Source organism: Flammeovirga yaeyamensis (assembly GCF_018736045.1).
GTDB lineage: Bacteria > Bacteroidota > Bacteroidia > Cytophagales > Flammeovirgaceae > Flammeovirga > Flammeovirga yaeyamensis.
In genome coordinates this window covers 1,730,146-1,787,816 of record NZ_CP076133.1, presented here as the reverse complement: position 1 = coordinate 1,787,816, position 57,671 = coordinate 1,730,146, and the positions used below count along the sequence as shown (strand labels likewise).

General features: G+C 33.9%; 42 protein-coding genes (2 of these 42 only partly in view). 29 read left to right on the top strand and 13 right to left on the bottom strand.

The genetic code is table 11. The features are described 5' to 3' along the window. From KMW28_RS26825 to KMW28_RS26685, 29 genes are all read left to right on the top strand, one after another. Window positions 1-113 carry the final stretch of a hypothetical protein gene (locus tag KMW28_RS26825; RefSeq protein ID WP_169667204.1) on the top strand. 745 nt of this gene lie to the left of the window's left edge, so 113 of the gene's 858 nt are visible here — the last part of the coding sequence; its start codon lies beyond the left edge, outside the window; it ends in the stop codon at window positions 111-113. Window positions 114-241: 128 nt separating this feature from the next. Then, window positions 242-1,726, top strand: a complete 1,485-nt coding sequence (locus tag KMW28_RS26820) for a phage tail sheath family protein (protein ID WP_066215332.1) — start codon at window positions 242-244, stop codon at window positions 1,724-1,726. A gap of 19 nt (window positions 1,727-1,745) precedes the next feature. Then, window positions 1,746-2,207, top strand: a complete 462-nt coding sequence (locus KMW28_RS26815) for a phage tail protein (protein ID WP_066215328.1) — start codon at window positions 1,746-1,748, stop codon at window positions 2,205-2,207. Window positions 2,208-2,302: 95 nt separating this feature from the next. Continuing rightward, window positions 2,303-2,482 (top strand): hypothetical protein, encoded by a 180-nt coding sequence (locus KMW28_RS26810; protein ID WP_066215326.1) that lies wholly within the window; start codon window positions 2,303-2,305, stop codon window positions 2,480-2,482. Next, window positions 2,482-5,154: a hypothetical protein gene (locus KMW28_RS26805; RefSeq protein WP_169667206.1), complete on the top strand. Its 2,673-nt coding sequence runs from the start codon at window positions 2,482-2,484 to the stop codon at window positions 5,152-5,154. The genes KMW28_RS26810 and KMW28_RS26805 overlap by 1 nt, the downstream gene beginning before the upstream one ends. 14 nt (window positions 5,155-5,168) lie before the next feature. Next, window positions 5,169-8,186, top strand: coding sequence for an nSTAND1 domain-containing NTPase (locus KMW28_RS26800; protein ID WP_169667208.1), 3,018 nt, complete (start codon window positions 5,169-5,171; stop codon window positions 8,184-8,186). Window positions 8,187-8,199: 13 nt separating this feature from the next. Continuing rightward, a complete protein-coding gene (locus KMW28_RS26795; RefSeq protein ID WP_169667210.1) occupies window positions 8,200-9,330 on the top strand; it encodes a hypothetical protein in 1,131 nt (376 codons plus the stop codon). 1 nt (window position 9,331) lies between these two features. After that, window positions 9,332-12,400, top strand: a complete 3,069-nt coding sequence (locus KMW28_RS26790) for a contractile injection system tape measure protein (protein ID WP_169667212.1) — start codon at window positions 9,332-9,334, stop codon at window positions 12,398-12,400. An 11-nt stretch (window positions 12,401-12,411) separates the two neighbouring features. After that, window positions 12,412-15,954, top strand: a complete 3,543-nt coding sequence (locus KMW28_RS26785) for a baseplate J/gp47 family protein (protein ID WP_169667214.1) — start codon at window positions 12,412-12,414, stop codon at window positions 15,952-15,954. A gap of 14 nt (window positions 15,955-15,968) precedes the next feature. Next, window positions 15,969-17,822 carry a glycosyl hydrolase family 18 protein gene (locus KMW28_RS26780; RefSeq protein ID WP_169667216.1) on the top strand — a complete coding sequence of 618 codons (1,854 nt, stop codon included), beginning with the start codon at window positions 15,969-15,971 and terminating at the stop codon, window positions 17,820-17,822. 1 nt (window position 17,823) lies between these two features. Next, entirely contained in the window at window positions 17,824-18,027 is a 204-nt protein-coding gene (locus KMW28_RS26775; RefSeq protein ID WP_066215312.1) for a hypothetical protein, read from the top strand. A gap of 12 nt (window positions 18,028-18,039) precedes the next feature. Next, window positions 18,040-19,821, top strand: coding sequence for a phage baseplate assembly protein V (locus KMW28_RS26770; RefSeq protein ID WP_169667218.1), 1,782 nt, complete (start codon window positions 18,040-18,042; stop codon window positions 19,819-19,821). A gap of 8 nt (window positions 19,822-19,829) precedes the next feature. Then, complete coding sequence (locus KMW28_RS26765) at window positions 19,830-20,099, top strand: PAAR domain-containing protein (protein WP_066215308.1); 270 nt, start codon at window positions 19,830-19,832, stop codon at window positions 20,097-20,099. A 4-nt stretch (window positions 20,100-20,103) separates the two neighbouring features. Next, a complete protein-coding gene (locus tag KMW28_RS26760) occupies window positions 20,104-20,607 on the top strand; it encodes a CIS tube protein (RefSeq protein WP_169667220.1) in 504 nt (167 codons plus the stop codon). Window positions 20,608-20,611: 4 nt separating this feature from the next. Continuing rightward, window positions 20,612-21,235 carry a hypothetical protein gene (locus tag KMW28_RS26755; RefSeq protein ID WP_169667222.1) on the top strand — a complete coding sequence of 208 codons (624 nt, stop codon included), beginning with the start codon at window positions 20,612-20,614 and terminating at the stop codon, window positions 21,233-21,235. Window positions 21,236-21,246: 11 nt separating this feature from the next. After that, window positions 21,247-22,332 carry a hypothetical protein gene (locus KMW28_RS26750; RefSeq protein ID WP_169667224.1) on the top strand — a complete coding sequence of 362 codons (1,086 nt, stop codon included), beginning with the start codon at window positions 21,247-21,249 and terminating at the stop codon, window positions 22,330-22,332. Between the two features lie 2 nt (window positions 22,333-22,334). Beyond that, on the top strand, window positions 22,335-23,069 hold the full coding sequence (locus tag KMW28_RS26745) for an adhesin (RefSeq protein ID WP_169667226.1): 735 nt from the start codon (window positions 22,335-22,337) through the stop codon (window positions 23,067-23,069). 11 nt (window positions 23,070-23,080) lie between these two features. Beyond that, window positions 23,081-23,464 (top strand): GPW/gp25 family protein, encoded by a 384-nt coding sequence (locus tag KMW28_RS26740; protein ID WP_169667228.1) that lies wholly within the window; start codon window positions 23,081-23,083, stop codon window positions 23,462-23,464. A gap of 2 nt (window positions 23,465-23,466) precedes the next feature. Continuing rightward, a complete protein-coding gene (locus tag KMW28_RS26735; RefSeq protein WP_169667230.1) occupies window positions 23,467-23,994 on the top strand; it encodes a phage tail protein in 528 nt (175 codons plus the stop codon). A gap of 75 nt (window positions 23,995-24,069) precedes the next feature. Next, window positions 24,070-27,222, top strand: coding sequence for a hypothetical protein (locus KMW28_RS26730; RefSeq protein ID WP_169667231.1), 3,153 nt, complete (start codon window positions 24,070-24,072; stop codon window positions 27,220-27,222). Window positions 27,223-27,235: 13 nt separating this feature from the next. Next, the gene (locus tag KMW28_RS26725; RefSeq protein WP_183364039.1) at window positions 27,236-31,222 is read left to right on the top strand and encodes a LysM peptidoglycan-binding domain-containing protein; all 3,987 of its coding nucleotides are present in this window, start codon (window positions 27,236-27,238) and stop codon (window positions 31,220-31,222) included. Further along, entirely contained in the window at window positions 31,212-32,384 is a 1,173-nt protein-coding gene (locus tag KMW28_RS26720; RefSeq protein WP_169667324.1) for a leucine-rich repeat domain-containing protein, read from the top strand. The genes KMW28_RS26725 and KMW28_RS26720 overlap by 11 nt, the downstream gene beginning before the upstream one ends. Further along, window positions 32,374-33,828: an ATP-binding protein gene (locus KMW28_RS26715; protein WP_183364037.1), complete on the top strand. Its 1,455-nt coding sequence runs from the start codon at window positions 32,374-32,376 to the stop codon at window positions 33,826-33,828. Before KMW28_RS26720 ends, KMW28_RS26715 begins: the two co-directional genes overlap by 11 nt. A 154-nt stretch (window positions 33,829-33,982) precedes the next feature. Continuing rightward, window positions 33,983-34,492, top strand: coding sequence for a hypothetical protein (locus tag KMW28_RS26710; protein WP_183364036.1), 510 nt, complete (start codon window positions 33,983-33,985; stop codon window positions 34,490-34,492). Further along, complete coding sequence (locus KMW28_RS26705) at window positions 34,482-35,657, top strand: leucine-rich repeat domain-containing protein (protein WP_215585913.1); 1,176 nt, start codon at window positions 34,482-34,484, stop codon at window positions 35,655-35,657. Before KMW28_RS26710 ends, KMW28_RS26705 begins: the two co-directional genes overlap by 11 nt. After that, complete coding sequence (locus tag KMW28_RS26700; RefSeq protein ID WP_183364034.1) at window positions 35,626-37,101, top strand: ATP-binding protein; 1,476 nt, start codon at window positions 35,626-35,628, stop codon at window positions 37,099-37,101. The genes KMW28_RS26705 and KMW28_RS26700 overlap by 32 nt, the downstream gene beginning before the upstream one ends. Before the next feature lie 154 nt (window positions 37,102-37,255). After that, the gene (locus tag KMW28_RS26695) at window positions 37,256-37,765 is read left to right on the top strand and encodes a hypothetical protein (RefSeq protein WP_183364033.1); all 510 of its coding nucleotides are present in this window, start codon (window positions 37,256-37,258) and stop codon (window positions 37,763-37,765) included. Beyond that, complete coding sequence (locus KMW28_RS26690; protein WP_215585911.1) at window positions 37,755-38,930, top strand: leucine-rich repeat domain-containing protein; 1,176 nt, start codon at window positions 37,755-37,757, stop codon at window positions 38,928-38,930. The genes KMW28_RS26695 and KMW28_RS26690 overlap by 11 nt, the downstream gene beginning before the upstream one ends. Beyond that, window positions 38,920-40,374, top strand: coding sequence for an ATP-binding protein (locus KMW28_RS26685; protein ID WP_183364031.1), 1,455 nt, complete (start codon window positions 38,920-38,922; stop codon window positions 40,372-40,374). The genes KMW28_RS26690 and KMW28_RS26685 overlap by 11 nt, the downstream gene beginning before the upstream one ends. Before the next feature lie 7 nt (window positions 40,375-40,381). Here KMW28_RS26685 and KMW28_RS26680 read toward each other — a convergent pair whose 3' ends face one another. The 13 genes from KMW28_RS26680 to KMW28_RS26620 all read right to left on the bottom strand — a co-directional run. Then, on the bottom strand, window positions 40,382-41,500 hold the full coding sequence (locus KMW28_RS26680; RefSeq protein WP_169667318.1) for a leucine-rich repeat domain-containing protein: 1,119 nt from the start codon (window positions 41,498-41,500) through the stop codon (window positions 40,382-40,384). Beyond that, complete coding sequence (locus KMW28_RS26675) at window positions 41,478-41,963, bottom strand: hypothetical protein (RefSeq protein WP_183364030.1); 486 nt, start codon at window positions 41,961-41,963, stop codon at window positions 41,478-41,480. The genes KMW28_RS26680 and KMW28_RS26675 overlap by 23 nt, the downstream gene beginning before the upstream one ends. 43 nt (window positions 41,964-42,006) lie before the next feature. After that, a complete protein-coding gene (locus KMW28_RS26670; protein ID WP_183364028.1) occupies window positions 42,007-43,125 on the bottom strand; it encodes a leucine-rich repeat domain-containing protein in 1,119 nt (372 codons plus the stop codon). After that, the gene (locus KMW28_RS26665) at window positions 43,103-45,337 is read right to left on the bottom strand and encodes a hypothetical protein (RefSeq protein WP_183364026.1); all 2,235 of its coding nucleotides are present in this window, start codon (window positions 45,335-45,337) and stop codon (window positions 43,103-43,105) included. Before KMW28_RS26665 ends, KMW28_RS26670 begins: the two co-directional genes overlap by 23 nt. A gap of 31 nt (window positions 45,338-45,368) precedes the next feature. Next, window positions 45,369-46,793 (bottom strand): ATP-binding protein, encoded by a 1,425-nt coding sequence (locus KMW28_RS26660; protein ID WP_169667062.1) that lies wholly within the window; start codon window positions 46,791-46,793, stop codon window positions 45,369-45,371. A gap of 211 nt (window positions 46,794-47,004) precedes the next feature. Beyond that, the gene (locus KMW28_RS26655) at window positions 47,005-47,865 is read right to left on the bottom strand and encodes an RnfABCDGE type electron transport complex subunit B (protein ID WP_169667064.1); all 861 of its coding nucleotides are present in this window, start codon (window positions 47,863-47,865) and stop codon (window positions 47,005-47,007) included. Between the two features lie 101 nt (window positions 47,866-47,966). Then, on the bottom strand, window positions 47,967-48,824 hold the full coding sequence (locus KMW28_RS26650) for a ferredoxin reductase domain-containing protein (protein WP_169667066.1): 858 nt from the start codon (window positions 48,822-48,824) through the stop codon (window positions 47,967-47,969). 360 nt (window positions 48,825-49,184) lie between these two features. Further along, a complete protein-coding gene (locus KMW28_RS26645; protein WP_169667068.1) occupies window positions 49,185-49,763 on the bottom strand; it encodes an electron transport complex protein RnfA in 579 nt (192 codons plus the stop codon). Beyond that, window positions 49,760-50,401 carry an electron transport complex subunit RsxE gene (rsxE, locus tag KMW28_RS26640; RefSeq protein WP_169667070.1) on the bottom strand — a complete coding sequence of 214 codons (642 nt, stop codon included), beginning with the start codon at window positions 50,399-50,401 and terminating at the stop codon, window positions 49,760-49,762. The genes KMW28_RS26645 and rsxE overlap by 4 nt, the downstream gene beginning before the upstream one ends. A 202-nt stretch (window positions 50,402-50,603) precedes the next feature. Continuing rightward, on the bottom strand, window positions 50,604-51,263 hold the full coding sequence (locus tag KMW28_RS26635) for an RnfABCDGE type electron transport complex subunit G (protein ID WP_169667072.1): 660 nt from the start codon (window positions 51,261-51,263) through the stop codon (window positions 50,604-50,606). After that, window positions 51,260-52,276: an RnfABCDGE type electron transport complex subunit D gene (locus KMW28_RS26630; RefSeq protein WP_169667074.1), complete on the bottom strand. Its 1,017-nt coding sequence runs from the start codon at window positions 52,274-52,276 to the stop codon at window positions 51,260-51,262. Before KMW28_RS26630 ends, KMW28_RS26635 begins: the two co-directional genes overlap by 4 nt. Beyond that, on the bottom strand, window positions 52,269-53,615 hold the full coding sequence (rsxC, locus tag KMW28_RS26625; RefSeq protein ID WP_169667076.1) for an electron transport complex subunit RsxC: 1,347 nt from the start codon (window positions 53,613-53,615) through the stop codon (window positions 52,269-52,271). Before rsxC ends, KMW28_RS26630 begins: the two co-directional genes overlap by 8 nt. Before the next feature lie 13 nt (window positions 53,616-53,628). Then, window positions 53,629-57,671: the 3' portion of a 2-oxoacid:acceptor oxidoreductase family protein gene (locus KMW28_RS26620; RefSeq protein ID WP_205958242.1), read on the bottom strand. Its footprint extends 856 nt past the window's final position; the window shows 4,043 of its 4,899 coding nt (coding positions 857-4,899); its start codon lies beyond the right edge, outside the window; its stop codon occupies window positions 53,629-53,631.

Here is a 57,671-nt window from a genome sequence, read left to right as displayed (position 1 = left end):
CAAAGGTGGACGGCAAATGGAAAGTGATTAAACAATCGCTTCCATCTCCATCTACGAAGAATTTAAACTTCGATCCAAAAACGAAAGAACCTCAATGGAAAATGAATATGTAGTATTTCAAAGGGTGAACGTAGCAGTAGTCATTTCTTGCCTTTAAGCGATGACAATTTAAATCCCAATGCAAATGCTAACTATTATAAACAGTTAATTTTTTTAACGTAAAACCAAACAAATTGTCATCATGGCTATTAGAATTGCAACGCCAGGTGTGTACATTCAAGAGAAGAATGCTTTTGGCAGCTCAATTGTAGCTTCGCCCACAGCTATTCCTGCTTTTGTTGGATACACCGAGAAAGCAGACAAGAATGGGAAACCATTACAAAATGTACCAACTGTGATCGACTCTTTAGATGCTTTTGAAAAATTCTATGGTAGAGCTTGGGTGCCTACTTATGGAATTACAGAAACATCAGAAGGGGAATCAGACCTTAAAGTTGGAGAGAAGAAATATGAGCTTTTCACAGCGGAGGAGAGATATTTCTTATACGACAGTTTACGTTTATTCTTCACAAATGGTGGAGGTAAAGCGTACATTGTTTCTGTAGGTACTTATGGAGACGAAATCGATAGTGATAAAATCATTAGAGGTATTCGTACTTTAAATACAGCTACAGAACCAACATTACTTGCTTGCCCTGATGCTGTAGCTTTATCGGCTCAAGCATGTGCAGGTGTTCAACAAGAAATGTTACAACATTGCGAAAGCAGTGATAACAGATTTGCTGTTCTTGATGTTCAAGATGGTCTTTCTGCTCGTTCATACGACGAAGAAGATGCGATCGACAACTTCAGAAACAACTTAGGTAAAGTAGGTCTAAAGCATGGTGCTGCTTACTATCCTTGGTTAAATGCATCTGTAGTTTCTGACAAAGAATTTTCATACGTACACTTCGATTCTGCTGAACAATTGGTTCAAATCTTAACAGAAGAGGCGGAGTTAATGTATGACAACGACAGAAAGAAACAAGAAGCTGTTGCTGAAATCCAAAAACTAAACGAAGCAAGCGGTTATGATGCTGATTTACATCAGACATTAAAATCTATCTCTCCAGCTTACAAATCATTAATGACAGGTTTAGCGAATAAACTTAACGTATTGCCTCCATCAGGTGCAATCGTAGGTGCTTATGCTAGAATCGATGCGGTAGAAGGTATTTGGAAAGCACCAGCAAACGAAGGTTTAGCAGGTGTAGCATCTCCTTATGTATCCCTAACTAACGAGGATCAAGAAGACTTGAACTTAACAGTTGGAGGTAAGTCTGTGAACGCTATTCGTGCTTTCGCAGGTGAAGGAACAATTATCTGGGGAGCGAGAACTTTAGATGGCAACTCACAAGACTGGCGTTACATTAACGTTCGTAGAACAATGTCATTTATCGAAAACTCAGTGAAAGGAAGCGTAAAGAGTTATGTATTCCAACCGAACACACCAATGACTTGGGTAGCAGTTAAAGGAGCAATCGATGCTTTCTTAACTACACTTTGGAACCAAGGTGCGTTAGTAGGAACAAGCCAAAACGATGCCTTCGTGGTAGACGTAGGGTTAGGATCTACAATGACTCAAACAGATATTTTAGACGGTATGATGAAGATTAGCGTGAAAGTAGCGATCTCAAGACCAGCTGAATTTATCGTGTTGACTTTCCAACAGCAAATGCAATCTTAATAATTAATACAAATAAGCAATGGCACAAGAACTAGAATATCCAATTCCAAAGTTTAGATTCACTGTCAATTTAGGTGAAGAGGAAATCAGTGCTCAAGAAGTAACTGGTTTGGATTCGGAAGTGGAATTTATCGAATATAGAACAGGAGATCATCCAACAGACGTAAAGATGAAAGTTCCAGGCTTACAAAAAGTAAGTAATGTAACGATCAAAAGAGGTCTTTACAATGGTAATAACTATCTGTTTGATTGGTTCCAACAAGTAAAAGATGCTCGTAACGAGTCGGGTTCATTCGAAGAACAAAAACGTCAGGTAACGATTGTTTTAATGGATACAATGCAAAATCCAGTATTCCAATGGACTTTAACAAACGCTTTTCCAGTGAAACTTTCAGCGCCAGATTTAAACGCTGAAGACAATGGTATCGCTATTGAAACTATTGAATTGGCTCACGAAGGTTTAATCCAAGAGGCTGTTTAATAATTTTTAAAAGAAGTATGGGTGTGTATCTCAATGGGTTTATTTATTGACATACCCCCAACTTCTTTTATCACTAATGCATTGATGATAGAATAATGGAAGAAAGTAAAAAGAAAGTGAACTTAACGTTCACCGTTGAAGAATTACAATTGATTATCGGAGGGTTGGGAAAACTTCCATTCGAGAAAGTATACCAATTAATTGGGAGAATCAATGCAGAAAGCAATCTGCAGTTAGTAGAAGGAACACAAAAGGAGGAGATTGAGAATAAGTAATGAGTGCAAAAGAAGATTTAATACCGTTTGACATAGTTAATGAGGGAAACCCTTATGTCTTATTAAATGAGGCCAAAGAATTCTTAGCGTCACTTCAGAATGAGAAGTGGACGGATTTTGGTACGCATGATCCTGGAATGACACTGTTGGAGTATTTGTCTACAGGCATGACAGAGATGAGTATTCGTGCGGCTTCAGGTATTGAAAATTATCTTACTTACGCTCCTTACAAATCAGCTATTCTAGCGCAAGAGGAAGCATTTTCTGTACTTCCTGTAACCACAAACGATCTTAGAAAAGTATTGATTGACCGCTTTGTTGAGATCGAAAATATCTGGGTCGAACCTGTATCGACAGATGTGACATCTTTCGAAGGTCAATACCAACTTATTGCAAAGTTCAAACCTCAATACCAAGGCAGAATAGATCAAAATGTATTGTTGGAGCACATTTTAGAGCATGCTCAGCAATATAGAAATTACTGTGAGAAAGTAATGAGCATTACCACGGCCAAAGAAACAAAAGTGGTGGTACAAGCAGACATCGAGATTGTTACCGATGTGACTGTCGAAGAAGTGTATGCCAAAACCCTTTATAGTCTTAACCGTTTTTTTTCACCACAAGTAAAAATGTCTTCTTATGAGGAACTGATTGAACAAAATACGACTACTTCAAAAATATTTGAGGGACCTCTATTAGAAAGAGGATTTATCCCTGAAGAACAATTACATCACCGTCAGTTTTCAATTTTAACGTCTGCTGTAATCAGAACATTAATGGAAATTGATGAGGTGGTTGGTGTGAAAAATCTGAGTTTACAAGCCAACGGGACGACAGAAAATTCACTTTTAAAATTAGACAATTCCATTCCAATTTTTAACGAGGATGATGTAAGTAGCATTCACTTCTTAAAGAATGGAATTATTAGTACGCAAATAGATTTTGATAAGGTATATGCTTTACTCGATCAATTAAAAGCATCCAACGAAGGATCGGTAAAGAACAATAATAAGAGGAAAAGAAATAATAGTATAACGAAGCATCAGCCTATTCCTAACAAATACCTTAATTCATTAAATATAAAAGAGATGTTTCCTACTGTTTATGGAGTAGGAAAATTCGGCTTACCTGGAGATGCTTCCAAGGAAAGAAAAAGATCAGCAGGGCAGTTCAAAACATTCATCAATTTCTTCGAAAATCAGAGCGATGAATTTTTTGCACAGCTGTTTGATTTACCAAAATTATTCTCCGCAAAAGGCTTAGTATCTAATAACGATCTTCTAGAAACAGAACAAGGATTTTTACGTTCTGCTCATTTTAATAATGACAAAAAGAAGAATCAGATACTAGATTATTTAATTGGAGTTCATGGGGAAAGATTCGATAACGAATTGATCAGCTCATTTACTCCTTACCTTTCTCAGGAAGAAATTACACAACGCCTCATCTTCTTTAAGGCGTATTTTTTAAGATATTTACCATTACTCTTAAGTGCAAAATCGAGTGTTCAACCCATTAATGCTTCTTTAGGCGAATGGGCAATTACACCTTTACATTTAAGATTAATGCTGTTTACCGGTGTAGGTAAAAATGTTGACCTATCGGTGACACTGGAACAATCTCCAATTTTATTTAACTCCTCAAAAACATTATCGGACTTTGATCTTTGGTTGGCAGAAAAAGATGTTCAGGTATACCAATCCTTAGAACAGTACTCTTTTGATTGTATTGATACATACATAACAGTAGCTTCTGATCAAGCCGAGCAAATTATTAAAGACCACCTTACTTTGGACATGATGCACCAATGTATCTATCCAAAAAATATGTATGTAGTAGAGGTGAAATCCGCTGTAGATAATGCCTATGAAATAGTGTATTTCAGTAAAGAAAAGAACAGCTATTTCAAATTAGGAAGTTATCCCAATTGGGACGAGGCAGAACAAACAGCTGTTGCACTTCACCGAAGAATTCTAACATTACATGATGAGTATGAAGGCTTCCAAATAGTAGAGCATTTGGACCTACAGCCATCAACAGAAGAACATTGTTTTGGTATTTATATTTTAAACGAAGAACAAGAACATGTATTAATGAGTGATGTTTCTTTGGACTTCGAAAAAAGAGAACAACTGATCAAACTGTTGCCGGAGTACTTTATGGAAGGACATCGCTATGATGTAGAACGTCTAAACGATGGTAATTTTAGAATGCTCTTTAAAATACCTGAATTTGGTATGAATTGCATTGGAATGTACGACGACGAATCGGTACAAAAGATACATAAAGATAAAGAAAGATTATTCGACTACTTATCGGATAAATTCGATAGAGTAGCATTCGATAAAAAGGTGAATAGACACATTACATTGGATTATGCGACGACCAATCAAACAGAAGATGTTGAGCGAATTGTAGAACAGTTTTTCAATTTCTCAATATCGATGGTTTTCCCATGCATTTCTCACCGTTTCAGAAATAGTGAGTTTCAAGTGATGGTGCAAAATCTTTGTCGTGAAGAAACAGCGGCACATATTCAAGTAAATACAAAATGGTTAACACCAGAACAGTTTTACACTTTCGAATCCTATATGTATCAATTAAGATCCCAAGAAATTTCAACAGAAGAACAAGTTGTACTTAGAGACAATATGCTTTCTCTTTTACATTAAAAGCAACCCCAAAAATGAAAACTAGTACGATAGAAATAGCGCAATTAGAAAATCCTTTTTTAGGTTTACAGCCTTTCTCAAGAGATAAAGCACATTTATATTTTGGGAGGGAAAAACATGTAGAAGAGGTAGTTAGTAAATTAATGGAACACCGATTCTCGGCAGTGTTAGGACGTTCGGGTATTGGTAAATCTTCGTTTATTTTCTGTGGTATTTTTCCATTGCTAGAAAGCAGAATGGATCATGTTACCTATATATTCACTCCAGGTACTCATGGACCATTAACTAAATTGGTGAATGAAGTCTTTAAAGAAGAAAACGAAAAAGTGCGATTGGAAATTTTCCAAAGCCTATTGGTAGATGTGACCACGTTTTTTGATTATTACAATAGACTAAACATTACGCAAACACCAGTGATGTATATCGATCAGTTTGAGGAATTATTTAGTTATGATCTTAGAGCCAACAATATGGATTTAGAGATCGCTAAATTCGTAGAACTTATCGTATTATTATCGACATCTCCATTATCTGATTTTCATATATTACTAACCATGCGTTCCGATTTTATCGGACATTGTGCTGATTTTCCATCTTTAACTCAATGCATTAATCAAAGTCAGTTTTTGATTCCTCAAATGTCTATTGAGGAGAAAAAAGATGCGATTGTTAAGCCACTTGAATGGGCAGGAGTGGGTATTGCAGATGATTTGCTTAAAATCATTTTGGAAGATCTTGGAAATAAACAAGATCAGTTACCGTCTATGCAACACGCCATGATGAGGACGTTCGAACATTGGAGAAACGAGCAAATTTTATCAGAACCACTTCAACCTAAAAATTATATTGCCGTTGGCGGAATTAAGGAAAGTTTGTCCATTCATGCCAACGAAATTTATAATACTTTGAACGATGATCAAAAAGTGATTTGTGAGAAAGTATTTAGATGCATTACAACGATCAATAAAGAAGGGAAAGGAGTTAGAAATCCATCTTCTCTACATAGAATTATTGAGATTACAGGTATTGAGGATGTTCAGGCTATTGTCGATGTCATCGATACATTCAGAAAGAAAGATAGAGCATTTTTACAGCCAAGAGAACATGTCAACATTACTGAGCAATCTGTTATAGATATCACGCACGAATCTTTAATGAGATCGTGGGGTCTTTTGGTGGAATGGACGTTGAAGGAAACAGAATCCATTAAAAGGTATTTAAAGTTGGCAGAAGATGCCGAAGAATATCAAAAAGGAAATAGATCTAGACTAAGACAGCCAGAACTTCAGATGACGATCAACTGGAGGGAGGAACAACAGCCTACCTACGAATGGGGGGTGAGACATCATGCTTCTTATGAAAGAACAATGGAGTTCTTGTCATTTTCTGAAAAAGAAGAGATTAAAGAGTTAGAAAGAACAAAACTTATTCAGAAGAGACGAACAAAGCTCTCGAGAATCTTAGTTGTTATTTTCTTATTCTTAGGTTTAGGGGGTATTCTTTTAGGTACACACGCTTACCAAAAAAGTAAGCAAGCCGAATTGAAAAAAGAAGAGGCAGAAGCTTCACGTTTAAAAGCCGAGGAATCTCAGAGAGTAGCAGAAGGGAACAGAAAGCTAGCCGAGGAAGAAAAAGTGAAAGCACAAGCAGAAAAACAAAATGCCGAGAAAGAAAAACTTAGAGCCGAAAAAGCCACAATTCTAGCGGAAAACGAAAAAGAAAGAGCGTTAGATGCAATGATGCAAGCGGAGGCTTCTTTTAACGAAGCGAACCGTCAGAAAGAGAATGCCACATTGGCCATGCTTCAGGCAACAAAAGCGCAAAAACATGCTGAGACAGCTAACTTAAGAGCCAACAGACTACAAAACCTTTCAACGGCAAGAGCGATGGCATTAAACTCTTATCAAGTAGAGGACAATACGATTCGTTACTTATTAGCTAAGCAAGCTGTAGTGGGGTATATGAATAACGATGGGGATGGTTTTGATGCTGAATTTTATGCTGCCTTCCATAATGCTGTAAAACATTACGAGGGTGAGGATTACAACTTGATGGGTAAATCAAGAGGAATGGTAAATGAATTTATTCATCATGATAATCAACTTTGGGTAGTGATGTCGACCGATAGTTTGGTTCAAGTAACTGCAAATGGCTGTGTAGCTCATCATGTGGAAGGTGTTGTGAGAGGTTTAGTTAAACCTACTGAGAAAATGAGTATGGATTACTTTAACTACAGCAAGGAGTTGGTGCATTATGATATGGAAAAATTCAAATCAGAAATTATTATCAAATCCTTATCAGAAGATGATGTTTTAGGGGTCTATAGACTAGAGAATAACGATTTCTTGGTGGTAGATGTAAAAGGATCTTTTAAAAAATGGCAACTGAAGGACGATAAATATTCATTCTATGAATTGACCATACCAATGTTGAATAATTTAGGAGAGATTACAACAACATTCTTCGATGCTGCTACACATAATATCTATATCGCTACCCGAAAAGGTATGATCGTAGAATTGTCAAAAGGAGCAGATCGAGTGATCTCATCATTTACAGTGGGTAATCACCAAATATGGTCGATGAGTAAGAAAGGAAATAACTTATGGATAGGCACAGAGTCGGGTGAAATACAACGTTGGAGCAAAGAAGGGAAAGTTTGGAAAAATACTTTCACTACCGATAATCACAAAGCTAGAGTGAACCATATTGCTATACATCCAACGAAGGATAATTTGGTGGCCACTGCAGGTTTCGACGGGTTTATACGTTTGTGGGACATCCATCAACCAAAGAAAGAAAAATTATTAATTACAGAAAGTGTTTGGTTATCTGCTTTAACGTTCTCTCAAGATGGTCAGTATTTAATTACTGGAGATAAAGTGGGACGTATTAAAGAGTGGCCTTTAACAATAGAAGATCAATTCGACGAGTTATCGCAAGTGAATATTGGTATTCTATCGACAGAAGATTGGGATAAATATGTAAGTGATGAGATAGAATACGATTCTACTTTCTATCACTATAAATAATATAATTCAAGACATGCAAAAGCTATATTTTTTAATCTGTATTCTACTTTTTAGTAGCTGTCTGAATGAAAAAACAGGCGAACGTAATGAATCACTATTGATCTATAGTAGTGAAGGAAATTACCTTTCCAAAAGTTTGATCAGTCAAGGGAATGAGTATTTGATTGCTGGGGTGATGAATGAAAAGTCATCGGTGGCATCCATTAACTTTCTGGATGCTCAAACTTGGAGAAATGGACAGGCGTATTTGGCTTCTTTGAATGATTTTGGAGAAACACAAGCTATTTATCAAGATCCAAAAAGTGGTTCGATTTATTCTTCCATTAACCAAAGTGGCAATGATATTTATGTTGGAGGTACTTACCAGAATGAGTTCTTGTGGATGAAATTTTCTAAAGAAGGAAACGGTTTCACTGTGCAACAAGAAAAATTATGGAAGAATGAGGACTTCACCGAAAGTATTATCGACTTAATTCAGAAAGTGGATGATATTATTGTTGTAGTAGGTAGAGGTAGATTGGAAGATGGAAAAGAAAAAATCTACTTCGCCGGTTTAAACACAGATGGAGAAATTCTTTGGGAAAAAATGAACGATAGATCTTCTCAATACCACTTGCCAAAAGAAATAAAAGAATACAATGGTAAAGTAAAAGTGTTGACTTGGGAGGTCAGGGAAAATCAAACTAGAGAAGAGGTAGCAGAATACAGTATTAACCCAACTTTAGGTTTGATCGAATCCATCCGTTATTTATCGACAAGCGAATTACATTTTACGGATGCGACTTGGTTAAATGATGGTATTGTAGGCTTAGCAAAAGAAGAGGAAGGAAAAGATAAATTATATTGGTTAACAAATAGTCAGACAAAAGAAATTGCTTTTGATTACGAAGGAAATGAGCTGAATTACTTAATAGGCAAAGAAAACTATTTTATAGCCTCTTCTTCTTTAGAAAACGGTACGGAGGTAAAATACAATACGATTACACTGAATAGTTTAGGTGATATTCTATCTCAGGAAGAGTTTATCAATTCGGTAGATAGCCGTTTGATAGGAGTGGAATACCTTTCTGGAGACGATCAGTATTTTATGATGACTTCGTCTTTATTGAAGTTCAAGTATGTTTTAGAATTTAGAAAAAACTAAGATGAACGAGCTGATCAATTTAAATATAGATTTTAAGTCGGATGTAAATCTCAATGAGCATCTCATAAAAATGGAGCTTTCCAATTTTGTGGAGTCTCAACTTGTCCCTATGATCGATAAGGAACTAGAGAAATATGGTGACTTAGATATTCATATTGATCAGTTGGATATTGATTTATCTTCTAATTTAGTCAATTACAAAAAAGACACTTACAATACAGTGAAACAGGTGATTAACGATAAACTAAATGAACTTATGCATCATGCAACATCAAATAATCACGAAAGTATTGATAGTGAATTGAATGATGATTCTAACCTTATTCATGAACATGAAAAAGAAGAATTAACGGACAAAGAATGCCTGTTAGAATTCTTATGTAATGGGTTTGTTCCATGGTATGAACAAGAAAGAATTGACAGCTTATTATCTAAGATCATAAAAGAAAAGAACTTCACTACTTTATTAGAGACCTGGCAATTTATGTTGAAGAATAAAAGCAGCAATGTATATTCTTTTTTGTCGTTTTTGATCAATAATCAATTACTTACCACATTTATTAAGGAATTGATTTCATCTAAAAGTGAGTTATTAATTGCTGTTGAATCTTTAAGTATACAGGAACAAAAATCTTTTTTAATAGAGGTCTTTTATCAAAAATTATCTTTTGAGGAAAGTGTATTAAATGTGGTTTTAAAAAGAAGTTTTACAGTTTCTGATTTGGATTATATTTTAAGCATTGCAAAAAATAGTACCTCGCTTAATGAAACATTGACTGTTGAATTAATGTTTTACATCGAAAAACAGAAAAGAAGAATTAAGAAAGGCTTACTTAAAGATGATCAAAAATTAAAAGAACAACTCAATGAGTTAGAAGACATATTGAGCAGTGGAAAATCGAAAGAAGATACAGTAGAAGATTTACATAATGCAGCACAATGGAAAGCTTCATTTATTAAAAAACAAGCCATTCAATTATTGTTAAATAAAACATTGGACCCTTCTTTTGAAGAACATTTAAATGCACATCCGATACTATTGTTCCAGTTTCTAAATATAGTATCAGAAGTGAATAAAAACAGAGTTTCTGAGTTACTTTCTAAATATCCACAACTAGAGCTTTTTGGTGAAAATACATTTGCTCAGCAATTACTTTTGGAAGTAATAAAAAAGAGACCTCAGTTTTTTACAGATCAAAAGTTTATCACATTTTTATCTTCTTCGTCATCATCAGAAGTTGAGAAGTTAGAAAAATCGATTCTGGGAGTAATTGAAACGGAATTAAATAACGAACTCAAGGCAGTTCTTATCCATGAATTGACCCAATTAAAATGGATGATTTCTACGAAAGCATTTACGAAAGGGACAAAAAAGTGGGAGAAAAAATGGAGTGCTATTTTATCTTATTTAAAAAGTATCAATACTATATCTAAAGGTGAGAAAACATTACTTTTAATGTCTTCTGTATCTTTAGAAACATTGCTTACAATTACGCTTCAAACACCTTCTGACGTTTTATTTGAAGTGTTTGATCAGAAAATTTTGGGTGATAAAATTTTCTTAAACTCAACTAATAAAAATAGTATTTTAAGATGTTATGTTGATAGTGTAGAGAACGAACCTAACTTTATCGATCAATGTATTCGCTATTATCCTAATCACAAGAAAGAGATATTTGCTCTATTTGAGTCTGTAGAAGGGTTTGAAGAACTAGTAAAAAGAAAAACTAAAATCTCTTATAACAAACGTACTTTACTTTCTATCGAGGTGTTTGAAAAGTATAGTTATGGTAAGGAAAAGTTAGTAGAATATTTAGTCATTAATACTTCTACTGGAAAGCAAATTAAAGTTACTGTAAATAATGAGATTTCTGCTGAGCTACAATTGGTTGATTTTCTTTTGGTACAAAACAATGTAGTGACTTCATTAAAGAGTTATATAGAATCATTTGAATCTATCATTTCTAATTGTTCATCAAATAACAAGCGACAATTAGAAGAGCTCGTAGAATACTTTATTATCGAAGATAAGAAATCTGATCAAAGACCGGAATCTATCTCTGAAACAGATATACAACTTTGTTTAGAATTAATCATCAATAGAAATAAGCATCTTTTAACTGTAGAACAGAAAGAAAAATTATTTCGCTATTTCCAGTATTTATCAATAAAAGAGTTATCTCAGTTAAATACGTATTCAATAAGACAGAAGAATAAGATTTATTCTTATTTGAGTAAGGACTATAAAGTGAAATGTGCAAAACGTATTGACAGTTTAGAGTTAAAGCTGAATCAATCGTATTCTACTATTTATACAACAAGTCAGATTGCTGACTTTATCAAATTAATCCAAAATGAACTATTTTCTTCATTCATTCATCATCGAATGGTCAATGGAGAAATAATCATTAAATATATAGAACAAACTTTTTCACAAATCAACTTCAGTTATTCCAAAATATATACAATGACCTGTGATGCTTTAAATCTTAAAGTAGATGACAATCAACTAAAAGAACTAAAGAAAAAGCAAAAGTTCATTAGAGCCAAAAAGAAGAACGTAACCATGGAAGTGAGCAATGCTGGGCTAGTGATTTTAGTACCTTATCTTCCATTATTTTTTAAGCATAGGGGTTGGCTTACAGATGATAATAAGGCTTTTGCAAATGAGGAAAGTCTACTTAGAGCACTTGGAATAATGCTATATCTCGCACAAAAAAACGTATTGGTAGAAGACGATAGACAATTGTTACTACCAAAAATTCTTTGTGGTATTGATATAGAAACACCTATTGTATTGGATTTTGAATTAACTGATGAAGAAAAAGAGGGGGCGGATCATTTATTAAAAACGGTGATTACCCATTGGTCGGCTTTAAAGAAAATGGAGCCGGATAGTTTAAGAATTATGTTTTTTATAAGAACAGGATCAATCACATTAAAAGACGATTGGTATTTAGAAGTTGAACCAAATACCTATGATATTTTTATGAAGTTGTTACCCTGGTCAATAAAGATAAATATGTTGCCTTGGATGAAGAACAAGATTTTTTGTGAGTGGGGTAAGTAAAATTTTTTAGGATGATTTACAACGGTACAAGTCAGGATAGTCGAGAGTTATCGCAGTTGTTAGACAAAGGCTTTCTTCTAAATGACATTGATTTACGAGATATACTAACAAATACCTTTCAGTATCTAGAAACGCTAGAGAAGAAAGATAGGGATTTTTGGTACACCATACTTTTTTCCGATTTCTCAGTACTGTCTGAACTGAAGGAATTGGATATTTCTATTTTTCAGAAAAAGAACAATATTATCTTTCAAAAGGTGAATCAGTTTAACCGACCTCAAAAGAAAATGAAATTTCTAATAGAGGGAATTAAACTCGTTCATCAGTTATTGAATTTTTACCATAAGTGGTTAAAAAATTATCATAAGAAGCAGCTTTTTGATTCGGAGATCTATTTAAACATAACTACTACATTAAATAGTATTTCTACTCAATTGGATTTAGAATTCTTGTATCTTTTTGATGATGAAGTCTTAAATAATGAATTAGCTGAAACGAAACTACTGATCAAAGAAATTTTTCAGTTTATCGATTATTCTTTTGATGAGGAACATATCTCTGAAAATAGGGATCATACTGTGGTCGCTAAAATTTGTCAGCGTTTGAATATTCAATTGATTGACAATTTATTTTTAATGAGTGGTAAGTCAGATAAGTATTTTAAAGAACTGATAGGTCAAACAACAAGTCAGCCACAGATTGATTTAATAATGGCTTATCAACACATCTATAAATACCCTCAAAAGATGTTGAATAGCTTCCCTCAAAGGTATTTGAATTTATATTTCAATACTTTGTTGGACGAAAAGAGAAAAGAAGAAAAAGTAGATTATACCTATTTACATTTTAAACTTAATGATGGTGTTCGTTATGCTAGAATACCGAATAAAACCAAGTTTATTGCTGGAAGTGACGCGTTACGAAAAAATATTCTTTATGAGTTAGATTATCCCATGGTGTTAAATACTTCTGAGATTACTCATTTGGATTTAAGTAATGTATCGTATAAAAAGATTGGTAAAAAGTTACCGTTAAAAGTTCTTACATCGATTAAACAATCAGAATCTGAAATTAAAGAAGGGGATGTTTTAGAAAAAAATCTATGGGATAATCAGGCTACAGACACCTTACCTATCAGCTTCTGTATTTGTGATCAAATTCTACAATTGGAGAATGGAGATAGAGAGATTATTTTCAATTTTCAGTTTACTCAGGTGTCAATGGACAAACTGACTCAGTTAATTTCTAATGTAAAAGAAATTACAGGATGGAGTGGTCATCAATTATTCAATAATATATTTAGCGATATCTTTAATGTGCATTATTCATCGATAGATGGTTGGGTAAAAGCACAGAAAGTGATATTTTTAACTTCTAAATATTCGCCTAATTCTTTATCCTTTAAGGTAGTCATTAAAGCGAATGAACCTGCTGTTTGTAAGCCAGGACCTGAGATACAATATCATGAGTTGTTCGATCAAGCAGTATTTAAATTTACATTAAATACAGAAACGTATTTATATGGCTATTCCTTTTTATCTGACTTAGTGGTAGATAGAGTAGTAATACAGACCTATGTGAAAGGTTACACAGGTTTTAACGCTTACAATCAACAAGGTCAGTTAGGTACGGATATTCCTTATCAAGGATGGGGAAATCAACCCAAACAAGGTGATTATTTAGTATTAGGTAGTAACGAGGTTTTCTTTAAACCCATCGAACATTTTGATTTGAAAATCAAATGGTTTAACGAACCTGCACACCCGAATGGTCTAACGGGGTATTACGAAAATTACGATACAGAAGAACTAAAGAATTCAAATTTCAAACTCAATATTGATCAATTAAAACAAGGGAAATGGGACCATCTAGACGAGAGGCATATGTTTTCCAATGTACGTTCAAATATTGAGGGTGAAGTAGAAGACATTGGTGCTATTTCAAAAGAAACGGATCTTTTAAATATCAAATACCAACAGCCTGTAACGATAGATGAAGCCCAAAAAGAAGATTTAGAAGGATTTTCGAATTATGTGAAGAATGGGTATTTAAAGCTAACGATTTCTAGTCCTGAGATTGGTTTTGGTCATTTAATGTACCCTCAGTTAGTGACAGCACAAGTTAGAAGCAGAATAAGTTTGAATCCTTTCAAAAAGAAGAAAGAGGTAGAGATTCCATTAGCTTATGTTCCTGTGATCGAAAAAATTGAAGCCGATTATATCGCTAAGACCTCTATCATTTTTGAAAATAAGATGATGAAGGAGGATGCTGCTACAAAATTATTTTATGGAGTTGGTGAGAAAATAATCTCTACTAAATCAGATAGTCCGAAGTTACTTCCAGAAATAAATGCAGGTATCGTTTTGGATTTAGGAATTGATAATTCTGTCGAAGGAGATATTGTTTCTCTATTGTTTCAGATAAAGTCGACCACAGACCAAGATATTCAAAGCGATCAACATCAAATTATATGGGAGGTTTTAAATAACAATAGATGGGAAGCAATTCCAGGAGCGAATATATTAAATGATGAAACAGAATGTCTTTCAAAGACAGGAATGATTTCATTAAAAGTACCTGAACATTCGAAAGAAAATCAATTAAAACCATCTGGAAAACTTTGGTTAAGAATGTACATTCCTGATGTGATGGATAATTACGGAGTGATCGAGAGGGTGTATTCAAAAGTGGTGAAAGTAGGTTTAATTCTTCCAGAAGAAAGAAATTATTACGATTTCGGTAAAGAATTAGAAGCACAATCCATTTTTAGATCCAATACAAAACTGCCGGGTATTAGAAGTATTGAGCAACCTCTTACTTCTTTTGGCGGTAAAAGAGCGGAAGAAAGTGGGGCATTTATTAATCGTGTATCGGAGACTATCAAGCATAGAAACAGACCGGTGAGCAATTGGGATTATGAGAGAATTATTCTTACAGAATTCCATGAGATCAATCAGGTAATTTGTATTCCGGTTTCTGAGGAAAATCGTTCTTTATTGATTGTCATTATTCCTAAATCAGAGAAAAAATTCCCAATTGCATCAAATAGTTTGTTACAGAGAGTGGAACGCTTCTTAAAGCAAATTATATCTCCTCATGTGAAATTTAGTATCTGTTCGCCAATTTATGAAACTGTAAAAATCAATGTGGCCATTTCATTAAAAGAAGGGTATACTCAGGGTTTCTATTTGGATGAAATCAATCAGAAGTTAACACAGTTTATCGATACTATTTCTTTGTCTAATGCGAATAGATTGGTACTCGGTGGTAAGCTTCATTTATCAGATATTCTAAGCTATTTAAAAACGATAGCTTATGTCGATGGAATTAAGCATTTATCTATGGTGCATCTGATTAAAAATGAAAGGAAATTCAAATTAGTTGATACGGCACAAGAAGATTACACCCATAGTTTTATCGAGGCATCAAAACCTTGGAGTGTGTTAACTTCTGCAGCAAATCACGAAGTGTATATTAATAATAAAAATAACGATAAGGCAGGGATTAATAACCTTGAATTAGGGATCGATCTTATTGTCAATTCATATAGCTAAGCAACATGAAACAAATGAATAAAACATACAAACTATTCGCATTTATGCTCTTCTTTGTTGCAGCGTTGCCCACTTATGGTCAGGAGCAAAAAGAGGAGAAAAAGGAAGACAAAAAGGAGGAAAAGGGATTGAGGGTCATGCTTCAAGACTATGTAAAACAAGCTAATGAAGAAGAAAAGAAAGAAAAAGATAAACCTTCTGATAATTTAGTAGAGATCGCTCCTGAAAAAGAAAATGAAACAGAGGAATCTTCTGAAGATGCGGAAGCAATAGCAGAAGAAGAAACAGCTGTTGCTGAAGAAGAAAATAAGATTGAAACTGATACAGCCTCCCCACCAATATTAATGGTAGAGGAAAAAGCCTTTATCGATACGTTGAAGATGAAAAATCGTCTTCGTGAGGTAAAAAGAAATAGCGTAAAAGGAGATTACACCGAGGAGGAATGGCAGAAAAAAATGAACCTTTTAAGTAATAAATCTTTAGAAGGCGATTATGAGCTTTTAAGCGATGTGGAAGTATTTGGTTGGCATCCGTACTGGATGGGTAAAGGTTATGATGCCTATAACTTCTCTTTACTGAGCACTATTGCCTATTTTTCTTATGAGTTGAATCCTGTGGATGGTAAATACCATAGCATACACGATTGGGAAACCACCGCATTAATTGATTCAGCTCACTTACATAATTGTAAAGTGTTGCTTACAGTGACCAACTTTGGATACAATAATAACAGGACATTTTTACAAAATAGAAATGAACAACAGCAAACGTTAATTACGAATCTTATCACTTTGTTGTTCCTAAGAAATGCTGATGGTGTCAATATCGATTTTGAAAATATTCCAAAGGAACATCGACAAGATTTCACCAATTTTATTATTGATTTATCCAATACATTAAGAAAAGCGAACAACAATTTTAAGATCACTTTGACTATCCCTCCCAAAGACTTTAATGGAGTATTCGATTTCAAGAGTCTTTCACCTTATGTAGATCAATTTATTGTGATGGGATACGAGTTCTATGGTCAGAATAGTAACATTGCCGGCCCGGTAGCACCTATTGAAAGTGGTGATTTTTGGTGGGAGTTTAATGTGGAACGCAGTGTTCTTGAATATAAAGTAGATGGAATTCCTTCTGATAAATTGATTTTAGGTTCTCCATTGTACGGAGCAGAATGGGTGACAGAGGACCTTACTTACCCCTCGAAAGCGAGTCATTTTGTTGGCTATTTAACCAAAAAACAAATTGATAATAAAATAGGAGGAATACCTGTACAAAGAGAACCAATAAGCGGTTCTGCTTTTCATGTGTATAGAGACGATTTGGGTAGGTATCATCAGATTTGGTTCGAGGATAGTACCACCCTCCAAAGTAAAGTAGATTTAATCAAAAAGCATGAATTGAAAGGGATTGGATTTTGGGCTTTAGGTTTTGATAATGGAAATCCAGAAATGTGGGTTACTGTAAAAGATAATTTTACTGTTACTCCCGACAGGGGTTTGTCTTCTTTCTCTGCAGGTAAGACAAGAAGGTATATCAATTATGCACTTCGAATAATGACCAACCCTAGGACATTACTTAACAACCCAAGGATGTTGCTTTACATGTTTGGTGGAGTAATGGGATTGAATTTCTGTTTTATCATGATGTTCTTATCCTTTAGATATAGACTGACCAAACTCATGAAGGTAGCAAGTTCTACACTGATTCTTGTATTTATGATTATTGCGTTGGGCATTTTTATGGTGACCTATGATTTTGTAAGTGCCAAAGAAGTCATTCTAATGATTGTTGGAATATTACTAGGTGGTTTAACCTTGTTCTTCTTAAGCTTCCGTTTTTTCATCAAAAAAGAATTGCCGTAACATGTCTATAAAAATTAAAGAACTGAACATCAAAATTGAGATAAAAAGAGATTTTATATCTCAAGAGAAAATGCTAGAAGAATTCGTTCAAAAGTTATCAATAGATCATCTACCTGATGATTTTGTCGAAAATCTAGCAGAGAAATGCAAGGAAGAAATCAATAATGACAATAAGCTATTTAGTCATAAGTTTGGAAGGTTTTAATAAGAAGAATAAATGACAAAAATAAATCAACTATATAGTACCAGAACGGCTATCTCTGTAGAAGCAAATGGGAAAGCATTGGATATTAAACCATATCAAGTGAAAGATATGAACATTAATTATTCGGTGAATGATGTTCCATATTGTAGTCTTACGTTGATTAATGCCAACCATGATTTAGAGTTTTCTTCGATTCAAGATCTATATCCTTCCAATGAGATTAAAATCTATGCAGAAAATGATGTGGTGGAGAAGGTATTATTGTTTGAAGGAATCATTTCAAAATATGGAACACAGAGTAAGGGTAGAAATTTTGTGACAATAATTGAGATTTTACATCCTGTTTTCCGTCTTAAAAGAAGAGCAGTCAACCGATTATTTGCACTTAGTTTACCAGAAGTAGTCGATAAGATATTTAGTGATTATGAACTTAAGGTCGAAAATCAAATGGATATTGAGGAAGAAGATTCTGAGAGTAGAATTTCTCAATATCAACAAAATGATTTTGATTTTGTGGTATCCAAATTAAGACAAGCAGGATGTCTTTTATGTTATTCTCCAGAGTCGATAACAGTGAAAGATGTATTGCTGGAGAATCCTCCAAAGATGAAAATTACTCCTATTAATTCTACAAGATTTAATGTCTTTATGGATATAGAAGATTTACATGATATCGCCAATATCAATACCTATAATGTAGAGGATATGGCCATAGAGCAAGAATCTTCGGAGTCCGTAAGTTTTGAGGCAGGGGATACGAGCGTAGATGCGGCAACTGTATCTGGAGCATTGGATTTAGGAGCCACAGAAATTATCTCATTTGGACAAGAAAATACCGCTATTCGTAAAAAATGGCTGACGCATAAAATTTTGGAGAGTAAGTTAGCTAAGGTAAAAGGAGGGGTAACTATTGAGGGTACGGTTGATGTTAATCCTGGAGATTTTATCGAAATTATAGAAGCAGGGAGCATATTAGAAGGTGAGGCTTTTGTGTATGGAGTAGAACATTTTATGGATCAAGATAACTGGAAGACAACCTTACTTTTGGGCCTCCCAAAAATGCCTGCCTCAACAAATACAACAGCAGAAGATACCAATTTTGGCATAATGGGTCTTCAACATGGAATTGTGAAGAAGGTACAAAATAGCGGAGACCAACATGCAACGGATCAGTACCTTGTACAAGTTGAATTGCCTCTGCTTATGCAAACGGACATGGCCAATGATGTGGAACCTCTAGTTTGGGCTCGATTGGCTTCCTTTTATGCAGGAGAAGCACACGGAACTTTTTGGTTGCCAGAATTAGAAGATGAGGTGGTGGTCGGCTTCTTGGGAGGGCATCCTGATAACCCAGTGATCTTAGGCTCAATTTTTAAGAATTCCGATGAACACCCCCACATTGGTACAGAAAGCTATAAATCTATTGTCACGAAAAGTAATTTGGAACTGGCTTTTGATGATGAAAATGAATTGATTCATATGCACACAGAAAGTACACATGTTACTTTGGATGAGGCCAACGGGTTATTACATCTAAAAGTGACAGATGGAGATTCAGTCATTACTGAGTGTATTCTAGATAAAGACAACAACATTAATATTAATAGCCCCGATGGAGAGGTAAATATTAATGCAGATACCATAAACTTAACAGCCTCTTCAGAAATTAATTTGGAAGGAACAAATGGAGTAGCCATAGATGGAAAAGAAATCAATCTGAAATCATCAGCCAATATGGGGGTAGAAGCAGGTAACATGTTAAATTTAAAAGGGGCACAAGTAAATATTAATTAGTATAAAAAATGGGTAAAGAAGCAGCAAGATTAGGAGATTTATATAAATGTGAAGCACATCCGCCAGCACCACCTTTGGTATTACCAGTAATTGCTAGTGCGACTGTGTTCATTAATAAAATTCCAGCATTAGGTATCCAACCTTTGCCGTGTGGATGTCAACCTATAGTAAAAAGTACAACAGTAAAAATACAAGGAAAATTTGCTGTTCGTAAAGGAGATATGTTACCCGCTGGAACTATACAAATGGGGAGTCCAAATGTTTTTATAGGAGATTAATGCTATGGAATTAAAAATCACATCAGAAAACGGAGAGATTACCCTTCTAGCTATAAGTAATCTTAGTACAAGTTTATCTGCAAGTGGAGGACCTGCAGATGCTCAGTCTACTACAAGTGGTTCCGAAAATGTATCAAGAGTACGAAAGAACCTTTCTTTTTCTGCTTATTTAGATGCAACGGGAATGTTGTACGATACCTCAGATGATCATCATATCATTTCTATGATAAGTGGTTTAGAGGCTACAGTTTTAGATAAAGATAAACGAAATCCTGCAACCGTAAATTTCAAGGGAACTGAAATGGGTATCAATAGTGGTGATAAATATAATCTTACCTCTTTTAATACCACTTTTGAAATGATGGATGATAAGGGAATTCCATTAAGGGCAAAAATTGACTTAGCATTTACTCAGGAATTTGAAAAACCTGCTGAAGGAGAATCAGGACAGAAAAGTGAATCTCAGAATTCAAAAAGTCAAACAGAGGCACAACAATCAGAATGGTAAAAATATGAAACGATTAATTCAACTATACATACTCTTTTTTTTGATAGGTATTAGTCAAGGTTTTGTACTAGGCCAGGATCAGAAAAAAGAGCAAAAGAAAGATAAAGGAAATTCTAAGGAAGAGCTTTTATTAAAAAAAGTAAGAGCTTTTGTACCCAGTTACAAAAGTGATAATGAAAAGGATCCTTATCAGCTTCAAGCATTGAACCACCATAAACTATGGTTTTTTATTCTTGATGATAAAAAGTCACTTCATGTGTTGACATTTGAAAATGATTCTCTTCAGAAAACTTCTGAGTTTTTTGAGATGGGATTATTCAAAATCATAGATAAATATGGAATGAGTTGTGAGGACAAAACAGCACAGTTCAATGATCTAACACTTAAGCCATATTATAAATTTAAGAATAAAGCAGGAAAAGATTTTGAGAGATTGCTGTACTTAGAGTATGGGTATGTGAAGAAGTCGTTTTTTAGAAAAGTGGGGAATGTTTTAATATTTCCATTTACTTTCTTCTTACCAAAGAAGAATCCATACGATAAAGAAATTAAGAAGATGCAATCTATTGAGCGCAATATTAAGAAAAAGCAAAATGCTTATAAATCTATTGTCGCTCCTGTAATCTAAAAACTAACATTATGTGTAAGTATTATAAAACTTTACTATTACTACTTCTCAGTTTTCTATGTCATCTACAGTCGATGGCACAGGTAGATTGTGCTGAAAAATTGGTAAGGGCGCAAACGGCATTCGATCAAGGTAATATAGAATTGATAGATGGACTTTTAAGAGGCTGTTTAAAAGACGGTTTTAACGATAGTCAAAAAGAAAAGGCCTATAAATTATTGGCTCTTTGTAATATTTATCAATTAAAAAGGACGGAAGCAGAAGCGGATATCAAAAAGCTATTAAAAACAAATCCGTTTACGATAATTGATGTAGACAATGATCCAAAAGAATATGTTGAATTACTAAACAATTTCAATCGACAACCTTCATTTTACTATGGCATTGAAGGTGGAGGAAATATGAGTTTGGTACAATTAGATAAGGCATATAGTATTACGCAAGACGTTCCATCTGCAGAGTATAATCATCCATTCGGTTTTGAAGGGAACATCAATTTTGGAATGTACTTATCGCATTGGATCGATTGGGGCATGTTTGTAGGATATAGAAATGCTACAGTGGAGGTAAGAGAAAATGATATTATGAATGTTTTGTCTACCAACTACAAGGAGCAGCAACAATTTGTGCAATCCGGTTTGATGGTCAATATCAATTTTAGAAAACACCCCAAGAACATTTATCTAAATACAGAAAACGAAAAAGCAATTCTTAATTCTCCTTTCTATCCTTTTATTCGTTTGTCGGCCAATTACAATCACTTATTAAGTTCGGACGCCACAATTGTTGGACAATATAAATTAGAGGGAAGTACAGAAAATTCGGCCGATCAAAAGTCTGTAATGGATAAAAGATTTACACATGAAATAAGGTTAGGTGCTGGTATCGGACTGAAAAAGCAACGTAAAAGAGGTGCATTTTATTTTCTAGTGCAATACCACTACGCATTAAACGATTTAGTACTTGAGTCGGAGAGATACAAAGGAGATGTCTTTCTAAATCATTATGCATTTATCGATGATGATTACAGAAATCACCTCCTCACTTTAAGTGTTGGATACCAACATTACTTCTATAGATTTAAAAAGAAAAAATAGCCATGGCATTATTAGATAGAAATACATTAAAGACATTTTTTAATCAAGGAAAATTACCCTCTCAGGAAAATTTTCACGATTTAATAGAATCGAGCGTAAATAAACTGGATGATGGATTATCCAAAAGTATGGACGAAGGTTTGATGCTCTCTCCTGTTGGAGATACCAATAAATTAGTCAGTTTCTTTAAAAATATAGAAGACAGAAGTCCAATTTGGAGTTTTACATCAGGACAAACCGATAGAAATTTACATTTACAGAACCAACAAGGAGAAAGTGTCATGACTTTTGGTCAAGAAGGACTTGTGGGTGTCAACTGTCCTAAACCAAATCACGATCTTGAAGTTGGAGGAACAATAGGAGCTAAGGCAAGAGTAGGTACATTATACAAAGGTAGTGTAGAGGCTAATGGTAAATGGCAACCCATTATTGAAAATTTGAATGGATGTCATGCATTTGAAATTGTTGCAGGTGTTGGTAAAAAGAAAACGGGTAAATATGCTTTAGTAATTGCCCAGGCGATCAGTACGTTTGGTAATTCACACGATAAGATTAAAACTACTCAAGCCTATTATGGATCAAGAGGTAATAAAATAGAATTTCGATGGAAAGGTGATACCTATAATTACCAATTGGAGATGAGAACTAAAGGGAATTATGAGGGAAATACTATAGCCAATTTTCATGTTACTTCACTTTGGGAAGATCAATTTATGGATGAATCCTTTATCGATTAATTAAGATCATTATGAGAAATTATACAGGTTGGAAGTTTCCCCCGGTTTTTAATGATAAGGGTACAGAGGTAGAGATGGTCTCAGACCATATTGATATTAGAGAAAGTCTTTTTATCCTTTTTTCTACTCACCCCGGGGAACGTCCAGTAAACATTAACTTCGGCTGTAACTTAAGACAGTATTTGTTCAAAAGGTTAACTATTCAGCTTATTCAAGATATTAAGTACACCATACACGAAGCCATTACAAATTTTGAAAAAAGAATTGAGGTGATGGAAACGAATATCAATGAAGAAAACGAAAAAGAGGGAAAGTTTCTAAGTATTCAAATCCTATATAGAATTAAAGAAACAGGAGAAATTGGAGAGTTTAATTATCAAAGTGAAACTGAATAATTATGGCTGAAGAAATAGAAAACACAAATACATCACCTGCAATTCCGACACAACCATTAATTCCTGGTTTCAGATTTAAAGTAGTCACAATTACAGAGGAAGATAAGACGGATTCAAAGGCAATTGAAAAAAATAGCTTTGCTTCATTCCAGAGTATCTCTAGAATTAATGCTAAGATAAAAACTGAAAAAGTGGCTCTATTAGGATCAAACAATCGACAACTGCATGTACATAATGGAGTTGAATTTGATGATGTGGTTTTTAAAAAGGGAATTCTTTCTGGTGATATCAATTTGAGTGAACCTTTTTTATCAAGTATTGTCAATATGTCTAAGGATAAATACAGAGTTCAAAAAATGGATTTAATAGTAGTCGCACTTGATCAAAAAGATAATCCAGCCTATGCTGTAAAGTTAAAAAGATGCTTTCCGACTGCTTGGGAAATGGGAGAGTTTAATGCAGAAACGGGACAATTACTTATAGAGAGTGTCACTTATTCTGTTGGGCGTATAGAGGAAGTAAGTATATAGGTATTCAAACAAACTTGAACAAAATTTTTCATCAATTACCGTTGATCACTAAATAAACAATAACCATCTTTTCTTATGGCAAATAATATTACCGTCGATAACGTAAACAGACATAATATTTTAAAACTAAGCGTACTTTTTTTTGCAGTTATCTTTGCTTGTTTAAATAAATCTATCATTGATCAATTGGATAAGGTGAATGCTGATTTATTATACGAATGGGGACGAATTTCCCTAATGTTATTTACTCCTTTTGCATTCCTTTTATTCTTTTTAAGCAGATATTTTTCAGTTAAAAAAGCCCAGAAAAATAGTGTTTTTGTCTATATCATAGGATTATTTGCCGCCTATTATTTTGGTATAGAAAAATACAATTGGTATACACTCGAAAACTTCCAAATGGGCTGTAATATGTCCATTTATTTGGCACTTATCATGATGTATGCTCAGATCTATAATCGAATTGAAAAGGTACTTAAATTTGCCTCTGTAGATAAGGTATTAGCCCAATATTTCCTGGTAGGTTTTACATTATCTTCTTTAATTATCTATGCCTTTTTAGGATACACTGAAGCCCATTTATTCATCATTACACTCACTGCTTCTATCATATTATTATTCTTATGGTTAAGACTATTGAATAGTTACACAGCACTCAAGCTTGTTAACCAGAATATATTAATTATACATGCTAAACATTCCTTCTTTAAAATAATTAGTAATCGATTTTATCATCTAATAGTATTAAAATCGATGCTATTAACATCGATGAAATGGATGTTGTTATTGTTGATGTTTTTTCAGGCAATGACTCACTTTAAAGATAAAGATGCTGTTTTGGGTTTTGAAGTGATATTATTTGGGGTGATTTCCCTTTTTGTGTTTATCGTGAGAAAATTGTTTACCAATCAAGTATTAGATAAATTCGGTCGTCTCTCTATTTTCTACGTTCCCCCATTAATTTTGATATTGTTTTCTTGTACTGCTATATCCATACATTTCCTAGTAGACAATCAGCATGAGGCATTTATGGGAATTCCATCCCTTCAAATGGTGGTTTGTACACTATTGTTTGTTTTATTCTTTACGTATTTATACAGTCTAGAAGAAGAAACAAAAGACGATGTTTATCAAACAATTTCAGAAGAATTGAGAAGCGATTTTCTATTAATTAGTACAATTGTCGTTTCGATATTATCTGTAACAGTATGTTATGGATTATACTATGCATTTGGTAACCTGGATGAATACAAAGAATTACTTTATTTCTCTCTTCTATCGTTGGTTATTGCATACATGGTGGTGACCTATTTTCTGAAAAAAGATTATTATAAGGAGTTGGAAGATGCCATTGGCGATAAATCATTCAGACATGCAAATCTCTTCCCAATATTAAACCTTTTGAATAAAAGAGAAATTGAAAATATCAATGTTCGATTATTAAACCTATTACGAAAAATTGCACCATTGACATTCGATGAAAAACTTCCAGAGTTTATCAGTCATTCTGAAGATACCGTTCAATCTTTTGGTGTCAATGAAATGTGGAAAGAAGGGAAGATTGGATTATTGCCTAACCTCCAAAAAATTATTAAATACAAAAGATTCTGGCAGAGTCAGAATGCCCCTCAAATTCATGATGTCTTTTTAGCATTAACTGAAATTGAAGAACGTCTAGAAAATAAAAATTACATAGAGCAATTATCATTATCCAAGCTTTCTACAGAAAGAGTTTTAGGAGCCAAATTATCTATTGAACTTCCAGAAGAAAAACGTTCTACAGTATTAAAAAGGTTATTACAAGACCCAATAATGAATGTACGTAGAGCAGCAATTATATCGTGTGGGGAAGGAAAAGTATCGGATGAAGTTTACGCAGAAATGGCAAACAATATGTCTGAAATTGGACTTCAAAATGTAGTAATTGATGCGGTCTATAAGATTGGTGATCATGTAACAGATATGTTGCACTCGACTTTTAATGCTGTGGGACAAACTGTACTCACACAAGAAAGAATTCTTCAGTTGTATGGTTTATTGAATACAAAAAAATCTTATGCTTATTTATTAAAAGCGGTAAATCATACCAACCAAAAAGTGTATTTAGCGGCTTTGGATACCTTGAGTGTTGTAGAGGGATCAATTGATAAAAACAGACACATTATTGAAAAGCATATAGAAACCTTATCTAAGCAAATAGTTTGGAATTATATGGCTATTGTGGAAATCAAGAAAAATAATTTTGATGATAAAACATTAGAAAATGCACTTATAGAAGACTGTTTGGATAAACTAGATGCTATTTTAAGATTCTGTGGTATCTTATACGATTATCAAACATTCGCTATTGTAAAGTCCGTAATTAATAGTAAAACTGAAGATGAAATTAACTTCGGTGTGCAATTATTAGAAGTGGCTTTACCCAATACTCTAGAAGTAAAACCTATGATTATTATTATCTTCAAAAAGCTTTCTTTTGAAGATAAATTAAAGGAATTGGATGCTCATTGGCCTGTTGATTTTGAAGGTCTAGATGACATTATCAATAAGCTGATTTATAACGATGCTCAACTGACCAACCGTTGGTCGAGAATTTCTACGCTACATTTAATACCTACATTACGTACCAATATTTTTAAGAATACACTCATCACTCAATTAGAAAATGATGATCACTTAATTCAACAAACGGCGTTTATTATCCTTTCTGAGTGGCTTCATAAAGACGAGTTGACAGAGGTGATGTACCGTTTGACATACGACAATGAGGAATTAAAAGAACTTTGGAATACGTATACCATGCAAAATGAAGTCACTAATGTGATGGAAATATTGATGGGTATGAAAAGGTCGGTCACTTTCCAAAAACTGAATGGAGATATTATTTGTGATATCATGGATATATCAAATGTCGAAACATTAAAACGAAGTGAAAGAGCAAAAGAGTTTTACTTCGAAGAAGAAATACCATATATCTATGTGCACAAAGGGAATTTGGAAATAGATATTACAGATAAAAAAGGGACAAGAAAACGTACGATAGCTGCACAAGAATGGTTTAATCCGTTAGACGAATTCTTTATTGACTTACAACAAATTAAATGTACATCAAATGCTATTACTCAAGTGGTGATCACTCCTCAAGATGAATTTGAAAGCCTAATCGGGCGAAAGGCTAAATTATATCACTTTGTAGAATCGCAGCAAGAAGAACAATTCATTAGCTAAATAACAAAATACCATGTCTGATTATCAAATAAGAAAAAAAGATTTTGAGAGGGTAAGTCAAGATAATACTTACGTTGCCAAGAACCACCAAGAAAAAACGCTTCTAAAAGTTTTACCTGAGTATGATGAGCTATTAAAACGAGAAGAAGTACTTAGTCCTGAGGAACGTTGGAAGAACATTAAGGAGAAGCAGTCGGAAACAGATCAACGTGGTTTAATGGTGGCTAAGCAATGTATTTATGATCCGGAATTAATCATTATTGCCCTTGAAGATACTTGGTGGATTTCTAGAGATAATTTAGCGAGTGCGATATTGAAGAATTTAGATGCAATTGCGGTCATGATTCTTCCGAATCACATCAAAGAAAAATTGAGATCTGAGATTGATGATTTGTGGGTGGGACAATTTGATAGAAAAATGTTGCAACGCCTGGATGAACAAGGAAATAACATTCAGGCTGATTTGGTGATGTCCTTAAATGAACTTTATCAATTAGCACAATTACTCAAATTTCATATTGATGAACCAAAGGATAATAAAGATAAAATCATTTCATTAGTCAATAAATGTAAGAATGATAAAAAGACTTTAGATGTATTGAATATCATCTATGAAGGTGATTTATGGCATGATTTAAAATTTGTAGGAAATACTGCTGAACTTATTACATTATCTGATTCAGGAGAAGGAGTAGAACAACTGAAGGGTAATATTCCAGAAGATTTTCTTCTTTTGGATAGGAATAAAGGGATTCAGGATTATAAGTTTAAGTTACCCGCAGGTGGTTCTATTTGGACTATAGCAAGAAGATTCCATACAACCGTAAAAGAGATTGCTGAAGAGAACGGTTGGAAGTTAGAGAAGGACGGTACTTTTAAAGATGCTGCAGGAAAAAAGGTGGTGATTACGGCAGGGCAAACTATTGATCTTCCAGATACGGGATTAAAGATTAATCCAGGGGAAACGGTATATGTTCTTGAAAATGGTGAAGTGGTACAAAAGTTAAAGAAAAACAATGCACCACAAAAAATCACCCCAAAATCAATTGAGTATAATGCTTTTAAACTCTATAAAGAAATAGCATCCGATTTAACTAGTGGTTTTAGTAAACTGATCGATTATTTAAAACTGCTCGAAAACGACTATGTGAATGTACGTTTGTTTTTGGGATTTTATGCAACCGCTTCCCAAAGTAACCTAATTAGTCATATCCGTTCTAAAGTAGCTGAAAAATCAAGGCATACCAGAATTATACAACGTAGGATGAATCGAGTGTTTTTACCTCAACTTAATCCATTTATTACCAATTTAGTAGTAGACCTAGAAACTGCGAAACATTTTAGGAATGTTCAGCACCAAATGGGTAAAACTACTCAGGTAAGAAAAGAACTTTGGAAGGGTTTTACGATGGAAAAGATTGTCAAAAAAACTAGGGATGAACTTCATAAATATAAATCAAAAAAATCAGCGGATAGTCAAAATATATTAGGTGCGTTAATGGCATTACAAAGAAATCAGCCATTAATAGATGACTTCTTTGATGAATATGGTCAAGACAACTTTGACCAAGACATGATCAATTCAAGAAAATCTATACCAATTGATTATGGAAACACACTTATGATTTCTGGAGGATTTGGTGCTCCAACCCCCATGTATAATCATTATTTTAAACCTGTAAATGATGGCCTAGCCGATAGTATTTATCAATTATTAGAAAGTAAAACAGAGAGAATTCATGCGGATGGTATGGTAGATGTTTCTCATCACTTTAACCTTTCGTTAGATCAGATAGAAGATAGGAGATTCAAATCGTTTGCTCAAGGAAGTCTAATTAAATTTCATGAGTCACCACAGGAAGAAGTGGAGTATTTTTATACAGTCAAAGAAGACGAATCTCCATTAATCATCGCTAAGAAATTCAATATCTCCCTTCAAGAGTTAATGGAGTTGAATAATTGGGATAGTATCGCTCCTAATGGAGTAATAAAAGCGGGAGGAAAAGATATACACTTACAGCCACACCAAGGAGTAATTGTTCCAAATTTTGAAAAAACAGAAAACCATCATTATATCTGTGGGCCAAAGGTTTGGGAAATAAATGCCAGTGGGTTTAAAATTTCTGATGGGGGAACTTGGCAGGTGGATGCCGAAAAATACAATCCGAATTATTTCGATAACTTGATGAATCAAGTGTTGAATTCTAAATTGGGAGGTACTAGTATCAGTTTCAATTTAGAGGTGTATTTAAATGGGGATATTCTATTCACTATTTATGCAAGAGTTGGTTTAAATGCAAATACAGAAGTAAGCATAGGGGACGATTTAGGAATTATGACAAGTTTGTCGTTAAAACTAAACGCAAAGCTTGGGATCTATGGTTTAGGTAATCTTCAGTCTTCAACGAATTTATTCTCTCAAAATATTGCCTACGATAATACCAAACATTTTACGACTCACTTTAACCATTGGATCTATAAATTCTTCTTAAATAAGAATGTGGTAAGCGAGAGTTTTATGGAGTATTGGCAAGATGAAGAGAATCAAAAATATGCATACATCGGTGCCAAGAAAATGCGTACGGTTAATTTACTTGCTAGTAAGGTCGGACAAGATGAGAAAACCGGTTTAAGAACCTATGAATTTGATGCACTACCAAGTATTGGTATGTTGGGTGAAGAAATTGATGAAACTAAAGCAGATAAAGCAAAGAGAACAGTAAGTGATTTCAGTTATATGTTTGTAAATAAAGGACCACTAGCCATATTGTATAATATGATTGGTGATGACCCGAACAATGATAACAATGGACATTATGTTACTGTAGATTTAACCCTAAAAGGAAGTGATCTTATTGAGTTTATCAAAAAGGCACCCAAATTAGCTGAATTTGCAAAAGAAGAGTACAACATACTCAAATTAGTTTATGAATTAAGTGGAAATACTACTGGCGAAAAATTAAAAGGAACTTCTAGTATAGTAATTCAAACGCTCCTTTCAGAAGGGCCTAAATTCTTATGGAATACGTCAAAAGGTTTCTTGAAAGAAAGTATCTTGCCTCAGATCACAAGTAGATCAGTAAAAGCCGAGGATACTGTTTTCACTATGGCTAAAGGAGTAGACGAAGATAAGGCTTTAGACCAAATGTTATTGAACCATGTTAAAGGGGTTAAACCTAAAACTAAGACAAATTTTGAACTCGATGGAGGTATCAAGTTTACTTTGCAAACAGTCTATGAGAATGGAGATCTAAAACTTCAATATAAAAGAGCCACATTGTTGGGAGCAATAGATTTTGGTGTTGAATCCCCTCGATTTGGTAATTTCATTGCAGGAGCGAGTGTAGGTTTCAATGTTGGCATTGAATATGAAAGAAATATATGGGAAGCGCCGGGTACTGAAACATTAACTTATATCTCTACTGTTTACAATGCGCATGCAGCAGCAGGATTAAATTCAGAATCAGATAAAGGCAGAAGAGATGATGCGATGTCTAGATTTATTGCCATAGAAAAATATCTATTCGCAGAAGAAAGAAATAAAGAATATTATAAAAAGGCCATCAAAAATAAAGATGACCTGAAGAAAGCAGAATCTCTAGAAAAATTATCGAAAGAGAAAAAAGAGTTTGAGCTGTTTAGGTATATGAACAAACTTCATTGGGATGCAGTAGGTAAAGACACAAAATATACTTCTGAAGGGTGGAAGAATTATAAAGAGACATATTCTTCAGAAATTCAGGAATTAGCGAACAACTTTATTCATCCTTTGCTCAAGCATAAAGGGGATAACAATTTTAATAAAGCGGCAGAAGAGAAATCTTTGACGATGATTTCTAAAGAAGTGGCTAATAAGTATTTTGAGAGTCCAGCTGATTTATTTGGTGATTTGAAATTATATTCAGATAAAGATGATGTGGATTTAATCAAATTTGAAAAATATGTATTATTTAATTTATTTAAAGACCAACAAAAATACGATTATGAATATGATAAATAAACTATTAATAACAATACTACTATTCTTCTTCTCATGTTCTACAAAAGATAATTTAGGGCAGAAATTAAATAAGAATGATTCAGACTTAATTAATAAAATTCAAGAAAAATATGCTGATAAGATTAAATATTCAATCAAAGATAATCATGTAAGCTGTGTTGATTTGATTAAAATGGGAGAATTAGAATCTTTCCCAGATGAGATAAAACAATTATCAAAATTAGATTCTCTTCATATATCTAAAACAAGTATTAATAATAAGAAATTAGATTTAAGAAGTATAAAAGGTTTAAAATATCTTTATCTTGGTCATCTTAATTTAGATGAATATCAGTTACTATTTAATGAAAATATTAATGAAATAGTAATATATTTTTGCACTTTCAATAAATTTCCTGAAGCAATAAACAATGCAGATTTAAAAAAAATATCTTTTTATACAGGAGAAGATTATGAAAATATTTTACCTAAAACATTGACTTACCCAAATCTAGAGGAAATCTATTTTAATGGAGTTGACTTTGGAACATATCCAGATATAATAAGTAATAAACTTATAAAATTAGAACTCCATAATACAGAAATACTTCAAGAGCTTCCTAAGAGTTACTGTAAAAACAAATTTGAAACTTTGCAATTTTCTAGATGTGAGAAACTTTCAAACCTAAACGGGCTACTAAAAAACAGCCAAGAATCATTAAAGAATTTTGAGTTTGTTAAAATGAATGATATGGCTACCATACCCTTTGATGATTTATCCAAATGTAAAAACTTGGAAAAACTTCGTATAAGTGGCCAATATTGGAATCATATGAAGGATGAAAGTGTGTATGATGTCTTTTATGGTTTCAAAAACTTAAAAACTTTAATTTATAGAGATCTTCCAGTAGAAAGAATATTACCAGAGATAAAAAATCTTCAAAAATTGGAGTATTTATCTTTTTATGGTTGTTATGTTAAAACAGTACCAAAAGAAATTAGAGATCTTCCAAATCTTGAAGCTTTAATTTTGACAGGAACCAGTGTTGAGTCACTTCCAGCAGAAATGTTTGATGTGGATAGAGTTAATAAAACGCGACTAGAAGTAGATGGAGGATGGGGTGTAATCCCAGAATTCTTAAGTGAAAAAGATGTAGAAAGAGGTTATAAAATTGAAGAATAATAATCCGATGTTAGCAGATATTCAAACAAACCCCAGCCAATTAGAACTAAATAAACGTCTAACTAATTTTAAAGAACTTCTTCATCATGTGATTTATAACCCACATGAATCAAAAGAAAATATCTTTGAGAAGATGACTCCTTTTGAGCATGATTCAAACCTTAAATCTATTGTAATGGATAATGGTTTAGGGTTGTATGATGAATTATTTTTACTGTTCACTTACTCTTGGAAATATCACGCTGAGTATTTTATACCTCTAATCAAGGAGCTAAAAGAACTAGAAAATAAGATAGAATATAATGGTGTCTTTGATGAAAAATTGGGTGTTTATATTCCTACTGTTAAAACATTTCTAAAGCTTTTTGTATCAGAAGAGCAATCTGTCGAAGTGTTTAAATACCTCACCAATAAAGATCACTTTTTCATCAAACAAGGAGTTATTTATTTAACATCAGATACTAGTGGAGTCATAAAAGATTTGTTGTATGCTACACCTCAAATTTCCCAGACCTACGTCGAATTTTTAAATGGTACTACTCAACCTCGTTTAGATCACGAATTGGATTTTCCTGCTAAATTAACTCAACCAACACTTACTTTCGATCAAGTTATTTTACCAGAAAAGACGCAAACTTCTTTACATTCTTTGGAGCAAATGATGGAGTTAAGAAGTAGACTAACTTCACATCAATTTGATCAATTAAAAATTAAGAAAAGTACTGTTGTGGTATTCTCAGGAGCACCCGGAACAGGTAAGTCTATTACTGCTACTACCTTAGGTGAGAAATACAATATGCCTACTTATACTTTGGAACTTTCTAAAGTGGTATCCAGGTATATAGGTGAATTTGAAAAATCTATGGATAAAGTGTTTTATCGTTTAGATGGACAAAATGTGATCCTATTAATAGATGAAGCAGATGCTATTTTTGCAAAAAGATCTACTGATGTAAAAGACACAAGAGACAAATATGCCAATCAGGAAATGTCCTATTTGCTTCAAAGAATCGAACGATATAATGGCATCGTGATCCTCACCACCAATGTTTCCGATATTCGAAAACATATAGACAAAGCCATGCTTAGAAGGGTAGAACTGATCATCGATTTTCCATTCCCATTATATGCAGAACGAAAGCAATTATGGTCGTTAAGTTTACCTCAAGGATATGAATATAAAGATGGTGTGGTAGAACATATCGCAGAAAACTACCAACTGAATGGATCTAATATCAGTAATATTGCTTCTTCATTAATGGTAGAATGTATTCTCCAAGACAAAAAAGAAATCAGTTTGGAAGAAGTACTGCCAAAAATCCAACATGAACTATACAAAAGAAGTGCAAAGTTTACCGAATGTAAAGACAGTTCTCATACAGCTATAGAACAAAGAACTGGAGGTGGAGTTCTGAGTGGGTTGGGGAGTAGGTTGAGTTTTTAATAATGATCATAAATTTTTATGTAGATATAGTAAATTCTGACCGATATATTATACTCAATGCTAGCAGATAAACAAACTATTGAAATATCAAGAATAACGCCATACAGCTCTAGAATTAAATTCAGAATCAGATAAAGGCAGAAGAGATGATGCGATGTCTAGATTTATTGCCATAGAAAAATATCTATTCGCAGAAGAAAGAAATAAAGAATATTATAAAAAGGCCATCAAAAATAAAGATGACCTGAAGAAAGCAGAATCTCTAGAAAAATTATCGAAAGAGAAAAAAGAGTTTGAGCTGTTTAGGTATATGAACAAACTTCATTGGGATGCAGTAGGTAAAGACACAAAATATACTTCTGAAGGGTGGAAGAATTATAAAGAGACATATTCTTCAGAAATTCAGGAATTAGCGAACAACTTTATTCATCCTCTAATTAAGCATAAAGATGATAAAGATTTTAGTAAGGCAGCAGAAGAGAAATCTTTGACGATGATGTCTAAGGAAGCGGCTTATAAATATTTTGAAACTCCAGCTAAATTACTAGATAATTTGGATATTTCTTCAAATAGAAAAAATGTAGAAGTTCTCAACTTTGAAAAATATGTATTATTTAATTTATATAAGGACCAACAAAAATACGATTATGAATATGATAAATAAACTATTTATAATAATACTACTATTCTTTTTCTCATGTTCTACAAAAGATAATTTAGAACAGAAATTAAATAAGGATGATTCTGACATAATTAAAAAAATTCAAGAAAAATATGCTGATAAAATAAAGTTTTCAATAAATGAAAACCATGTGTCTTGTGTTGATTTAATTGAGATTGGGGAATTAGAATCTTTTCCGAATGAAATAAATCAATTAACAAAATTAGATTCTATTATAATCTCTAAAACAAACATTAATGATAAAATAATTGATTTAAGAGGTATAAATGGCCTAAAATTTTTAGATTTAAGCCATCTTAATTTAAGTAATTATCAGTTATATCTAAATGATGGTATTGAGGAAATAACATTATATTATTGCAATTTTGATAAATTTCCTGAATCAATAAAAAATGCAGATTTAAAAAAAATATCTTTTTACAGTTTAGGAGAAGAGTATGAAAATATTTTTCCTAAAACTTTGACTTATCCAAATCTTGAAGAAATAAAATTTAGTAGAGTAAACTTCTATAATTACCCTGATCTTTTTAGTAATAAACTAAGAAAAATAGAGCTTTTTAATAATGAAACTCTTAAAGAACTTCCTAAAAGTTATTTCAAAAATAGTTTCGAAACAGTAAAATTCTTAGCATGTGAAAAGCTTTCTAACCTCGACGGGTTACTAAAAAATAGCCAAGAATCATTAAAGTATTTCGATTTTAATGATATATATGATATGACTACCATACCCTTCGATGATTTAAAAAAGTGCAAAAACTTAGAAGATCTTCGTATAAGTGGCCAATATTGGAATCATATGAAGGATGAAAGTGTGTATGATATCTTTTATGGTTTCAAAAACTTAAAAACTTTAATTTATAGAGATCTTCCAGTAGAAAGAATATTACCAGAGATAAAAAATCTTCAAAAATTGGAGTATTTATCTTTTTATGGTTGTTATATTAAAACAGTACCAAAAGAAATTAGAGATCTTCCAAATCTTGAAGCTTTAATTTTGACTGGAACCAGTGTTGAGTCCCTTCCAGCAGAAATGTTTGATGTCGATAGAGTAAATAAAACGCGACTAGAAGTAGATGGAGGATGGGGTGTGATCCCAGAATTTTTAAGTGAAAAAGATGTCGAAAGAGGTTATAAAATTGAAGAATAATAATCCAATGCTAGCAGATATTCAAACAACCCCCAGCCAATTAGAACTTACTAAACGTCTAACTAATTTTAAAGAACTTCTGCATCATGTGATTTATAACCCACATGAATCAAAAGAAAATATCTTTGAAAAGATGACTCCTTTTGAATATAATTCAAACCTTAAATCTATTGTATTGGATAATGGTTTAGGGGTGTATGATGAATTATTTTTACTGTTCACTTACTCTTGGAAATATCATGCTGAGTATTTTATACCTCTAATCAAGGAGCTAAAAGAACTAGAAAATAAGATAGAATATAATGGTGTCTTTGATGAAAAATTGGGTGTATATATCCCCACTGTTAAAACATTTCTAAAGCTTTTTGTATCAGAAGAGCAATCTGTCGAAGTGTTTAAATACCTCACCAATAAAGATCACTTTTTCATCAAACAAGGAGTTATTTATTTAACATCAGATACTAGTGGAGTCATTAAAGATTTGTTGTATGCTACACCTCAAATCTCTCAAACATATGTCGAATTCTTAAATGGAGCTACTCAACCCCGTTTAGATCACGAATTGGATTTTCCTGCTAAATTAATTCAACCAACACTTACTTTCGATCAAGTTATTTTACCAGAAAAGACGCAAACTTCTTTACATTCTTTGGAGCAAATGATGGAGTTAAGAAGTAGACTAACTTCACATCAATTTGATCAATTAAAAATTAAGAAAAGTACTATTGTTGTATTCTCAGGAGCACCCGGAACAGGTAAGTCTATTACTGCTACTACCTTAGGTGAGAAATACAATATGCCTACTTATACTTTGGAACTTTCTAAAGTGGTTTCAAGATATATAGGTGAATTTGAAAAATCTATGGATAAAGTGTTTGATCGTTTAGATGGACAAAATGTGATCCTATTAATAGATGAAGCAGACGCTATTTTTGCAAAAAGATCTACTGATGTAAAAGACACAAGAGACAAATATGCCAATCAGGAAATGTCCTATTTGCTTCAAAGAATCGAACGATATAATGGCATCGTGATCCTCACCACCAATGTTTCCGATATCCGAAAACATATCGACAAAGCCATGCTTAGAAGGGTAGAGCTGATCATCGATTTTCCATTTCCATTATATGCAGAACGAAAGCAATTATGGTCGTTAAGTTTGCCTCAAGGATACGAATATAAAGAAGGTGTGGTAGATCATATCGCAGAAAACTACCAATTAAATGGATCCAATATCAGTAATATTGCTTCTTCATTAATGGTAGAATGTATTCTCCAAGACAAAAAAGAAATCAGTTTGGAAGAAGTACTGCCAAAAATCCAACATGAACTATACAAAAGAAGTGCAAAGTTTACGGAATGTAAAGACAGTTCTCATACAGCTATAGAACAAAGAACTGGCGGTGGAGTTTTGAGTGGGTTGGGGAGTAGGTTGAGTTTTTAATAATGATCATAAATTTTTATGTAGATATAGTAAATTCGGACCGATATATTATACTCAATGCTAGCAGATAAACAAACTATTGAAATATCAAGAATAACGCCATACAGCTCTAGAATTAAATTATGAATCAGATAAAGGAAGAAGAGATGAAGCGATGTCTAGATTTATTGCTATAGAAAAATATCTATTCGCAGAAGAAAGAAATAAAGAATATTATAAAAAGGCCATCAAAAATAAAGATGACCTGAAGAAAGCAGAATCTCTAGAAAAATTATCGAAAGAGAAAAAAGAGTTTGAGCTGTTTAGGTATATGAACAAACTTCATTGGGATGCAGTAGGCAAAGAAACAAAATATACTTCTGAAGGGTGGAAGAATTATAAAGAGAAATATGCTTCAGAAATTCAGGAATTAGCGAACAACTTTATTCATCCTCTAATTAAGCATAAAGATGATAAAGATTTTAGTAAGGCAGCAGAAGAGAAATCTTTGACGATGATGTCTAAGGAAACGGCTTATAAATTCTATCGAAACCCTAGTGAGTTACTTAAACTTCTTAATATAAAAGATGAAAGTCGAAAAGTAATAATAAAAGATTTTGAAAAATATGTATTATTTAATTTATACAAAGACCAACAAAAATACGATTATGAATATGATAAATAAACTATTAATAATATCTCTATTATTCTTTTTCTCCTGCTCTAATAAAAAAAGTATAGAACAGAAATTAAATAAGAATGATTATGAAATTATATCTAAAATAAGTGAAAAGTTTAAGGACAAAATAAAATTTTCAATTTCTGGAGATCACGTCTCTAAAGTTGTATTATTTGAACTTGGTGAAATAGAAACATTTCCAAAAGAGATTTATAATTTCACTAATTTAGATTCACTTTTAATTAATAAAACAACAATTATTGATAATAAAATAGATTTAAGAAGTATTAAAGGATTAAAGTATTTAGATTTTACTGAACTTAATTTAAATGACTATCAATTAATTTTTAATGAAAGTATTAATGAAATAGTAATATATTATTGCACTTTTGAAAAATTTCCTGAATCAATAAAAAATGCAGATTTAAAAAAGATATCATTTTATAATTTGGGTAAAGAATATGAAAAGATACTACCTAAAAAACTTACATACCCAAATTTGGAGGAGATCAATTTTAGTAGTGTTCAATTGAATAATTACCCTGATATTATTAGCAATAAACTTAAAAAATTAGAATTGTATAATAATGAAACCCTTAAAGAACTTCCTCAAAGTTATTCTAAACATAAGTTTACAACTATAGAATTATTGAATTGTGAGAATCTTTCAAACTTAAATGGGTTACTAAAAAACAGCCAAGAATCATTAAAGTATTTTGACTTTAGTAAGATGAACGATATGGCTACTATCCCTTTCGATGATTTAAAAAAGTGCAAAAACTTAGAAGATCTTCGTATAAGTGGCCAATATTGGAATCATATGAAGGATGAAAGTGTGTATGATGTCTTTTATGGTTTCAAAAACTTAAAAACTTTAATTTATAGAGATCTTCCTGTAGAAAGAATCTTACCAGAGATAAAAAATCTTCAAAAATTGGAGTATTTATCTTTTTATGGTTGTTATATTAAAACAGTACCAAAAGAAATTAGAGATCTTCCAAATCTTGAAGCTTTAATTTTGACTGGAACCAGTGTTGAGTCCCTTCCAGCAGAAATGTTTGATGTCGATAGAGTAAATAAAACGCGACTAGAAGTAGATGGAGGATGGGGTGTAATCCCAGAATTTTTAAGTGAAGAAGATGTAGAAAGAGGTTATAAAATTGAAGAATAATAATCCGATGTTAGCAGATATTCAAACAAACCCCAGCCAATTAGAACTAAATAAACGTCTAACTAATTTTAAAGAACTTCTTCATCATGTGATTTATAACCCATATGAATCAAAAGAAAATATCTTTGAGAAGATGACTCCTTTTGAGCATGATTCAAACCTTAAATCTATTGTAATGGATAATGGTTTAGGGTTGTATGATGAATTATTTTTACTGTTCACTTACTCTTGGAAATATCACGCTGAGTATTTTATTCCTCTAATCAAGGAGCTAAAAGAACTAGAAAATAAGATAGAATATAATGGTGTCTTTGATGAAAAATTGGGTGTTTATATTCCTACTGTTAAAACATTTCTAAAGCTTTTTGTTTCAGAAGAGCAATCTGTCGAAGTGTTTAAATACCTCACCAATAAAGATCACTTTTTCATCAAACAAGGAGTCATTTATTTAACAACAGATACTAGTGGAGTCATCAAATATTTGTTGTATGCTACACCTCAAATTTCCCAGACCTACGTCGAATTTTTAAATGGTACTACTCAACCTCGTTTAGATCACGAATTGGATTTTCCTGCTAAATTAATTCAACCAACACTTACTTTCGATCAAGTTATTTTACCAGAAAAGACGCAAACTTCTTTACATTCTTTGGAGCAAATGATGGAGTTAAGAAGTAGACTAACTTCACATCAATTTGATCAATTAAAAATTAAGAAAAGTACTATTGTGGTATTCTCAGGAGCACCCGGAACAGGTAAGTCTATTACTGCTACTACCTTAGGTGAGAAATACAATATGCCTACTTATACTTTGGAACTTTCTAAAGTGGTATCCAGGTATATAGGTGAATTTGAAAAATCTATGGATAAAGTGTTTTATCGTTTAGATGGACAAAATGTGATCCTATTAATAGATGAAGCAGATGCTATTTTTGCAAAAAGATCTACTGATGTAAAAGACACAAGAGACAAATATGCCAATCAGGAAATGTCCTATTTGCTTCAAAGAATCGAACGATATAATGGCATCATGATCCTCACCACCAATGTTTCCGATATCCGAAAACATATCGACAAAGCCATGCTTAGAAGAGTAGAACTGATCATCGATTTTCCATTCCCATTGTATGCAGAACGAAAGCAATTATGGTCGTTAAGTTTACCTCAAGGATATGAATATAAAGAAGGTGTGGTAGATCATATCGCAGAAAACTACCAACTGAATGGATCCAATATCAGTAATATTGCCTCTTCATTAATGGTAGAATGTATTCTTCAAGACAAAAAAGAAATCAGTTTGGAAGAAGTACTGCCAAAAATCCAACATGAACTATATAAAAGAAGTGCAAAGTTTACGGAATGTAAAGACAGTTCTCATACAGCTATAGAACAAAGAACTGGAGGTGGAGTTTTGAGTGGGTTGGGGAGTAGGTTGAATTTCTAAAAACATTCTATCTTCTCTCCACACCAGGAACATTCCCACTTCTTAATCTAAAAGTTCCATCATCCACACATTCTGGTAGCCATTCCCAAGGATTATAACGACTATAAAAAGAATCAATCATTTCGATATTGCATATACTTCTCGGGAGTGTTTTTAACCTGTTTCCATCTACCCAAAGTGTATTGATTTTTGTACAGTTACCAATTTCTTCTGGTAAGGAAGTGAGATTGTTATTATTAAGCATTAATACCTCCAATTTAACTAAATTGCCAATTTCTTTTGGGAGTTGTGTGAGGTTGTTATCTCTAAAACTTAAATCCTTAATTCGTGTACATTTCCAAACAAAGTCCGGAATATCTCCATCTTTTAAGTTCATTTTTTTAAAGGATAAAGTGTGTAACGTTTCCATTTTTTCAATACCGTCAGGATATTTGTTTAATGAAACACAACTGTCAAAATATAAATATTTCAACTTGTTCAATTCAGTAATTGATTTAGGTATTTCTGTTAGATATGGATTGAAATCAAAAGAAATCGCAGTGATATTTTTCAATTTACCTATGTTTTTAGGGATTTTCTTAATCAAATTTCCTGAAAAAGTTAATTCCTGTAATGAAGTTATGTTACATATACTATTGGGTAAATATTCTATTTTATTGTTATGTAAGTATATTTTTTTTAACCTATTTAGTTTATAAATTTCTTTTGGGACATTTTCAATGTTATTATTTTGTAATTTCAAATATTCTAACTTTTTATAATCTAAAAAGAAGTTTGGAATAATGTTTAAATCACAATTTTCAATAATCAATACTTCGAGATATGGAAATTCTTTTAAAAAATTCAATGAATTTTTCAATTCATGAAAATTATCAAATGTTATTAGTGTAATAGAGTCTTTTTTTTCTACAATATCGAAATACCAATTTGATAAAGAATCATTAGAGTGAAAATTAATTCCATATTTGTTATCTTTCCAAATACCAATATTACTATTTGGATATTTTTCTTTAAGACTTTCAATAAATTCATTATTTTGTTTCTGTTCATCATTAATGAAATAACATGAAAATAATGTAATGGATAATAATATATTTAATATCCTATAGCCAATAATCTGACGCATATATTCTGTTTTCTAAATAGTTTTTAAATAATATGTTTTGTTGAAAAGATTCTATATCTAGTATTAGCTTTTCACTTAGAAAAACTTTTGAAAAAAGAGTTTTTTTATTTTTTATAATTTCTCCTTTAGTCTCCCCAAAATGCCTCCAAACATCAAAATCCATTATCAATTTTGGCATTTTATCTCTATTATCTTTTAATTTTTCCCACTCCTCATTAAACTTCTCTGTAAAAGACATAATTATACTATCCAATTCATCTTTATGATCTTTTTTGTAAGTCTCCCAATGTGAACAACTAAACTCTGATTCACTATTATTCCCTTTTAAAGCAAGAATTTTTGCTTCAATTTGTGCATCATACTTTGTACGACTTTCATCATCCTGAAGTCTTTCTTTTTTCGAGTTTTTGAGGAGTTTTTCCAGTTCTCCCACTAAACTTGGGTTTCTAGATTCCCACATCATTTGGTTGTGATGTGAGATTGAAAGTGTAGAGCAGTTAATTATTCTACCTTCTCTCCACACCAGGAACATTCCCACTCCTTAATCTAAATGTTCCATCATCCACACATTCTGGTAGCCATTCCCAAGGATTATAACGACTATAAAAAGAATCAATCATTTCGATATTACATATACTTTTCGGTAGTGTTTTTAACCTGTTTCCATCTACCCAAAGTGTATTGATTTTTGTACAGTTACCAATTTCTTCTGGTAAGGAAGTGAGATAGTTCTTGTTTACCAACAGCGTCTCTAAATTGATCAAATTTCCTATCTCTTTAGGAAGTTCTGTAAGTTTGTTGTTTTCTAAGTTTAAACTTTTAATGTGAGTTGATTTCCAAACAAATTCAGGAATATCTCCATCTTCAAGGTACATATCTTGAAATGAGAGTCTTTTAAGATTTTTCATATCCTCTAAGTTCTTTGGATAACTAATTAGTGAGGTACAACTATCGAAAGAAAGAGTTGATAACTTATTTAGTTTTTTGATCGATTCTGGTATGCTTTTGAGATATTTATTATAATCTAAGGATAAACCTTTTAGGTTCTTTAAGTTGCCAATATTTTTCGGGATTTCAGTAATTAAATTTCCTGAAAATGTTAACTCCTCCAATGTTGTAATGTTACAAATACTATTAGGAAGCATTGTTATCTTATTATTATTTAATTTTAGTTTTTTTAGCTTATTTAATTGATTAATATTCTTGGGTATTTCTTTAATATTATTATTATCTAAAACTAAATATTCTAGATATTTTAGATTAATTACAAAATCTGGTATGTTTGAAATATTACCATTATTAATTTTTAGTGTTTTTAAGTTTTTAAGTTTTTCTAAATAGTGAAAATTTCTCGAAAATTGAGGATATTGTTTAATAGCAAAAAAATCAATAGAATCGCTTTTTAAAATAATATCCTTATGCCATTCGCTTAAGTCATCAGTATAACCTCTAAATGAAACACCATACATTCCATCTTCACTTATCCAAAAATTTGAATCTTTATATTTTGATTCAAGGTATTGTAAATATGGTGTAGTTTTATTGAGATTTGCTTTTGTATTATTACACGATAGGTGTATTAATAAAAAAATGAAAAGACATTTATAACCAATAATCTGACGCATATATCCTATTTTCTAAATAATTTTTAAATAAAATTTTCTTTTCAAAATCAACCAAAGTGATACTAATTTGGTTGACACCTTTTATATCTTTGAATAAATATTCGTTACGGTTTGTTATTTCTCCTTTAGTCTTCCCAAAATGCCTCCAGATATCAAAACCCATAATAAATTGAGGCATTTCATCTTTTTCAAATCTGTTTTTCCACTCCTCATTAAACTTCTCTGTAAAAGACATAATTATACTATCCAATTCATCTTTATGATCTTTTTTGTAAGTCTCCCAATGTGAACAACTAAACTCTGATTCACTATTATTCCCTTTTAAAGCAAGAATTTTTGCTTCAATTTGTGCATCATACTTTGTACGACTTTCATCATCCTGAAGTCTTTCTTTTTTCGAGTTTTTGAGGAGTTTTTCCAGTTCTCCCACTAAACTTGGGTTTCTAGATTCCCACATCATTTGGTTGTAGACCGTAGAGACATAACTTAAAGTGTTGTCGAATAAATATTCTTCTGTAGAATTTTGAGAGGTATAATCAATGGAAAATCCTACACCTACTTTCTTTTGCTTTGCATTTGCACTAACACCCGCATCAACCTTATCCCAAATACGGTAATATTGAAGTTTATAGTCAAAAAATCCACTTCCCTCTTTTACTGCATTTATTTCAATAACCTTTCTGTGGGTAAAATTAGCATCAAGACCATACTTTACTTTGTTCGATTTTATTTCATTTTCAATTTGCTTATAAAAAGGATTAATTTTAGAAATACATTTTTCTTTATTTCCGATATTTTTTAAAATAGAACCAAAGAGTCCTTCAAAACCCTCTTTTTTATTTTTAACCATTAGATGGATGAAATCTACATAATCTTTAATCATTTTAGAATCTATATCTACAAAAGGAACTTCAAATTTTAAATTGATGTAGTTTCCATTATTATCTTTGTTTGCATCGTTATGAACTCCTAATGCTTCAACCGATCCATGAATCATAGTGAAGAAAAATGGTAGGCTAAAGTGAAAACCTATAGTTGATTCGTAGATAGAATCATCACCATTAATTTCATTTAGATAATTTTTATCAACATCAGCGGAATAATCACTTGAAGTGCCTATGACATTTACGCCACTTTGTTTCTGTCTTTCTATGGTTACAATTTCTGCTTCTTTACCTCCCCCTCCTGCAAGGCTTTTTAGATCATGGTTAATACCACCACCAAATTTTCTTATTGATGTATATGGTTTTGCAAGCTCGTGTTTATATTTTGACCAATATCCTGACGAATCATCTAATCCATATTCTTTAGGATTGTAGTCATAAGTATTGAGAATGATTCTCATGTTGTTATGAAAATGTGCTAGAAAATGATCTACAGATTCATAACTTCCATTGAGTTTGTTCTGGGAATTTCCAAGTGTCCCACCAATTTCTAGACCCAATTTTTCCGATGCAATAAGTGCATCAATTTCCCCTGTAAGACCCACTTTCCAATCTAATGAGGTGACAAACCTTCGGTCATCAGTAACTGCACTCGAAAAACCTATTCCTGTATCCAATGAAACTGTAATAATATAATAAACAGATGCAGATATTTGTAAAGTAAATTCAATTGTTGAATTACTTACATTTTGGTTGAGCTTATCTCCCGGAAAGGTCGTATGAAAAATTTCGACAACAGATTCTGGATCATATTTTAATTTTTCTGTAGCGGTATTATTGGGAGCTGTAGCTGGATTAAAAATGATCGTATGAATACTCTTTTCAACGAAATCTTCAGCAAATTCTTTCTCAATACCTCCATTTTCTATTAAAGGTTTTATTCTACCACCAGCTTCGATTATAGAAATATAGGATAAATTTTCTTCTTCAATAAGGTCGTCAATATGTCCTAAAAAGATGGTTGCATTTTCTTTATTAGTATCATGGTGTTCGTTTAGAATTTGAATATATTCTTTACGGAGTAATAATTTATCTGCTATATCACTGATTGTTTCACTCTTCTTTTTACAGTAGAATAAATTTTTATTAATATAATAGCAAAATCCTGGATTGAGTCTTTCACCTTCTGTAGAAGGAATCCCTTTTGCCTCATATTTCAACGCAGCATTAATATTTATTTTTTCTAAACCAGTATGAATAGCATCGAAATCTATTTTTTTCTTTTGTTCTTCTTCAGGCTCAATTCTATACGTTTGTACTTTGTTCAATGGGGTAATTGTTTTGATTTTAGAAATATAATTACATTCTTCTACCATTATGAACAGCAGATCTGCCTAATCTTTGTTCCATTAAAATGGCACCCGGAGAATTATCAGGACAAACTTGATAAGTTGAGTCTCTTTTATAAAATTCTTTCTTGATACTCGGTTCAATCATTTGGAAAGTGATGATGTTAGTTTTGTTATAAATAGCTTTAATCAATACTTCTGACATAATCGATGCAATATTAGCACCCGATAATTGGTAACTCATTGATAATTTATCTACTAATCCGTCCTCAAAAGTATATTCATTTGGTAATGAAAATTTCCATAATTGTTCTCTTTCGTTGGCCAATGGAAATGGGAATTCGATGATGTGGTTAATTCTCCTCATCATTGCTTTATCCACGTGAGTTCTTATATCTCTTACATTACTGGCCAATATCACTATACCATCGAACGTCTCTAATCGTTGAAGGAGGTAGGACATTTCTTGATTACTATATTTATCTTTTGCTTCATTCACATTTTCGTTTCTCTTAGTGAAAATGGAATCAGCTTCATCAATAAATAATATACAATTTTGACCATGAAGTCTTGTAAATACTCTTTCCATTGCTTTTTCGAAATCGCCTACATACCTAGAAACTACTCTGGAAATATCTAAAGTATATGTACTCATATTGTATTTAGAACCTAGGGTAGTGGCGGTTAAAGATTTACCCGTACCTGGAGAACCCGAAAAAACAAAAATATGATTGTCTGAAATATATTTCTTTAAAGATTTGTCTTCTTTTATTTTAGGAAGTACCTCGAGAAGAAGTTCCAAAGGTTGAATTTCCTCTTTTGTTGTATCTGATAAAACAACTTCATCAAAAGGTACTTTACTTTCTTTTAATCGTGCAGGGAAGTCGATTTCATGATCTAAACGAGGAGATTCACCACCAATTAAATACTGAATAAAATTTGGAGAAAGTTTTAGTACAGAATCAAGAATATTGTTATTATTCTTTTGGAAAGGCTCTAAAAAGATAACACCATCTCTTAAAAGCGAAAAGTTTTTATCAGATAACTTTAGGATAAACTCGGATCTATACTCTTTAGAAATAATGATCTCTAGAAAAGTTTTTAATGTAGGTATATAAAGCTCTCTTTCGTTATCAAGATAACCTCCATACTTTGTTCTAAATTCAATATTTTTAAAACCTTCAACAAAGGGTAAAAAGAGATGGGGTTTTATTTGCCATGCATAAGAGAATACAATAAGGAATTCTTCTTCTATAGTCAGTTTATACTTTTTCGATAACTTACCTAAGTTAGCGTCTAAAGAAATAGGGTTAAGATGAATATCTGAATCATTATCTTCAAAAATATTGGTAATTAAACTATTTAATAATTCACATCTTGCATTTATCTCTTCTTCATGTATTACCTGAAGTGCATGAGATGGAGTAGTTAGCATAAGAGTTTTAGTTTTAAATAAAAAATCGTATTACATGGGGGATTTGTAGTAAAAAATCATGAATACGTTATCAATGCTAAACTATTACTTAAAAGACAGTATTCAAAAATTATTATTTATTTTTCTTCAAGTTTTTATAAAATCCATTCCCACAAAACGAGTAGAGCCACCAAGACAAAGTCAAGGTGGCTCACACACTTACGTTAAAAAGCTATGAGAAAGCAACTTTTTGTTTTTCCTTTCGGATTATTTTTTTGCTTTCCTTCCCTTTGATGATGCCTTTGTCATCATCTAACCAAACAATCGCACCTGTCGGGCATCTTTGTATCGGTTTTTGTGTAAGTTTCTCTTTATAATTTATCCTTGGTAAATTATCAACCATACTGATGCTGCCTTCAGCATCCATCACGCACTTGCCACAGGCAGTACAGCCTACTTGGCATTCCTCTAAAATCTCATCACCTTTTTGAAGATTTTTACAGGCCACCCAAAGTCTATTATTGATAGGTTCAAGAGAGAATAATCCTTTCGGACAGCTCTCTACACAATCTCCACAAGCAGTACATTTTTCAACATCTACTTCAGGAATTCCGTGTTTGTTCATCTGAATTGCATCAAAATCGCAACTCACAGAACAATCGCCTAATCCCAAACATCCCCAGAAACAGCCCTTCTGACCACCCGAAATTAGGGAAGCGGCAGAACAAGAAGACAGTCCTTGATACTCGGCACGATCAACGGCAACATTACTACCACCTTGACATGCCAAACGAGCAACAATTTTATCTTCATCGCCTAAAGCCACCCCTAAATAATCCGCAATCGCATTTTTTCCTTCCTCAGAGTTTACCGTACATTTTCCCGGTAACACTTCGCCTTTTACCACTGCTTCTGCAAAGGTTCTACAACCCGGCATACCACAAGCACCGCAATTGGCTTTCGGAAGCAAATCGTCGACTACATCTATTCGAGGATCCTCAGAAACATATAATTTCTTATTTGCGACAATCAGCATTATGGCCAATAATAAGGTGAGGCCACCTAATGCTGCTAATGCTGTTATTATACTCATATTTTTTTTCTTAGAAGTATGTAACAACTAATAGGTAATAACTAATAACTAATAAAATTCTACCTATTAGTTATTACCTATTAATTATTACCTACAACCTATTAATAAATCACTTCCGCCCACTTTCCGCCGGCGATCAACTCTTTCTTTCTCGTTTCCCATTTTTCTGGAGAACCAAGAATATTGGCAAAAGCGGCATCAAGCTTTTTCATAACATCTTTATAGCCAGCGATGTACACGTGAGTGTTGTTCATTGCTAGCATTTGTTTGATTTCATATGCTCGGCCTTCTATCACTTGATCTAAGTTGATTGGATCTTGCCATTTAGGACGAGGGCTTACTGCTTGTAATGCTTCAAACGATTTTTGATCATAATACTGTGTTAGATCATCATTTTCATCATTCATATACAGCATGTCTAGGCCACTCTTAGCACCATAGAACAATCTTATTTTACCTTTCCAATCTCCGATATCAGTGTAAATATGGTTGATGAATGCTCTAAAAGGAGCGATGCCTGTACCCATACCTACAAGGATCATATTGGCTTCATTGTCTTCTGGAACGTTAAAGGCAAGGTTAAATGGACCTGTGATCAATAACTCATCGCAAGGTTTTAAATCGCATATATAATTTGATACGATCCCTTTGAATAATTCTCCACTGAAATCGTCTACATAGGCACATCTTTTCACCAACATTTTAATCTGAAGCTTGCCAGCTACCTCTCTTGGAATGTCGGCAACACTATAAAGACGATGATGATATGTATTCCCAAAATCTCCGTTGGCACGAACCAAAACACCAAAACTTTGATTCACTTCAATTTTGAAATTATAATCATCTACTTCTAATAAAATTTCTCTCACCTCCTCTGTATCTTCAGGAGTGAGGCGGTCACTTTTTAAAACTACCGCTGAGTAACGTTTCTCTGTAGGGTAATCGCTTAAATGTGTCATAACTTTAAGTGTGTTTACTATTATATTTTTAAATAATTACTTGATTATCTTTCTTGCAGACCACTTTGCACTTACATCCAGCACATTTCGATCTGCCTGCCAAAGCATCATCATACTGATGCTCCTTAAAAATTTTCGACCACCCAAGTTGGACGATCATCCAGATAAGGATGATGCCGATGACGAGGGCTATGGGGATGATGTGGTTCATTTTAAAAACTAAGGAAGTAAGAAACTAAGGAACTAAGTTTTCTCTAAGGATATGTCAGCTTATATCATGAAGCTACAATGTTAAAAGTGAAATCGTGTTTATTATGAATCTCACCCCTTAGTTTCTTAGTTCTTTAGTTCTTAGTTTATTTATCCAAGTCCCGAGAATCCCATAAAACTCAAAGAAAGTATCCCAGCAATTAGCAATGTAATTGCCGTTCCTTTGACGATTTTTGGTGTATCGGCGAGTTCAAGCTGTTCTCTTAATCCGGCCATTAATAGGAGGGCGATGGTAAAACCAGCACCGGCACCGAGTGCGTATACAAATCCTTCGAGGATGTTGTAACCTTTGGCAGTTTGGAATAATACTAGACCAAGGATAGCACAGTTGGTGGTAATTAATGGAAGGAAAATACCTAATGCATTAAATAGGGCAGGGCTCATTTTCTTTACAAACATCTCTACCAATTGTACTGTTGAGGCAATCACCACAATGTAACTGATAAGTTGTAGGTAAGGAGCGTTAATAGCCGTAAGAATACCATTGATACCGAAGGCACAAAGTGAACTAATGACCATTACAAAAGTTACGGCTGCTCCCATTTTAGAAGCGGTCGCCACTTTACCTGAAACCCCTAAGAAAGGACAGATACCAAGGAAGTAAGCCAGTACAAAGTTGTTGATTAGACAAGCATTGATGAAAATGCTCCACAAATTGGCTGTATTCATGATTTCTTCGCTTTTCTTTCTTTCAAATAATTAAAGAACAGTAACCAGAAAGCGAGGGTGAAAAATCCTCCAGCAGGTAAGATCATGATAATCCACGACTGAAAGTTTTCGGGTAAAATCTGCAAATCGAAGACTGTTCCGCTTCCAAATACTTCTCTTACAACCCCTAAACAAAGCAATGCGAAAGTAAAACCAACACCCATACCCAATGCATCCATAATCGAATGTTTTAAGGTATTCTTTGAGGCAAACGCTTCAGCACGGCTCAATATCAAACAGTTCACTACGATAAGTGAAATGAATGCTCCAAGACTCTTATGTAATTCCACACTTATGGCCTGTATCACATAGTCGATAACCGTCACAAAAGTGGCAATAATTAATATGTACGACGAAATACGAACTTGTTTCGGGATGAAGTTTCTCAATAATGAAATCAAGATATTCGACATCAATAAAACAAAAGAAGTAGCTAACCCCATTGCCAATGCGTTCATCGAAGTATTGGTCACCGCCAAAACGGGACACATACCCAACACCTGAACGAAAACAGGATTCTCCTTCCAAAGTCCCTTGATGAACTCATCCGTACTTTTCTGCTCTTTCGCCTTTTTATTTTCTTTTACAGCGACACTCATTTTTTTTCAATTAAAAAACAATAAAACGAAGTGCTTATATAAGGTAGTTGGTTATATGTAGCAGGTAGTAGGTAGCAGGTTTGGTTCGCTCCTCAATTCGTGTACTTTTATTCATAAAAACACTCATTTTGTCAAACTCTTAACTCTTAACTCCTAACTCCTAGTTCCTAACTCCTACTTGCTAACTCCTACTTGCTACCTGCTACTTGCTACCTATCTTCGGTCCCATCTCCTGCATACTCGAGTTAATAATATCTCCAATTGCTCGGCTTGATATTGTGGCTCCAGTAATACCGTCGACTTCCCAAGGATTTGTTTTTTCACCTTGTTTAACGGTCACCACCTCATTGGCTAATGCTTTTTTGTCGGCGTTTAATGTGACGTCTAAACTGATGAAATTGGCAAGGAAGGCTTCTTCTTTTTCTATCTTATCTCCCAAGCCAGGCGTTTCTTTACTCTCGAGTACTTGAAACCCAACGATGGCTTGTTTTTGAGGATCATAACCATAAAGTATCTTAATGATGTCCGCATACCCTTGTCCACTGGCTTCGATGGCGTAACCTACAAGTTGGTTGCTTTCGTCATAGCCTGCGTAAAGCGTTTCGCCTTTAGCATCTTTATCGACTTCGGTTAATTTCCCGTCGATAAATTGCATGGGCTTCATGCTCTTGGCATTTGGAATCACTTGGAAGATGGCTTTCTCTAAGGCTTCTGCTTTTAGGAAGGCTCTTCTTTCTTTCGTTCCCTCAAAGATGAGGACGATGAGAAGGGCACAAAAAGCACCTATACCTACCATGGCCATCAGCATTTTTTTGCTATTGGCTGAATTTTCTTGTGGTATGGATTGATTCGGTAGATTCATGATTTCGAAAGTTTTGATGTTCCATAAACTCGAGGTTGAATCACTCGATCCAATTGTGGTGCTAATGCATTACCTAAAAGGATAGCATACATTACGCCTTCCGGTAGTCCACCCCATATTCTGATGATCACAACCAGAATACCAATGAAACTTCCGTAGATAATAACACCCAGATTGGTAATCGGAGAACCGACCATATCTGTTGCCATAAAGAAGGCACCAAGCATTAATCCACCAGAGAAAACAATAAACCAAGGTGTAGGATATAATTCAGGATTATATAAGTACAGCATTCCTGAGAAGAGGAAGGCAGAGGCAATAATGGAAACCGGAATTTTCCAATTCATCATACCTCTGTAAATCAAATATAAGCCTCCTAGTACGATGGCTATTGTACAAGTTTCACCTGTTGATCCACTCACAAATCCAAACACTAAATCTGTGGTTTCAGCCGATATATGATCAAACTTAAACGCAGATAGAGGAGTGGCTCCCGATTGTCCATCAAAAAATGGTTGCATAAACGGAAGTGTGTATAATGAAGAAGCTACTGATGTAAATCGATCTGACATTAAAGCAGGATACCATGTGGTAATCGCTACCGGAAAGGCTGCTTGTAAAACCGCACGCCCGACAAGTGCAGGATTGAAAACATTGTAACCTAATCCGCCAAATAGATATTTACCTAAACCAATGGCAATTACACCTCCCATAAAGGTCATCCATAACGGAAAAATAGGAGGGAGTGTTAACCCAAGTAATACACCAGTGATTACAGCAGAATAATCATTTATCGTGGAAGCTTTGCCCGACCATTTGCATAAGAAATGTTCTGTCAGTAAACAGGATGTTACCGACATGCCAATGGTTAACAAAGCACTAAGACCAAAAACATAGATCGAAAATGCGGTAGCAGGAATTAATGCATAGACCACATTTTTCATAATCACATCGGTAGTCACTCCTTTTTTAAGGTGTGGTGATGTGCTAATATTTAATGTTTGATTACGCATGTGCTTTCGCTTTTCGTTTTCTAACAATTGATTTTGCTATGCGGAATCGCTGTACTAAAGGAATATTTGATGGGCAGACGTAAGAACAACTACCGCACTCAAAACAGTCCATTAGGTTACAGGTTTCAGCCATTTCATCGTATGCTTTTACTCTTGATAGTAAACCCATTTTTGATGGATTTAAACTAATAGGGCAAGCATCGACACAGCTTCCGCATTTTATACAAGGAAATTCTCGTTGAACATCAGGTACTTCGTCTTTAGTGTATACCACAATTCCAGATGTCCCTTTTACCACTGGGATATCAAGGTTGGAAATGGCGACACCCATCATAGGTCCACCTAAATAGACCTCAGAAATTTGATCTGAAATTCCGACTTCTTCGAGCACATATCGGATAGGTGTTCCAATAGGAATCAGATAGTTTCCTTTTTTCTTCACACCTGGACCGGTAATCGTAACAACTCTTTCTTGGATACCCTGACCGTGAGGAAGTAATCGTCCTATTTCCGCCGAAGTCGCGACATTCACCACCACAACTCCAACATCAATAGGTAAGCCTCCTGAAGGAACTTCGATATCGAGAACACTTGTAATCAACATCTTTTCGGCTCCTTGCGGATACTTTACGGGTACAACTCTTATTTCAACAGGAAGACCTTCCGGAATATTTTTTTCCAAATGATCTGCTGCATTTTGTTTATTTGCCTCAATACCGATAATACATTTTTTCGCACCCGTTGCTTTTAAAAGATAACGAATGCCCATAAACACATCATCAGATTGTTCGAGCATCACTCTATGGTCAGTAGTTAAATAAGGCTCACATTCAACTCCGTTGAGGAGGAGAACATCACATTGTTTATCCTCTGGAACTTTCAGTTTTACGTGGGTTGGAAACGCCGCACCACCTAAACCTACAATACCCGCTTGTTGGATGGCATTCAAGATTTGCTCTTTCGACGCATCTTCTGGATCAAGAGGAATGCCCTCCCTTACCTCTTGTCCAGAGTAAGGGAAAGCCTCCAAATATACACCAGTCACCATCTTCCCGCTGACGGTAGGCACTTTTGTGATCTTACGAATTACTCCAGAAACTGGGGCGTGAACCGGGACAGACATATAACCGTTGGCTTTGGCAATCAGTTGCCCGCGGTCTACTTCTTGTCCCTCGTTCACTAATAATTCAGATGGACCACCAATGTGCTGTTCCATTGGTAGGATAAACACCGGAGCGAAAGAAAACTGTTTTATCGGTAAATCTTTCGTGTCGTCTTTATGCTCCGGTGGATGAATCCCATGTTTGAACGTATTTTTATAAAAATTAAATAACTTCATGGGTCGTTCCTTTCTAGTTCAATCTTTCCCCTCTTTTGATCCATTTTTCGATTTCCTTCTCAGACATGTCTTTAGGGAAACCTGGGTGAATCACTCCTTGAGAACATTTCTCACCTGCTTTTACTAGATCGGCATACGGTCCTGCTTGAGCGTTTTTAATGATCGCTTGTTTCTGATCGTTGTATTCAAACATCTTGTTATTGATTTTGATACATTCATCGCAACCGCTACATTCTTCCGACTCAATCCAAGGTGCCATATAGTTACCATTGTCTGCTGCTGCATTATCTGCTGGCTCAGGTGATGCTTCACCCTGAGGTAATACAACGTCTGCAATATCGCCTGCTTCTCCGGTAGCTAATTTCATTAAGCCCTGAGCAAGTTTTCCAACGATTTCCTGACGAATTTGTGATTCGTCTACCTCTTGAACTTCTTGCTTACCAGCTAAATCTTTCAGCATAATCCAGAATTCCTTACGCTCAATAGCAGAATCAACAATTGGCTCAGCGACCATTACTCTTGTCAATTGCTCTTTCTTATCGACTGCCCAAACGAATGGGAATAAACCTTCACGATCTTCTTTTGGCATTTCGATAAACTCAGCTAAAGGCACCATATTCTCGTTCCAAGTATCTCTTGGAGCCATTCTAAAGTGCTTTCTAAATCTAGCCTCAGTGATGGCAAAATCAGCGAAAGTCATATCTACTTCCATTGTTTTGTCTTTGCCATTGTCTTTATACTTTAAAGTATATTTCGGCCAAATCAAATCCATATCAGGGTTACCTGCTAAGTCGAAGTTTTCGGCAGCAGTAGTACCTAAATCTGGATTGTATTTAAAGATCGGATACGTACGTGACTCGATCGCTAACTTCGCTTGATGTGCACCTAAATCATCTGCCACACCATGTTCTGGCTGACAAGTAGTATAGATATTGAATAGGGCAGGACGCTTCGTCATTAGACCATCGATAAAGCCTTCTAACATCTGAGACGTATTGGCTAAAGTAGATTGCAATACATACGTATTTCTATGTGCCATGGCAATTAAACCAATCTCTTTACGAGGTTCTGGCTTACCTTTCCATACTTTACCATACTGTGCCATATCAGATACTTGACCGATAAAGCCAGATGTACAAGCTTGACCACCAGTATTCGAGTACACTTGAGTATCTACAACGACTACTTTGATTGGCTTACCTGATGCCATCATTCTCGATAGGTTTTGGAAACCGATGTCGTACATCGAACCATCACCACCAAGCGCCACAACTGGAGGACATAAATGCCATTCTTCATCACTGAATTGTTCCCAATTGAAGTAAGTGAAGAAATCGTCATGTTTATCAGCATCATATTCCCCAGCCAATTCCAATTCAGCTTTTCTAACTGCTTTGAAACCATCTGCCATTTTTGCCATGTGACCTTCGAAGATACCCATAGCCAATGATGTTGAATCTTGGAATAAGTGGTTTGCCCAAGGGAATGGATACGGGTTGTAAGGATAAGTAGATCCCCAAACCGAAGTACATCCAGTCGCATTGGTCATACCCATACTCGAGCGACCTCTACCTGTTGTACCTTGCTCGTATTTCCATTTCAATTGCTTCAGTTGTGCCATCAATTGCGTCACATTTCTGAACCACTCTTGGTCGATTGGAGCTGTACCTTTTGCAGATTCAATTCTGCTAGTAATACTCGACATCGTTAAGTCAGTATCCGACATCTCTGTCACAATATCTGCCATTAGATCCGCATCGTTTAAGTTGACTGTTTCCATCAACTTCAATTGGATATGCTTCTCTAATTTACAGATCAACTCACCAATGTAAGCGACATGTTTCTTCACTCTCGGCATCATCAAAGACTCTACCGTAGCAGTGAATAAATGGACTACAGATTTCTCTGAACAACCTAAACAAGCACCATCGCCTGAGGCCATCACAGAGTACGCATCTTTATTTAATAGAAGCGTTTCTAGTGGTCCGATTTTCTCCTCTAAATCTTCAATTCTATTGTATTTAGCAGGAGTGGTTGGTAGATCTTCCCAAAGGCTCCACTCATCGCGAAGTTTGGCTACCGAACCGTCTGTTTGTATCACAGCTTTTAAGGCATCATCCTCACAAACCTTGATACATTCCATACAACCTTTACAAGTTTGAGGGTTTAGAGTGATGCTGAATAGACCACCACTACCTTTCTCTTTTTTCTCGTTTAATTGATAATATGGACGTGTTAATGCGAATTGGAAATCACCTAGCTCGTTTTTGAACCACTCCAATTCTTGCACTTGAGCAGCTGGTGTAGATGCATCAAAAATAGCCTCATCTAAGATAGCGTGTATTTGATCATTCACCGTAACATCACCTTTCACACTGTCAAAACGCTCACGGATTTTACCGGTCATCTGACGGATCACTTTAGGTAGATGTTCTACTTTACCTTTTTTCTTTCTCACACGTTTTACCACCGTTTCCATCACATCGTTAAGGTCGGAAACTAAACCTGGTAAAGCCGTATCAGGACAAACGGTATAACAATTACCGCAGGCAGTACAATTGTTTGGAATCCATTCCGGATGTTCGAAACGAATACCTGTCATATCTCTAAATAGAGAAGAAGCTGCTGGCATCACACTCAAACCAATAAATGGATCGGTGATGTTGTCGTTCCCCATACCTCTTTGATAGAAATGACCTGTTTGCTCCCAGAAGCGGTGTACATCAGATAATTTTGATTCGCTTACTGGAGACTTTTTAAGAAGAGTTGGGGTTGGAATATCTTTGTGTACTTGATCAACGATTTGTTGTTCTGTGATTTCCTTGCAAGTGATTTCATTAACTTCATCGAAGCCACGTTTTACCACTCTCATGTTATCATCAACAACTCTTTGACCTTTACCTCCAAATTTATATTGTAATTGCTCTTGGATGGCATCTAATAATTTATCTGCATCAAGACCAGTTTTTTCCATTAATGGAGAAGATGAGAAGAAGGCACCTTGGAAGGCAATACCTTGCATTCTTAACTGAAGTTCTGGATCAGTTGCTTCTTCTCTCGCAATCTTAAATCCATCGATATAGAATACATGAATATTCTTCTCGATAATTATTTTTTGATATTGACGAGGGATGTCTGCCCAAACTTCTTCCTGAGTTGCTTTATCACTTTGGATAATGAAACAACCACCTTCTTTTAGACCGGCAATAGCATTCGTGTGCTTGAATACGTTAGGGTCTGGTGACAATACCACATCTACGAAGTAATACTCGCAGTTAATACGAATTGGTTCTGGTGCAGCTGCTAGATAATAAGTAGTTGGCTGACCTTTTTTCTCAGAACCATATTTCGGATTGGCTTTGATATCGTATCCAAGAAGATCGAACAATGTCATAGCCAAGTTCTTACCTGTTGTAATTGCACCCCAACCACCAATAGAGTGGAAACGTACAGTTACCGCCTCTTTAGGCATCAGGTTAGGATTCTCTGAACCACGAACCGAAAGATTCTTAATGTTTGGATAAGACTCCTCAATCGTTTCTTGATATTGTCTTTGCTTAGGGTTGAATGCTTTTTCTCTTACGAAATCAATCGATAAGTAGAATAACTTTTTCTGAGCCCCATCATCCATCATGTTTTCGATAGCACCAATAATTCCTTCCGGTTGAAGGTCTCTTGATCCCATACCAAACGAACCAGAATACAAGGCAGGCATATCTTTTGGTTGATAGCTGCTTAATTCTGGATAAGGAAGATTTTTCTTTTGAGTTCCATTCTCTAAACATTTCGATAACACTGAGCGCACCTCTCTCATGATCGGAGCATCTTCAGCTAATGGTTGATCTAAACGTTCTAGAATAGTGACCCCTTTCTTGCCTTTTAGTACTTGTGCAAGCATATCGGCAGGGAAAGGACGGAACATTACTAAATCGACTACACCTACTTTGATTCCTCTCGTTTCTCTGATGTAATCCACTACAGCTTCTGCACTAGAAACCACACTACCTTGTCCTAAGATGAGGTAATCAGCATCCTCCACTTTGTACGTCATGACTC

Coding starts and splice junctions, on each gene's coding strand:
- rsxC (WP_169667076.1), bottom strand. CDS start 53,615: ATGAAGTTATTTAATTTTTATAAAAATACGTTCAAACATGGGATTCAT.
- KMW28_RS26725 (WP_183364039.1), top strand. CDS start 27,236: ATGTCTGATTATCAAATAAGAAAAAAAGATTTTGAGAGGGTAAGTCAA.
- KMW28_RS26800 (WP_169667208.1), top strand. CDS start 5,169: ATGAAAACTAGTACGATAGAAATAGCGCAATTAGAAAATCCTTTTTTA.
- KMW28_RS26740 (WP_169667228.1), top strand. CDS start 23,081: ATGAGAAATTATACAGGTTGGAAGTTTCCCCCGGTTTTTAATGATAAG.
- KMW28_RS26805 (WP_169667206.1), top strand. CDS start 2,482: ATGAGTGCAAAAGAAGATTTAATACCGTTTGACATAGTTAATGAGGGA.
- KMW28_RS26785 (WP_169667214.1), top strand. CDS start 12,412: ATGATTTACAACGGTACAAGTCAGGATAGTCGAGAGTTATCGCAGTTG.
- KMW28_RS26630 (WP_169667074.1), bottom strand. CDS start 52,276: ATGCGTAATCAAACATTAAATATTAGCACATCACCACACCTTAAAAAA.
- KMW28_RS26690 (WP_215585911.1), top strand. CDS start 37,755: ATGATAAATAAACTATTAATAATATCTCTATTATTCTTTTTCTCCTGC.
- KMW28_RS26765 (WP_066215308.1), top strand. CDS start 19,830: ATGGGTAAAGAAGCAGCAAGATTAGGAGATTTATATAAATGTGAAGCA.
- KMW28_RS26695 (WP_183364033.1), top strand. CDS start 37,256: ATGTCTAGATTTATTGCTATAGAAAAATATCTATTCGCAGAAGAAAGA.
- KMW28_RS26755 (WP_169667222.1), top strand. CDS start 20,612: ATGAAACGATTAATTCAACTATACATACTCTTTTTTTTGATAGGTATT.
- KMW28_RS26720 (WP_169667324.1), top strand. CDS start 31,212: ATGATAAATAAACTATTAATAACAATACTACTATTCTTCTTCTCATGT.
- rsxE (WP_169667070.1), bottom strand. CDS start 50,401: ATGAGTGTCGCTGTAAAAGAAAATAAAAAGGCGAAAGAGCAGAAAAGT.
- KMW28_RS26650 (WP_169667066.1), bottom strand. CDS start 48,824: ATGACACATTTAAGCGATTACCCTACAGAGAAACGTTACTCAGCGGTA.
- KMW28_RS26815 (WP_066215328.1), top strand. CDS start 1,746: ATGGCACAAGAACTAGAATATCCAATTCCAAAGTTTAGATTCACTGTC.
- KMW28_RS26635 (WP_169667072.1), bottom strand. CDS start 51,263: ATGAATCTACCGAATCAATCCATACCACAAGAAAATTCAGCCAATAGC.
- KMW28_RS26680 (WP_169667318.1), bottom strand. CDS start 41,500: ATGCGTCAGATTATTGGCTATAGGATATTAAATATATTATTATCCATT.
- KMW28_RS26730 (WP_169667231.1), top strand. CDS start 24,070: ATGGCAAATAATATTACCGTCGATAACGTAAACAGACATAATATTTTA.
- KMW28_RS26645 (WP_169667068.1), bottom strand. CDS start 49,763: ATGAATACAGCCAATTTGTGGAGCATTTTCATCAATGCTTGTCTAATC.
- KMW28_RS26760 (WP_169667220.1), top strand. CDS start 20,104: ATGGAATTAAAAATCACATCAGAAAACGGAGAGATTACCCTTCTAGCT.
- KMW28_RS26655 (WP_169667064.1), bottom strand. CDS start 47,865: ATGAGTATAATAACAGCATTAGCAGCATTAGGTGGCCTCACCTTATTA.
- KMW28_RS26775 (WP_066215312.1), top strand. CDS start 17,824: ATGTCTATAAAAATTAAAGAACTGAACATCAAAATTGAGATAAAAAGA.
- KMW28_RS26670 (WP_183364028.1), bottom strand. CDS start 43,125: ATGCGTCAGATTATTGGTTATAAATGTCTTTTCATTTTTTTATTAATA.
- KMW28_RS26750 (WP_169667224.1), top strand. CDS start 21,247: ATGTGTAAGTATTATAAAACTTTACTATTACTACTTCTCAGTTTTCTA.
- KMW28_RS26705 (WP_215585913.1), top strand. CDS start 34,482: ATGATAAATAAACTATTTATAATAATACTACTATTCTTTTTCTCATGT.
- KMW28_RS26795 (WP_169667210.1), top strand. CDS start 8,200: ATGCAAAAGCTATATTTTTTAATCTGTATTCTACTTTTTAGTAGCTGT.
- KMW28_RS26790 (WP_169667212.1), top strand. CDS start 9,332: ATGAACGAGCTGATCAATTTAAATATAGATTTTAAGTCGGATGTAAAT.
- KMW28_RS26820 (WP_066215332.1), top strand. CDS start 242: ATGGCTATTAGAATTGCAACGCCAGGTGTGTACATTCAAGAGAAGAAT.
- KMW28_RS26660 (WP_169667062.1), bottom strand. CDS start 46,793: ATGCTAACTACTCCATCTCATGCACTTCAGGTAATACATGAAGAAGAG.
- KMW28_RS26710 (WP_183364036.1), top strand. CDS start 33,983: ATGTCTAGATTTATTGCCATAGAAAAATATCTATTCGCAGAAGAAAGA.
- KMW28_RS26810 (WP_066215326.1), top strand. CDS start 2,303: ATGGAAGAAAGTAAAAAGAAAGTGAACTTAACGTTCACCGTTGAAGAA.
- KMW28_RS26770 (WP_169667218.1), top strand. CDS start 18,040: ATGACAAAAATAAATCAACTATATAGTACCAGAACGGCTATCTCTGTA.
- KMW28_RS26700 (WP_183364034.1), top strand. CDS start 35,626: ATGTCGAAAGAGGTTATAAAATTGAAGAATAATAATCCAATGCTAGCA.
- KMW28_RS26735 (WP_169667230.1), top strand. CDS start 23,467: ATGGCTGAAGAAATAGAAAACACAAATACATCACCTGCAATTCCGACA.
- KMW28_RS26745 (WP_169667226.1), top strand. CDS start 22,335: ATGGCATTATTAGATAGAAATACATTAAAGACATTTTTTAATCAAGGA.
- KMW28_RS26780 (WP_169667216.1), top strand. CDS start 15,969: ATGAATAAAACATACAAACTATTCGCATTTATGCTCTTCTTTGTTGCA.
- KMW28_RS26675 (WP_183364030.1), bottom strand. CDS start 41,963: ATGATGTGGGAATCTAGAAACCCAAGTTTAGTGGGAGAACTGGAAAAA.